The sequence below is a fragment of the Bacteroidota bacterium genome (assembly GCA_018692315.1).
Classification (GTDB): Bacteria; Bacteroidota; Bacteroidia; order Bacteroidales; family JABHKC01; genus JABHKC01.
Genome location: JABHKC010000165.1, coordinates 1 through 40,978 on the forward strand (window position 1 = coordinate 1; position 40,978 = coordinate 40,978).

25 protein-coding genes are annotated in these 40,978 nt (G+C 32.7%); 17 read left to right on the forward strand and 8 right to left on the reverse strand.

All coding sequences use genetic code 11. The annotated features are described in order from the left end of the window. From HN894_12735 to HN894_12765, 7 genes are all read left to right on the forward strand, one after another. Positions 1–612, forward strand: a 612-nt coding sequence (locus HN894_12735) for a DUF4062 domain-containing protein (GenBank protein MBT7144185.1), incomplete at its 5' end; no start/stop codon positions are given. A gap of 6 nt (positions 613–618) precedes the next feature. Then, positions 619–2,007 (forward strand): hypothetical protein, encoded by a 1,389-nt coding sequence (locus HN894_12740; GenBank protein MBT7144186.1) that lies wholly within the window; start codon positions 619–621, stop codon positions 2,005–2,007. A gap of 33 nt (positions 2,008–2,040) precedes the next feature. Further along, positions 2,041–2,355, forward strand: a complete 315-nt coding sequence (locus HN894_12745) for a hypothetical protein (protein MBT7144187.1) — start codon at positions 2,041–2,043, stop codon at positions 2,353–2,355. Positions 2,356–2,406: 51 nt separating this feature from the next. After that, positions 2,407–3,930 carry an SAM-dependent DNA methyltransferase gene (locus tag HN894_12750; protein MBT7144188.1) on the forward strand — a complete coding sequence of 508 codons (1,524 nt, stop codon included), beginning with the start codon at positions 2,407–2,409 and terminating at the stop codon, positions 3,928–3,930. Positions 3,931–4,495: 565 nt separating this feature from the next. Then, a complete protein-coding gene (locus HN894_12755) occupies positions 4,496–5,176 on the forward strand; it encodes an ATP-binding cassette domain-containing protein (GenBank protein ID MBT7144189.1) in 681 nt (226 codons plus the stop codon). A 302-nt stretch (positions 5,177–5,478) separates the two neighbouring features. Continuing rightward, complete coding sequence (locus HN894_12760; protein ID MBT7144190.1) at positions 5,479–6,336, forward strand: alpha/beta fold hydrolase; 858 nt, start codon at positions 5,479–5,481, stop codon at positions 6,334–6,336. A gap of 315 nt (positions 6,337–6,651) precedes the next feature. Then, positions 6,652–7,959 carry a T9SS type A sorting domain-containing protein gene (locus HN894_12765; GenBank protein ID MBT7144191.1) on the forward strand — a complete coding sequence of 436 codons (1,308 nt, stop codon included), beginning with the start codon at positions 6,652–6,654 and terminating at the stop codon, positions 7,957–7,959. A 237-nt stretch (positions 7,960–8,196) separates the two neighbouring features. On the opposite strand, the gene HN894_12770 is transcribed toward HN894_12765, so the two are convergent. Continuing rightward, positions 8,197–8,730 (reverse strand): RNA methyltransferase, encoded by a 534-nt coding sequence (locus HN894_12770; protein ID MBT7144192.1) that lies wholly within the window; start codon positions 8,728–8,730, stop codon positions 8,197–8,199. Positions 8,731–8,845: 115 nt separating this feature from the next. Between HN894_12770 and sucC the strand changes: the two genes are divergently transcribed. The 9 genes from sucC (at position 8,846) to rlmB (ending at position 20,711) form a co-directional block, all read left to right on the forward strand. Next, a complete protein-coding gene (gene sucC, locus HN894_12775) occupies positions 8,846–10,033 on the forward strand; it encodes an ADP-forming succinate--CoA ligase subunit beta (protein ID MBT7144193.1) in 1,188 nt (395 codons plus the stop codon). Between the two features lie 24 nt (positions 10,034–10,057). Then, positions 10,058–10,870, forward strand: a complete 813-nt coding sequence (gene cysQ / locus HN894_12780) for a 3'(2'),5'-bisphosphate nucleotidase CysQ (protein MBT7144194.1) — start codon at positions 10,058–10,060, stop codon at positions 10,868–10,870. 29 nt (positions 10,871–10,899) lie between these two features. Beyond that, on the forward strand, positions 10,900–11,862 hold the full coding sequence (locus tag HN894_12785) for a glycosyltransferase family 2 protein (GenBank protein MBT7144195.1): 963 nt from the start codon (positions 10,900–10,902) through the stop codon (positions 11,860–11,862). Positions 11,863–12,297: 435 nt separating this feature from the next. Further along, on the forward strand, positions 12,298–12,537 hold the full coding sequence (locus tag HN894_12790; protein MBT7144196.1) for a transferase: 240 nt from the start codon (positions 12,298–12,300) through the stop codon (positions 12,535–12,537). Between the two features lie 237 nt (positions 12,538–12,774). Continuing rightward, a complete protein-coding gene (locus HN894_12795; protein MBT7144197.1) occupies positions 12,775–16,056 on the forward strand; it encodes a hypothetical protein in 3,282 nt (1,093 codons plus the stop codon). 27 nt (positions 16,057–16,083) lie between these two features. Beyond that, positions 16,084–16,452 carry a sulfite exporter TauE/SafE family protein gene (locus tag HN894_12800; protein MBT7144198.1) on the forward strand — a complete coding sequence of 123 codons (369 nt, stop codon included), beginning with the start codon at positions 16,084–16,086 and terminating at the stop codon, positions 16,450–16,452. 64 nt (positions 16,453–16,516) lie between these two features. Further along, positions 16,517–18,451, forward strand: coding sequence for an ABC-F family ATP-binding cassette domain-containing protein (locus HN894_12805; protein MBT7144199.1), 1,935 nt, complete (start codon positions 16,517–16,519; stop codon positions 18,449–18,451). A 185-nt stretch (positions 18,452–18,636) separates the two neighbouring features. Further along, positions 18,637–19,926 carry a GWxTD domain-containing protein gene (locus HN894_12810; GenBank protein MBT7144200.1) on the forward strand — a complete coding sequence of 430 codons (1,290 nt, stop codon included), beginning with the start codon at positions 18,637–18,639 and terminating at the stop codon, positions 19,924–19,926. Then, positions 19,926–20,711: a 23S rRNA (guanosine(2251)-2'-O)-methyltransferase RlmB gene (gene rlmB, locus HN894_12815; GenBank protein ID MBT7144201.1), complete on the forward strand. Its 786-nt coding sequence runs from the start codon at positions 19,926–19,928 to the stop codon at positions 20,709–20,711. Before HN894_12810 ends, rlmB begins: the two co-directional genes overlap by 1 nt. Before the next feature lie 511 nt (positions 20,712–21,222). Here the strand turns inward: rlmB and HN894_12820 are convergent. The 7 genes from HN894_12820 to HN894_12850 form a co-directional block, all read right to left on the reverse strand. Continuing rightward, positions 21,223–23,016, reverse strand: coding sequence for a T9SS type A sorting domain-containing protein (locus HN894_12820; protein MBT7144202.1), 1,794 nt, complete (start codon positions 23,014–23,016; stop codon positions 21,223–21,225). A 721-nt stretch (positions 23,017–23,737) separates the two neighbouring features. After that, positions 23,738–23,905, reverse strand: a complete 168-nt coding sequence (locus HN894_12825; GenBank protein MBT7144203.1) for a hypothetical protein — start codon at positions 23,903–23,905, stop codon at positions 23,738–23,740. 601 nt (positions 23,906–24,506) lie between these two features. Then, entirely contained in the window at positions 24,507–24,980 is a 474-nt protein-coding gene (locus HN894_12830) for a hypothetical protein (GenBank protein ID MBT7144204.1), read from the reverse strand. A 179-nt stretch (positions 24,981–25,159) separates the two neighbouring features. Further along, a complete protein-coding gene (locus HN894_12835; GenBank protein MBT7144205.1) occupies positions 25,160–26,857 on the reverse strand; it encodes a hypothetical protein in 1,698 nt (565 codons plus the stop codon). Between the two features lie 38 nt (positions 26,858–26,895). Next, on the reverse strand, positions 26,896–28,197 hold the full coding sequence (locus tag HN894_12840) for a T9SS type A sorting domain-containing protein (GenBank protein ID MBT7144206.1): 1,302 nt from the start codon (positions 28,195–28,197) through the stop codon (positions 26,896–26,898). A gap of 405 nt (positions 28,198–28,602) precedes the next feature. Next, entirely contained in the window at positions 28,603–29,226 is a 624-nt protein-coding gene (locus HN894_12845) for a response regulator transcription factor (GenBank protein MBT7144207.1), read from the reverse strand. 35 nt (positions 29,227–29,261) lie between these two features. Further along, positions 29,262–31,184: a hypothetical protein gene (locus tag HN894_12850; GenBank protein MBT7144208.1), complete on the reverse strand. Its 1,923-nt coding sequence runs from the start codon at positions 31,182–31,184 to the stop codon at positions 29,262–29,264. A 138-nt stretch (positions 31,185–31,322) separates the two neighbouring features. Between HN894_12850 and HN894_12855 the strand changes: the two genes are divergently transcribed. Continuing rightward, positions 31,323–40,907, forward strand: a complete 9,585-nt coding sequence (locus HN894_12855; protein ID MBT7144209.1) for a DUF1573 domain-containing protein — start codon at positions 31,323–31,325, stop codon at positions 40,905–40,907. The last annotated feature ends 71 nt before the right edge of the window (positions 40,908–40,978 follow it).

Here is a 40,978-nt window from a genome sequence, read left to right on the forward strand (position 1 = left end):
AATATGATACAAGAAAGGAATCACATAAAGGTATTTGTAGCTACTACGGTTTATAATTTTGAAAGTGACTTAAATCGTATCTATGAGTTATTAGATAATTTAGGTTACGATGTATATATGTCTCACAAAGGAAGCATTCCTCTGAACAGTCGTTTATCCAACCTTATAAATTGCACTGATGGTGTAGAAGATTGTGATGTATTTCTAGGCTTTATTAGACCGTCATATGGCTCCGGTGTTTTAAAAAAAGGAGATAAATCGATAACACACTATGAATTTGAGACTGCTTATAAATTAGATATTCCACGCTTTGTTTTAGCAGATTACAGAGTGCCTTTTACCAGAGATTTATTCAGAAATAATAAAGTAATAAAGGATACTACCAATGAAGTATTAAAATTTGAGGATATTTCTTTCAAGGATAATAAGGTAATGGATACCCGTAGTGTTGAAATGTATAACGAAGCAATAAAAGACAAAGAAAAGCCAGCATCTAAACGAACTGGTAATTGGGTTCAATCTTATGTCGATATTAAAGATATTGTGTTACATCTTGAATCTCAATTTAAATATCCTGAACGGATTAAAAAATTAATAAATAACTCAAAATAATATATTATGGCAGCACAATCTTTTATCACAAAGCTCTTGAAGCAAGAAGATGTTAATATTGAGTTTAAATCTAAATTCAATATTCAGCTTACATTACAGACCGTATGTGCCTTTTTAAATGGTGAAGGTGGTTGGGTTTTAATAGGATATACAAATAAAAAAGCTATCGGTATAGCGGATTATGTCGAAGAAAAACTTGAAGAATTAGAAGCAGCAGTATTAAATAAAATAATGCCCCAGCCTTTGGTATACATAAATGAGGAATCATATCAGGGCAAAAAGCTTATTTTGGTTAATGTTCATAAAGGTTCCAATCAGCCTTATTCGTATGATGGTGAATATTATGTTCGTATGGGCAGTTCTACAAAAAAGGCAAATCCTGATGAAATAAGTTTACTTCTAAGGACAAGTCAGCCACAAACCTCTGTATGGGAGAAAATAAGTGTAACCGATGCTACAATTGATGATTTAGATAAAGACGAAATTCTTGCAACTATTAAAGATGCTAAAATTAAAGATAAAGGAAACAGTTTGCCGGAGTCTGTTGATGACTTTTTGTCTTATTTTAAAATGCTAGATTATTCTTTTGTAAGTAATGGAGCGATGCTTCTTTTTGGCGGAAAACCAGCAAAATATATTCCTCAGTGCAGAATAAGGATTACTGTTATGCCTTTCGGAAAAGAAGGAGGAAGTTTTGCCGACGAGGTGTTTATTGAAGACAATCTGTTTATAAGCTACAATAGAGTGATAGATTATTTCACAAAGAATTTACCACTTATTAGCGAATTTAATCCAGCTACAGGGCACAGACAAACTGCACCTAAATATCCAAATGAAGCACTCCGTGAGGCTGTAATAAATGCGATAGTTCATCGAGATTATTCCGATTTTTCAGGAGATGTCACGATAAATATTTATACCGATAAGGTTGAAATAATAAATTCGGGTGAAATCCCTGCAAATATTATTACTGAAGATAATAAGATATTGCTGCATCATTCTGTTTTACGAAATCCGTCTATAGCCCATATATTCCATTTAAGAGGTAAAATGGAGAAAGTGGGACGGGGTTTAAGTTTGATTAAGAATCAGTTTATCAAAGCAGGATATAAATCACCTGAATGGCGAAGTAAAGGAGGTTATACTACCTTAACTCTACATACTGAATCGGAACAGTTAAATGATAGAATGAATGAGTATTTAGCACAGCTCAAAAAAAGTAGTTTCTTTACTAGTAAGGAATATGAACAGTATTTTTCGGGGCGGATATCGGAAAAGACTGCTCGGAATGATATTTCTCTATTAGTTAGAAGTAAATATATTAATAAAGAAGGACAAGGCCCTTCCACTAGATATATAAGAACAAATAAAGAATTGCCGGATGTTGCCGGATAATATTTAAGTAGTCGTGCTAATAAAGCTTATTCAATGAGTATAAATAGTAATAATGTTAGTAGTTATAGTAGTGTTACTAAAGTAGCTCTTATAAATAGTAATGCTAATGCTTTTACCGGATATTGCCAAGTAAATACTTTAAGAGATATTGTTTGTAGGCGTACTGAAAGCTGTGAATTACCTGATAGTGTAGATGATATAAAAGATGATAGTTCTGCTGATAACATATATGGCTTTAATAATATTACCAGATATTACCGAATAAATAAGTATCAAATTAGTGCTGATAGACTTATTAAGAATGAAGATACAGTTAATAATAGTATTGCAACTACAGCAACGCTATGAATTGCCGGAAATTACCGGATAGATTAAAAAGTACATTTATATAGAACTAAAATGACCGATTCAAGCATAATATCAAAAATATGGAACCTCGCTGGCGTACTTCGTGACGATGGCGTAGGCTATGGTGACTACTTAGAGCAAATTACTTATCTGTTATTCTTAAAAATGGCAGATGAATTAAACAAACCACCCTACAATAAAGGGTTGCAGTTTCCTCGCATAAAGGATGTAGAGGGCAAAGAAATTGCAGATGGTGAAACCTGTGATTGGGAAACGCTATCGAGCAAACGAGGTGCTGAATTAGAATCGTTCTATTCGCAATTGCTACGCAGTTTGAGCACCGAAAAAGGAATGTTAGGGCAAATATTTACCAAGAGCCAAAATAAGATACAAGACCCTGCTAAGCTTTCGCGTGTAATCAACATGATAGACCAAGAACAATGGTCGATGATGGGAGCCGACATTAAAGGCAAGATTTACGAAGGTTTGTTGGAAAAGAATGCCGAAGATACCAAGTCGGGCGCAGGGCAATATTTTACCCCTCGTGCTTTGATAAAAACAATGGTGGCTTGTGTGCAACCCAAACCCATGAAAACCATTTCCGACCCTGCATGTGGCACAGGCGGTTTCTTTTTAGCTGCTTACGATTGGATTGTAGCCAATAACCAACTCGACCGTGAAGAAAAGGAGTTTATAAAAAACGATACTTTTCACGGAAATGAAATTGTAGCCAACACACGCCGTATGTGTTTAATGAATATGTATTTGCACAACATTGGTGAGATAGATGGTATGAGCTTCATTTCATCAAATGACGCTTTGGTCTCCGACGAGGGTAGCCGCTACGATTATGTTTTGGCTAATCCACCTTTCGGCAAGAAAAGCAGCATGACCATTACCAACGAACAAGGCGAAGCTGAAAAAGAAGATTTAAGTTACAACCGTCAGGATTTTTGGGAAACCACTTCCAACAAACAGCTTAACTTTTTACAGCACATAAAAACACAATTAAAAATTACGGGTGAAGCTGCCGTAGTTTTACCCGATAATGTATTATTCGAAGGTGGTGCAGGCGAAGAAGTCCGAAAACAATTAATGCTGACTACCGATTTACATACCATTCTGCGTTTACCAACAGGCTTGTTTTATGCACATGGCGTAAAAGCAAATGTGTTATTCTTCGATAACAAAGCAGCTAGTAAAGAAGCACAAACCAAAGAAGTGTGGATTTATGATTACCGTACTAACATTCATCATACGCTTAAGAAAAAGCAAATGTCTATGGCTGATTTAGCCGACTTTGTTAAGCTGTATAATCCTGATAATAGACACAAACGAACTGAGACTTGGAGCGAAGAAAATCCCGATGGACGTTGGCGTAAATATGCTTATGAAGAAATACTGGCGAGAGATAAAACCAACTTGGATATATTTTGGCTCAAAGACAAAAGTCTGACTGATTTGGATAATCTACCAGACCCTGATATTTTGGCAAACGAGATTATTGAAAACTTAGAATCGGGATTGAATAGTTTTAAGGGAATAATGGCAACTATAAACGGACAAACAGAATAATATGCCAGCACTTTGCATCCATACACATTGTCAAATAGTGCAAAAAGCCTACAACACGAAAAATTCTTGTCATAGAGAGTGCAATACCACCACTTTTTTGTCGGCTAGAAAAAACTAAATTAGGACAGTGCCAAATTGAAAATGAAATGACAAAAATAAAGAAGGCCCAGCATACAACACCTAAGAATACGAAAACAACAAAAAACCACCAAACCGAGCTCAGTAGTTTTAATATTTTTTATTTGTAGCAATATTTGAATGAAGACAATACGATTAATATTAACATTTTATAAGTCATTCGCATTTATTAGTTTATTAATAACTTGCACTTGCCTAGGACTTCTATATGGTTTTGGAGCAAAAGGGATTTACATGATTCAAGCATTATTTTGGTTTAAGATTATTACGCTTGCATTAACTGTATATTTTGTAAATATTTATAAAAAAAATCAATTTTACTATTATAAAAATCTTGGTTTGTCAAGATTGATAATTTGGATTCCTATTATAGTCTTTGACTTTTTATTATTCTTAATTCCTTCAATAATTTTAGCATCACACCTTCATGAAACACTCCCTGGAAGTTGACAGTATAATTCTTGAATTTGACACTAAAAGAATACTTCAGGATGTTTATCTCAAAAATGAAACTGGGAAAACAACTGGAATTCTTGGGCGAAATGGCTCTGGAAAAACATGTCTTTTGAATATTATCTATGGAGAACTTAAAACAAATAATAAGTCAATTCGATTGGATGGAAATGCTATATATGATGGATATCGAAATCCTGAAATTTTACGATATTTGCCTCAATTCAATTTTATCCCGCGAAACATAAAAATCAAAAGAATTTTTAAAGACTTCAACATAGATTTTTCTCAGTTCATTGGATACTTCCCAGAATTCAAAAAATACTACAATTCAAAAATAGGAAATCTATCAGGAGGGGAAAATAGAATCGTTGAGATTTACTCAATAATTGCTTCAAAAACAAAATTTTGCATGTTGGATGAACCGTTTTCACAAGTTATGCCTGTGCATGTTGATACAATAAAAAACATTGTGAGAGCTGAGAAAGAAAAAAAAGGAATTATTATTACAGACCATTTATATGAACACATAATTGATATTTGCGATGATATTTATGTAATTTCTAATGGCAAAACATATTTGACTCAAGACAAAGCGGATCTAATAAAACATGGATATATAAATCAAAAAGGTTCCCAACACCCAAGAAAATAAAAACAGCGAAAAACTAATAAGTCCCAATGAAAAATAGGGATTTACTTTTTTTCACCATCTTTACATATTTAATGAAATTAAAAGATGAGTTTACAAGATTTTTACTGAATTTGTTGGTTTGGGTTTAGTTCAACATCCAAGATAAATAATTGGGCAGAAAATGGTAGATATGAATGAATTAGTAATAAATAAACACAGTAGTAAAATGAAATTTTGGAGCATTGAAATGCCAAACACATCATATTCAAAATTTGATGTGTAAGCAAAACAAACGACAGAATTAATATTTAGAAGGACAAAATATGACAACAGAAAATAAAGCTTGGTTAGACAAAAAACAATATCCATTCAATTCAAATTATTTTGATTTACCAATTGGAAAATTGCACTATGTGGACGAAGGAAAAGGCGAGCCAATTGTTTTTGTTCACGGAAATCCAGGTTGGTCTTATGAATATAGAAAATCAATTAAGGTATTATCAAAAACAAATAGATGCATTTCGGCAGACAATATTGGTTTTGGACTTTCTGATAAACCATTTGACTGGAATTACTTACCGAAAAATCACGCTGCAAACTTTGAAAAATTCATCAATCATTTGAATTTAGACAAATTTGTTTTAGTAGTAAATGATTGGGGTGGACCGATTGGATTATCCTATGCGATTAATAATCCAGACAAAATAAAACACTTGATTATTACAAATACATGGATGTGGTCAGCCAAAGACGACCCATATTACAAAAAATTTAGTGGATTTGTTGGTGGACCTATAGGACGGTTTTTAATAAAGAACTTTAATTTTTTCGGAAAGATAATAATCAAAAAATGTATCGTTGACAAAAAACATTTTGATCCCACAATTTACAGACATCTTGAAACAAAAAAGGATAGAAAAGGTTGTTGGACTTTTCCTAAACAAATAATTGCATCAAGTGAATGGCTTGACAGTTTATGGCAGAAACGCAAGAATTTAGACAATATTCCAAAAACATTAATTTGGGGAATGAAAGACATTGCATTTAGAGAACAAGAATTAAATGTTTGGGAAAAGGAATTAACAAACAAAACGGTCATAAAACTTGACAATGTTGGGCATTATCCACACGAAGAAGCTACTGGAATATTTATTGAAGAATTAAAGAAAGCCAGCACATAATGCACCTACGAATATAAAAGTAGCAAGAAACCAAAATACATGGTTTATTGCCGATTAAAATTCGGGATTGATTAAATCCTAAATTTAATGAAAATGGTAGTCGAAATTTTGTTACATAATTTGAAAAGGTTTTTGTTGCTCTTTTTTGGAAGAACTATTTCAAAATAATTGACCTTTATAAAATTGCTAATTTACTTTTATAGTATATATTTGTTTTTTTTAATTATCAAAAATGAGAGTTTTGAAATGAATGCCAGATAAGGATTTATAAACTAAAATAGAAAAAATACAGTATTAATTAATAATCTAAAAAACATGTTACTAAAGAAAAACAACATTAAAACAATCGCAACACTAATTCTACTTTTAATTACTTCAATCACTTATTCCCAATCTTTACCTATTGATTTTGAAACAGCGGTAGTAACTTCCGATTTCATCGATTTCGATGGAGGAACAGGAACAGTAATAGCAAATCCTCAGGCTAATGGTTTAAATACCAGCACAATGGTAGCACAAATAGTAAGAGATGGCGGACAGACTTGGGCCGGTAGTAAAATCCAATTAGATGCCAATCTCGATTTTTCAAGTTCGACTTCTATTTCAATGAAAGTTTACACTTCGGCTCCTATTGGAACTACTGTTAAATTCAAACTCGAAGGATCTGGTGAAACAGAAAGAGATGCCCAAACTACTGTCTCCAGCGAGTGGGAAGTATTAACATGGGATTTTTCAGGTGAACCTGCCAACTACAACGAAATTGTTTTTATGTTCGACTTTGGTAATGTTGGAGATGGTTCTGCAAGCTCAACTTTCCTTTTCGATGATATCGAACAATTTTTCGGTGGTACTCAAATTGATTTACCTGTAGATTTCGAAGGCTCAATCATAAATTATACCACAACTGATTTTGGCGGCAATGAATCTTCTCTAGTAGCTGATCCGACAGATGGAAGCAATATGGTTATTAAAGCCATCAAAACTGCTCAGGCAGAAACATGGGCCGGTACTACTATTGGTACTCCTGCTGGATTTGCCACAGATATTCCTTTGACCTTGACTAACTCAAAAATGACGGTTAAAGTATGGTCTCCCGATTCTAATACTCCTATCAGATTGAAAGTCGAAGATTCGAATGATCCAACTCACACTTGCGAAACAGAAACCAATACTACCGTTTCAGGTGATTGGGAAATAATAGAATTTGACTTCATAAACCAGGCTCCCGGCACAGAATTATTAAGTGTTGGTTTAAACATGGGTTGGACTTATAATATGGCATCAATCTTCTTCAATTTTGGAACAGATGGAGCAACTGCAGGAGAAAAAACATATTATTTCGACGATGTGGAATTTGGAGAATTACCGCAAGGAACAAACAATATAGAAGTAAATGGACTGAATGTATTTCCCAATCCGTCAAATTCTCAGTGGACTATTTCTTCTGAAAACACAAATATTACTTCCCTGCAAGTATTTGACTCACAGGCAAAGCTTATACTAAATCACATTCCTAATAGCCATATTGCGAAAATTGATGCCTCAAACTTTGCTCAAGGAATTTATTTAGCTAAAATTTCAACTAATTCAGGAACTAGTTTAATCAAACTTTTGAAGGAATAATTTGGCTTGGTGATAAAAAATAATTGAAATTCAAATATTCTAAACAGATAAAATTTTTATAAATTACCTTGTGAAACTTAGTACATTCTTTATGGCACTTTGCAACAGCATTCATAAAGTGCTATAAAGAAGACTCAAAGTTGCTCATTGAAAAATTAGCATATAAAATCCTGCATACCAAATAATTGAAGGAATATATTTTATATTCGAGCCTTGGTTATATAAAACAAAACTTTATCAAATTCCTTTAAAGCTTTTAAAAAACTCCCACAAAACAATACCCACACTCACAGAAATATTCAGCGAGTGTTTTGTACCAAGTTGTGGAATTTCAACACAATAATCACTGTCATCAATCGCAGTCTGTTCTACTCCTTTCACTTCATTTCCAAAAATCAAAGCATACTTCAATTCATCCTTAATCTCAAATTTCTCAAGAAAAACACTTCCTTTGGCTTGCTCTACTGAAACAATAGTAAAGCGTTTTTGCTTCAAATCATCAAGAGCATCCATTGTTGTTTTAAAATATTTCCAATCTACAGATTCGGTAGCACCGAGTGCAGTTTTATGTATATCTTTATGTGGTGGGCAAGCAGTAAATCCACAAAGATAAATTGCTTCAATTAAAAATGCGTCTGCTGTCCTAAAAGCCGACCCAATATTGTTCAAACTTCTTACATTGTCAAGAACAATTATTATAGGAATTTTTTGTGCTTTTTTGAACACTTCCACCGTTTTTCTATCAATTTCATCTATTCTAAGTTTACGCATAAAACTATGATTTTTAGGTCAAAAAATAAATTTGTCAAAATTACTTTTGTAGAAACTCTTAAACAAATTATCTTAGGCAATTATTTAAATTGAATATTTTTTTAATTATTTTGTAATGAACATACACGAATATCAAGGAAAACGGATATTGAGAAAGTTTGGAGTTGCAGTGCCAGAGGCACAAGTTGCAGATTCTCCGGATTCAGCAGTCGAAGCTGCAAAAAAAATCAGGTCAATAGCAAGCAACGATAGTTGGGCTGTGAAAGCACAAATTCATGCAGGCGGAAGAGGAAAAGGTGGAGGCGTAAAAATAGCTAAATCTTTAGATGAAGTAAAACAATTTGCCAAAGAAATTATTGGTATGCAGTTGGTTACCCATCAAACCGGACCTGAAGGAAAAAAAGTAAATAAAGTTCTTATCGAACAAGGAATTTTTTATCCTGGCGAAAGCGAAATCAAAGAGTTTTATATGAGCGTACTTTTAGACCGCTCATCTAGTAAAAACATAGTGATGTACTCCACTGAAGGCGGAATGGATATTGAGACTGTTGCCGAAAAAACTCCACATTTGATTTTCAAAGAAGTAATAGATCCAAAAGTTGGAATTCAAGCTTTCCAAGCAAGAAAAATTGCGTTCAATCTTGGGCTCTCAGGCAAAGCTTTCAAAGAAATGACAAAATTTGCAGTTGCCTTATATAATGCTTATGAAAAATGCGATGCTGCTCTTTTCGAAATTAATCCTGTTTTTAAAACTTCCGATAATCTAATCCTTGCTGCCGATGCAAAAGTTTCAATAGACGACAATGCTTTATACCGACAAAAAGAATTTGCTGAGTTTAGAGACATCAACGAAGAAGACCCAACAGAAGTAGAAGCCGGAAAATACGATTTGAATTTCGTGAAACTTGACGGAAATGTTGGCTGCATGGTAAATGGTGCAGGTCTGGCCATGGCTACAATGGATATTATTAAACTTTCGGGCGGCGACCCTGCAAATTTCCTTGATGTCGGGGGCTCGGCAAATGCAGAAACTGTTGAAGCAGGTTTTAGAATTATCTTGAAAGACCCAAATGTTAAAGCCATTTTAATTAATATATTTGGAGGAATTGTTAGATGCGATAGAGTTGCTCAAGGTGTTGTCGAGGCATACAAAAGTATTGGAAATATTAAAGTTCCGGTAATTGTTCGTCTTCAGGGAACCAATGCCGAAGAAGGAAAAGAACTTGTAGATAAGTCCGGATTAAAAGTTTACTCAGCAATTACACTGAAAGAAGCTGCCGATTTGGTAAAAAAAGTTGTATAATATAATCAAATAATGGATATAAATATTATTAAAAATATTCTTTCTGTTGCAGTGAAAGCTTCATTAACTGCCGGAAAGGATATTTTGGAAATATATCAAACCGCCGATTTTGGTATTGAAATGAAAGGAGACAATTCTCCCTTAACATTGGCAGACAAAAAAGCTCATCGCACAATTGTAGATTTTTTGCAAAAAACAGATATTCCTGTCCTTAGCGAGGAAGGACGAAATATTGCTTACGAAGAACGGTCGAATTGGGATTATTTTTGGTTGGTAGATCCTTTAGATGGTACCAAAGAATTTATTAAGAGAAATGGAGAATTTACAGTAAACATTGCTCTTATTAACAATGGAATTCCCGTAGCCGGTGTAATTTATGTACCTGTTTTAGAAGATCTGTATTTTGGTATAGAAAATTTAGGAGCATTTAAAATCGAAAAAATTGCAATTGAAAATGAAAGTAATTTTTCAATAAATAAACTTATCGAACGTGCCGACAAGCTACCGAAGAACATAAAAAAAGAGAAATATACTGTAGTAGGAAGCCGTTCTCATATGTCTGCTGAAACCGAAGAATTTATCAATGAGCTGAAAAAAACAAATGGCGATATTGAAATGATTTCCAAAGGTAGTTCTCTTAAATTGTGCATGGTGGCCGAAGGATTTGCAGATATTTACCCTCGATTTGCACCAACCATGGAATGGGACACAGCCGCAGGACATTCTATATGCATCGCTGCCGGTTTCTTAGTTACAAAACAAGATGGAAAAACCCTTCTTAAATACAATAAAGAGAATCTTCTAAACCCTTGGTTTATAGTCAAGCCCAATGGATGAATTGAAATAAAATATAAATCAATTTTATTATGAAAGAATTTCCTTTAGTATCAATTATCTCGGTTAATTACAATCAATCTGCCGTTACATTCGAAATGCTGGATTCATTGAAAAACATTTCGTATCCAAATATTGAAATAATAATCGTTGACAATGGTTCACCCTCTGACAAGCCGGAACTTATAAAAGAAAAATATCCCTACGTAAATTTAATTATAAGCAAAAAAAATCTTGGATTTGCCGGAGGAAACAACATTGGTGTGAAAGAGGCAAAAGGGAAATATATTCTTTTTCTGAACAATGATACTGAAGTTGAACCCGATTTTTTAGAACCTCTCGTCGAAAAATTGGAAAGCGATGAGAAGATTGCAATGGCATCGCCGAAAATTGTTTTTTATTATAGCGAAAACAAAAAAATGATTCAATATGCAGGTGCAGTTGCAATTAATCCATTCACCGGACGTGGACGAAATATTGGATATCAAGAAATTGATACCGGTCAATATGACACTACCAGAGAATCTGATCTGGGACATGGTGCATGTCTTTTGGTGAGGATGGAAACTATGCTTGAAATGGGCTTGATGCCCGACATTTATTTTCTTTACTATGAAGAACACGACTGGTGTGCAATGTTCAGAAGAGCTGGCTACAAAGCATTCTATGTAGCAAATTCAAAAATTTATCATAAAGAATCTATTTCTATTGGGAAAAATTCTCCTTTGAAGGTTTATCATATGGGGCGAAATAGAATTATCTATTTACGTAGGAATACAAATTTTCTGACTTTCGTAATAAGCATTCTCTTCTTTTCATTTTTATCTGTACCAAAATCGATGGTACAATTTCTGCTTAAGCGAGAATTTAAATTATTTGCTGCATTTTATAAGGGAATATTTTGGAATTTTTTCAATTATAAGGGAATTCATCAAAACCCAAAATTGAAAAAATCAGAAAATAAGCAGTTTGAATTATACGACACTTATTTTTAGATAATTGTGTTTTTTTTCATCGATTTTATTTGAAATTATTAAAACCTTATTGCTATGAAAGAACTCTTGAAACGCGAATTGCAAAAAATGATGACTGACAGAGGTATTGAAAAAACTTCTCTGATAGTTTATATTCTATTTATTTTTAGAATAATTGGTATTGCCTGGAATATTTTCAAAACGAAAATATACTTAGTAAGATGCAACAAAATAGGACCTCTCGTGCAAACGAAAGGATGCCCACAAATTAGAAACAAAGGGAAAATTACAATCGGGAATGTTGTTAGTATTTGGTCTAATATCCACAAAACAAGACTTTCAGCCCATCGAGGCGGTGTGTTAGAAATTGGCGATAATAATTATTTAAATGGGGTTTTTATCTCGGCATCTGAAAAAATTGTCATAGGGAACAATTGCAAATTCGGACCTCTTACAATGATTATGGATAGCGATTTTCATGATATAAAAGATCATACAAAAGGTGGAGCAAAATCAGGAATTATTATTGAAGACGATGTTTGGATTGGCGCAAGAGTTACTATTCTAAAAGGCGTGAAGGTTGGGAAAGGCTCGGTGGTTGCAGTTGGCTCTGTTGTTACGAAAGATGTTCCTGAAAATTCGATTGTTGGAGGTGTTCCTGCAAAAGTTGTTAAAACCATTGATAGAGAAAGTTAGGCATTCGATATTTTCAAATCTGAATTTTCATGAAGACATTTTTATAATAAAGGTATTAAAACCTATTAATCTTCTAAAAGGAATAAAAAAAATACATACTTCACAAAAATTTAATTCAGAAAATAAACTAACAACTTAATAAACAATATTTTCTAAAATAATTGAAGGCAATTTAATTTAATAATATTCAAGGAAAAAGTGAACAAAATTTTCTTTTTAATAAGAGAAATTATAAAAATGCTAAGAATAGGTTTTTTAGTGAAATATATATATTTATTTTTCATAATCCTGGTTCTTGGAGTTCCTGATTTGCAAAGCCAATTCTACAACGGACATCAAATGACCTTTGGCAAAAATAGAGTACAATATGAGCAATTCTTTTGGCAATTTTACAGATACGACAAATTTGATGTTTACTACTACGTTCATGGAAAAGAATTGGCACTTTTCACGGCAAAAACCGTTGAAGCTAAGATTGGCAGTTTAGAAAAATATTACCAATACTCTTTAGATAAACGGTTCATCTTCATCATATTCAATAAATTATCAGATTTTCGACAATCAAACATTGGTTTAGTTTCGGAAAACGAACTCGGAAATATTGGAGGAGTTACAAAAATTATTGATAATAAAGTTTTTTTGTATTTCGAAGGCGACCATAACCAAATGGAAAAACAAATTGTAGCAGCAATGACTGAAATTTTGATAAATGAGCTTCTTTATGGAAATAGCATAAAAGACAATTTTGCAAATTCAACACTGCTCACAATTCCGGAATGGTATAAAAGTGGCTTGATATCGTGGACGGCAGAGAATTGGAATTTCGAATTAGAAGACAAAATTAAAGACGGGATTTTAAGCGGAAAATACGAAAAATTTAATCATTTAACCGGCGAAGATGCAAAATACGCAGGACATTCGATTTGGAAGTTTGTAGCAGAAACCTATGGCGAAGACATAATTCCGAATATTATTTATTTGACACGAATAAGCAAAAATTCGGATAATGGTTTCCTTTATACACTTGGCATTCCATTTTCTCAACTTTCAGACGATTGGCTGATTCATTATTCAATGAAATATTTTGAGAATTCTGTTGAAGAAAAACTACCTGACAAATCATTGATTATCAATAAAGCAAAATCAAATAGAAAATACCAAAATCCGAAAATTAGTCCGAATGAAAAATATATCGCATATGTTACGAATCAACAAGGGCGATATAAAATTTGGCTATATGATATTGAAAATTCGAAGCGAAAGTGTATTCTAAAAAGAGAACATAAAATAGAGCAAATTACAGACTACTCATATCCAATAATAGAATGGCACCCAAGTTCTAAAATCCTTTCATATATCACCGAACGTAAGGGAAAAATATTATTCTCAAGATATGAACTTGACGAAAAAAAAACAAGCTCTCTCGAACTTTTTTATCTCGACAAAATATTAGACTACTCATTTTCACAAAATGGAATAAATCTTGCAATGTCGGCTAGTGTAAATTCACAAACCGACATCTATATTCATAATTTAATTTCACACACTAACCAACAGATTACAAACGATATAGCAGACGATTTTAATCCCCAATTTCTAAACAATTCAAAACAAATTATTTTTAGTTCCAACCGAAAAAATTCTTTCGCCAACAATCCTGAATCCAAAAATGATTATCAATTGAAAAACGACATTTATATTGCTGATGTTGAAAAAGATAGTGTCAAAATATTTCAGATTACAAATACTCCATACATCAACGAAAGCTTCCCGTATGAAATTGAAAAACATAAGTATATATTTTTGAGTGATGCAAGCGGAATAATAAATCAAAATATTGCAATTTTTGATAGTACCATAAACTTTATCGACACAGCAATTCATTATAGATATTTCACAAATATTTTCCCCTATTCAAGTTATTCTCGAAATATTTCAACTCACTCAATCAAGAACAATAAAACAGCAGGACTATTTGAAAAAGAAGGAAGACAACATATATATTATGATGAAATTTTAATTCCTGAAACTTTTAAAAATAATGAATTGACCGAAACAGAATTTCGAAAAAAATATACTGCCGATTTCATTAAACTTGATAGCCTAAAAAACCTATCCCAAGAAATTCAAACAGAAATAAATGATGAAAATCAACTACATATTCCAAAAGAACCGGCAGATAGTCTGATTGATATTTACAATTACACCTTTGAAATAGAAAAAGCACCGGACAAAAATACTGATCATTCTGCCAAAGAAAAAGCAAAATCGCAAAAAAATAAAAGACTGATTTCGAGAATTTACAATACTGCATTTTATACAACTAGTTTAGTAACACAAATTGATTTTAGTTTTCTAAATGCCTCATATCAAACATTCACAGGTGGCGAAGTATATTTTAATCCCGGCCCAAATGTGTTCTTTAAACTTGGAACAAATGACCTTTTTGAGGATTATAGAATCACTGGAGGTGTAAGGCTTTCGCCCAATCTTCAAAGTAATGAATACTTGCTAAGTTTCGAAAATCTGAAAAAGAGGATCGATAAACAAGTAATTTTTCATAGGCAAACTTTCAAGAATACAAACTACTCGGTAGTTTCTTCATTTTCTGATCCATCCTTTGAAAAATATTATACACATGAGTTGATGTATATTTTGAAATTTCCCTTTAGCCAGGTTTCAGCTATAAAAGGAACTGCAAATTTCAGAATAGACAATTTAGTATTTTTAAGTACAGATCATGCAAATCTAATTCACGATAATGAGCTAAGTTCCTGGGCTGGACTAAAATTTGAATATATTTTCGACAATACAATTTCCAAAGGCTTAAATATTTATAATGGAACCCGTATGAAAATATTTGCTGAATCGTATTTCAAAATGGATCATGGATATTCAGATTTATTTGTTGTGGGTGCAGATATTAGACATTATCAAAAAATTCATCGCAATTTGATTTTTGCAAGTCGTTTTGCAGCAAGCAGTTCATTCGGACAAAGTTTATTAATTTACTATCTCGGTGGAGTTGACAATTGGTACAATTTTTCGACTCTGGTACCCACTTTCGATCCATCAATTAGAATTGATGAATCTAAAAATTATGTGTATCAAACAGTTGCAACAAATATGAGAGGATTTTCGCAGAATATCAGAAACGGAAATAGTTTTGCTGTTTTGAACAGCGAATTGCGTTTTCCTTTCATCAGATATTTTGCTAACCGCCCCATAAGCAACGATTTCATAGCTAACCTTCAGGCAATTGGATTTGCAGATATTGGCTCGGCATGGACAGGGTTTTTACCCTTTTCAGAAGAAAATGCTTATAATTCCGAAGTAATTGACCAACCGCCTGTTTTAGTAATAATTGACCACAACAAAAACCCTTTTGTTTTTGGATATGGTTTTGGCTTACGATCAAGGCTTTTCGGATATTTTGTCCGTGCAGATTGGGCATGGGGAGTCGATACAAATGTTATTTTGCCACGATTATTTTACCTCTCGTTAAGTTTAGATTTTTAAAAATAACAAATTCTCAAACACAATAATATGCAACTTGTTGAAATACTTTCCTTAGTACTTATTGGATTACTCGCCGGTTTCATAAGCGGTGGTTTTGGAGTAGGAGGCGGAATAATTATTGTTCCGGCTTTGGTATTTTTTTTAGGTTTGAGCCAACAGCAAGCACAAGGAACAAGTCTTGCCTTGATGGTCTTTCCAATAGGTTTAATCTCAGCATTTAACTATTTTAAAGCCGGTCAAATAAATATAAAGTTTGTGCTAATAATTGTTGTTGCATTTTTCATTGGATCTTACTTTGGTTCGATAATAGCTTTAAAACTTCCGGCAAAATTGTTACGCCAAATATTTGGAATAATAATGCTTATTGCTGCTTTCAAAATGATTTTTAGCAAATAAAAACTAATTAGAAAAAAATGAGAACAGCAACGCATTTCTAACTAATGATTTAATTTAAAATTATATGATTTCTTTAAATCAAATATCTGTTTTTTTTGGCAGTTTTGTCCTTTTCAAAGACATTTCGTTTCTGATAAACCAACAAGATAAAATCGGTTTGGTTGGCAAAAACGGTGCTGGCAAATCTACTTTACTAAAATTGATAATTGGAGAGCAAACTGCTGACAATGGAAAAATTAATTTTCCCAATGAATTAAAATTTGGCTACTTACCTCAACAAATGGTAATTAAAGACCAAAGAAATGTGTATGACGAAATTATGTCAGCTTTCGACGAAATTATTTTCATTGAAAAAAAAATAAAAACTTTAAATCATGATATAAGTTCGAGAACAGATTACGAAACCGAAGAATATTTGGATTTAATAGACTCACTTTCGGTTGCAAACGAACGATTTCAAATTTTAGGAGGTAATTCAATACAATCCAAGATTGAACAAACCCTGTTAGGTCTCGGATTTGAAACCTCTGATTTTCAAAGACCTACAAATGAATTTAGCGGAGGTTGGAGAATGAGAATCGAATTGGCAAAAATTCTAATTTCAAAACCAGATTCAATTCTGCTTGATGAGCCTACAAATCATCTTGATATTGAATCGATTCAATGGCTCGAGAACTTTCTAATAGAATATACCGGAGCTGTAGTATTAATTTCGCACGACAGAGCGTTCCTCGACAATGTAACAAAACGAACAATAGAAATATCCTTAGGAAAAATTTACGATTATAAAGTTCCCTATTCGAAGTATCTGTATTTGCGTGACGAACGCCAACAGCAACAAATCGCTGCATATAGAAATCAGCAAAAAATTATTGAAGATACCGAGGCATTTATCAAGAGATTTAGATATAAGGCAAGCAAAGCCGTGCAAGTTCAAAGCCGAGTAAAACACCTCGAAAAACTTGACAGAATAGAAATTGATGAACAAGATTTATCTAAAATTCATTTCAAATTTCCGCCGGCACCACATTCTGGAAATATAATTGTTGAAACCAAAGGTCTCTCTAAAAATTACGGAAATTTGTCTGTACTTAAGGATATTGATTTTTTTATTGAGAAAGGAGAAAAAATTGCTTTTGTTGGTAGAAATGGGGAAGGAAAAACTACACTGTCGAGAATCATTATGGGCGAATTGGATCACTCAGGAATGTGCAAAATAGGACATAAAGTCAAAATTGGATATTTTGCCCAAAATCAGGATGAACTTTTAGATGAAGCCAAAACTGTTTTTGAAACACTCGACGAAATTGCAACTGGCGATATTAGGACAAAAACGAGGAATATTCTCGGCTCATTTCTTTTTAGTGGCGAAGATATTGAGAAAAAAGTGAAAGTGCTTTCGGGAGGAGAACGCTCACGATTAGCTCTTGCCAAACTCTTGCTCGAACCTGTAAATTTATTAGTGCTCGACGAGCCTACAAATCATCTCGACCTTCGCTCCAAAGATGTATTGAAAAAAGCTTTGCAACAATTCGACGGTACTATTATCATTGTTTCGCACGATAGAGATTTCTTAGATGGATTGGTTAGTAAAGTTTATGAATTTAAAAACAAAAAAGTTAAAGAAAATATTGGCGGCATTTATGAATTTTTGCAACGAAAAAGAATTGCTTCCTTAGTTGAGTTAGAACGCAAAAAGGCTATAAAAACAAAAAATATTGAACAATCAATAAGCGAAAACAAGAAAAGTTATAAAGAAAAGAAAGAGCTTGAAAAAATAATCAGGAAAATCAGCAATAAAATTTCAAAATCAGAAGCCAAGATCTCAGAACTCGAATCAGAAATCAAAGAAATGGATATACTTTTGTCCGATTCCGAGAAAATTAGCGACAACTCGTTATTTTCTACTTATGAAGAAAAAAAGAAAGAGCTTGAAATTGAATTAGGAAATTGGGAATTATATTGCCAGGAGCAAGAAGAGTGGGAGAATAAAAGATAACTAAAAAAGAAGTATCTTTGCATAAATGAAAAATTTATTGAAAATATGGAAAAATATATTCGATTTGATTGGAAAATCTTGAAATCCATAGCAATAAAAAACATAAGCAAAAGAAGTATTTTTAATGCACAAATTTCTAAAATTACAGCTGAAAAAATTGATGATATAATTATATATATTGCTGAATGAACGAACGAAACCTTTTTATGAAGATAAATCCAATTTCAATCCTTTCAACTATTTTATTAGTTGGTTTATTTTCCTGTGCGGCATACAATTATTCTGTCAGCAATAGGAATGTAGCCTATATTTACCAATCCGGGAAATCAACTTTAAATCCCGAGTTTTTAGTCTATCATATTTCAGATACAAGTTCTTCGCTGTTTTTTAAAATAAATGCAAACGAATTGACCTTCATTGCAGCAAAAGAAACAGCTGAAGAAATCTCTAAAATTAAAATTCATTATCAAATTATCTCATCATTAGATAGTTACGAATTGATTGACAGTGCCAGTACAATTTTACTTATTAATAAAGCAAATATTTCCGAAATTTTTATTTCATATATTCCCCTGACTATCCCTGACAAATCGAAATATAACATTGAGATTGTAACAACAGATTTGTTAAGAAATGAAAAAAAACACTCATTTCTAACTATTGATAAGCTTAATAAGTTTTCAAGGCAAAATTTTTTATTGAAGTTAAACAATGAAGTCTATTTTAAAAATCATTTAATAGAGGGCGAAAAATTCAGTATCAATTGTACAAGAAACCATTTCGAAAACATTTATATTTCCTATTTTAGTAAGACCTTCCCGCATCCCTATCCCCCATTTTCAATTATAAATCCAAAATCGTTTTCCTTTGTAGCGGATAGTGTCTGGACAATCCCAAATCAAGATTATTTTTCTTTCGAGCTGAAATACAATGGCATGTATCATTTCAGGATAGATTCAACTAAAAAAGATGGGATTACTTTATTCAATTATGACGAATATTTTCCCGAGTTCAAAACTGCCAATAAAATGATAGATCCATTGATATTTATAACTTCTAAAAAAGAGATGAAACAACTTCTCGAATTCGGAAATCCAAAACTTGCTATTGACAGTTTTTGGCTGAAAAAGTCTGGAAATATCAATCGTGCAAAGCAACTAATAAGTGTTTATTACTCAAGAGCAAAATATTCAAATATTTATTTCAGTTCGTATCAAGAAGGCTGGAAAACAGACCGTGGCATGATTTACTCCATTTTCGGAGAACCAAGCACAATTTATAAATCCAACAAAAATGAACGTTGGATTTATGGAAATTCCAATTCGGACTATTCATTGGATTTTACATTCAACAAAGTACAAAACACTTTTTCAGAAAACGATTATGTATTGATACGTAACGATATATACAAAAACAGTTGGTACAAAGCAATTGAAACTTGGAGAGATGGAAGAATTTACTCTATTGGGAAATGATGATTTGGAGAATTGAAGGTTTGAAAATAAAAAAAATGGCAAAATCAACGGAAATATACGGAATCAGGACAACAATTGAAGCAATAAAGTCTGGAAAAATTTTAAATAAAGTTTTGATAAAAAAAGGCTTAAGATCTACTATTTTCTCAGAATTATTCGATTTGGTTAAAAAATACGAAATCCCGTATCAGTATGTACCAATAGAAAAATTGAATAGAATTACAAATGCCAACCATCAGGGAATTGTAGCAGATGTTTCAGTAATTGAATATCAAAAAATCGAAAATGTTTTACCTGCGATTTACGAAAATGGGAAAACTCCTCTAATTTTGATATTGGATAAAATTTCAGACGTTAGAAACTTTGGAGCAATTGTCAGAACTGCCGAATGTGCAGGAGTTGATGCAATAATAATCCCTACTTTTGGTTCGGCCAGAATTAGTGCCGATGCTATAAAAACATCAGCAGGTGCGTTATTTTCGGTTCCAATTTGCCGAAGTTTTAATTTGAAAGAAACAATAGTTTTCTTAAAGAACAGTGGTTTGCAAATTGTTGCAGCAAGCGAAAAATCAAGCAATTACTATTACACGATAAATTTCACATTGCCAACAACAATTATTTCCGGTTCCGAAGAAAAAGGAGTTTCTAACGAATATTTGAAACTTTCTGATATAAAAGTTCGCATTCCACAATTTGGCAAAATTGACTCACTGAACGTTTCAATAGCAAGCGGAGTTATAATTTATGAAGCTATTAGACAACGGATGATTGGCTCAGTTGTATAATGGATTTTTTCAAAAGCATTTTTTGTCCGGATTTTATATTAAGGCATGCCTATTTTCATATAGTGTAATCACTGATAATCAATATATTATATTCAAACAATTTGTTGTATTCAATGGTTTATTAAGTTATTGACTATCTTGATAAATGCGTTTCAATATATTTTATCACTAATGGCAAAATAAAATATTTTACCCATTAGTGACAAAATGTAAAGATGAATAAAAAAATGAATTTACAGTAAAAGGTTTGCCTGAGTTGTTGGACAAAAAAATGCAATAGAAAATCCGTTTCCATTCAATACCCGCGAATCATAAAAAATACATTCAGAAAATCCTATAAAAAAACACTGCTATGTACTACCTTGGGCTTAGTCCAATCCCAATTTTTCATCAGGACTGAGTCAGGCACAGTAGTTCCACGTTGTTTTTATATTCTTAGGTGTTGGTAGTTGTTTTCTATGAAAGAGTGAATTTGTTCTACTATCAAAATATTCAGTAATTTAATTAATTCCTATTGTTTAATCAACTTTAATGCCAACCGTTTATTGTTTTTTAGTCTAATATAATAAACCCCAGCTGGTAAATCTGAAATATTAATTATTGTTATTGTGGCCACTTCTTTCTCTTTTACTATTCGTCCGATTGCATTATAAATTTGAATCTGTTCCTGTATAATGTTTTTTGTAAATTTAATAGTAATAGTTTCGGATGCGGGGTTTGGGGACATACTCCAAAATAAATTCTGATTGCAATCATTAATGTTTTCTATTCCTACTACTACTCCACAATCATATTCAATAACATATGAGGTGGTATCAAGAGGGCAATTGGAGTTTGGAGCAACAATCTTACACTCATATATTCCCGAGCCGGTAATTAATAATGTATCTTCATTAGACATATTTGATAATAGTATACTATTTTTAAACCATAGGATAATTTCTGAGCCAGATAGAAAACCATTAACATGTAATACTGCAAATGCTACTGTATCTCCTACACAAGGATCACCAAGTGCGTCATAGAAATAACCCGACCATTCAGGAGTTTCTGAATATGCTTCTGATAATTCAGAACAACCATTAACGGTAGAAATAACAGAAAATCCCGAAATATTATATTGAGCATAATCGGATAAATATTGATTAGTTTCAGTTATAGGCAATCCCCATACTAACCATTGATAAGTATCTGCAGCTTGTGTCCAAAGAGTATCAACATTACACAACCAGGGATGAGATGTAATAATGGTTGGTGTATGGCTACAAAATTGAATAACTGTATCCTTAATACTGGTATATGATCCCTGTAGATCACAATTTGTTGTTGTTAATTCAACTATGTAGTTTCCATCTAAAAGATAGGAATGTGTTGGATAGTGCAGAGTCGATGTAGTATTATCACCAAAGTCCCAAAAATAATTTTGCTGAACACTTTGGAGATTTTTTGGACTAAAAAATACTTCATTTACGCCGGAGCCTGTTGTATATCCAAAATCGGAAATTGGAGGTTTCTTATAATCCCACAAATTCAAATTGTCATAAACTTTTGTTTTGGCTGCACTTCTAATAATAGAAGCAACAGTTGCATTTAAACCGAAATTAAATGTGATCAATGTAGGGTCTTTTTTGAAAACTGCTGCATAAAAACAACATGCTGCAGCATAAGACCCCGTAGCTGATGGATGACTTTCGTCTGCTTGATACAATTCAATGCTTGGATGATTTTGCCGAAGATAACTCCATACAACAGATACAGGAGAAACTTCTCCATTCACAAATAATGTTTTTTCCAAATATTTGTTTCTTAATGTAGTGTCCATACCTTGATAAGTACACATTACAGGGAAAGCTAAACAATTTGACGCATCTCCATTTTTTCTCCCCCAAGTCATAAAGGGCATAATTATAGTACAAGGATTATATTGTCTGATTTGGTTATATAAAGCTGAGAAGCCATTTGCAAAATCATAGGGATTCGTAATTGGTTCTTGACTTTGTCCTTGCAAAACAATGTAATCCCAACAACCAGCCACTATTTTATTTTGGCTAACAGCATTAAGGCTATGATCTATTAACTGGTATCCTCCAGGCGTATGACTGTCAAAAATCAAGGTATCTCCAACTGATAGGGCAACATCACTTATAATTTGGGGTAAATTATTAACTCCGGTATAACTATTTCCTAAGAATAGAACCTTGTTACTTTGTTGGCCTTTTAGCACTGACCCCGAACATAAGAGTAGTAATGACAAGAAAATGATAAGAAAATGATTTTTTTTATTTATTGTTATGTACTTTTTCATTTGAATTGTTTTTAAGATTACAAATTCATCTGTATAATTTAAATATCCACTTGGTGCTTTCCTGTCAGACCATGATGAAGTTTGAGCGGGCTACAAACCTTGAAATATATTGCTTTTCCTGCCAATACTTATACAAAATGTTGAACTAAACCCAAGCCAGCTAATTCAGTAATAATCACGTAAGTTCATCTTTGTTAATTTATTAAAATATGTAAAGATGGATAAAAAAAGTGAATTTACAGTAAAAGGATTGCCTGAAATATTGGACAAAAAATGCAACAGGAATTCCGCCTCTCTCCAAAATCCCTGAATTATTAAAATTACATATAGGATAAGACCTACCCAATAAACCCTCTGGCTTGGATTTAGTTCAATCCCGATTTTTCATCGGGACTGAACCCGGCTCAACAGTTTTACGCTGCTTTTATATTCTTAGGTGTTGTGTGGCGTTTATATTCTTTTCTCGGCGAAGTAAATATTTCAATTTTGAGTTCTTCCATTTCGATAAATTGTTCTGTAAACTTTAAGTCAATGGAGTATTTTACAATCAATATTTTTGTCCGCATTACAATCTTCTAATGTTCTTATTCTTCAGTTTCCAATTTTAAAATTCGAATCCTATTTCCGGTTAAACAATTTTAATGAAGCCAGAATATTATAAAAACTTTCAATTAATTCTCTCTTTTTGCTAATTCGCCAATTTGAAAAGTTCCTCAAAATTCTAATTAGAATTACGTTTGTATATCAATAAAGCGAAGAAGAGTAAATTTAATATCAGGAATACAATATTGACAGTTCTTGCAAAAGGAGGTGCTCCATCTGGCCATATTTGTCCTAATAAAACAACTAAATTCAGAACTATCAGCACTATTATTCCCGCTTTTTTCATTTTTGAAATTGTTTCCATTGATTTCTATGTAATAATTTTTTCATTCCACGAATTTCAATTTTTCAAATGCCACAAAACATTAGTACATCCGGAAAATTCCGGATATTTCTTTATTATATTTTTTAATTTCTTTATCAATTAAACTATTTCTAATTTCATTTTTCAAATATAACTATTTCATCATAATTATATCATATTGTTTAATCGAACTCTGATTATTGCAAACAAAACATAAATAGACAAGCTTGTGAAAATGCTGATTATTTGATATTAAAAATAGCTCCAAAGAAGAATTGTGCTTGATTATCATACCCTATGCTGTTTAATCCAAAGTTCCATGTAACATCTATATAGTGTATCTAAGAAAACAGTTCAAAATTAAAAATATCTCTTTTTGCGATATTTCTATTTTTTTCATTTGTCTAACACAAAAGCATTTACTGCATGAAAGAAAATAGAAATCTCTTTAAAATAAATTATTTTATAAAAATTGCCTGTTTTCTTAGATACACTATATATGGAAAACCAATATATACGTAATAGCCTAGCTCCTTAGATTTTTGAGCAGACGACTCCGAATTATAATAATTAATCTCATCTGTTAAAGGAAGCACCACACCAACAGATATTTCTGAATACCTTTTGAGTTTGCCAGACCTTGTTCTACCACGTTACTGTCCTTAACCTTTACATTTGAATTTACAATTGTTTTCCAACTTAAACCAAGTCTTCCAACTTTAGACATATATTGTCCTTCATTATATCCCACAGGATTAAAAAACAAGCCAAATTCAGGAACAATAAAATGATGAACAGGAGCCTCAACCCTATAGAATGTTTCAGAATTACTATCTCGCGAAATAGCCCATTTCACATTTCCTGATGTTTCAAAATGAAGAGGGTAACCTGCTTTAACTCCGAACCAAGGCATTACCCACTTCACATTCGTTGGACGAGACTCTTTAGTTTTATATGTCCAACCCAAACCTGCCTCTCCGGTAATATAAATCATGTAAGGTTTATAATAGGCTCCAACTACACCAAGTCCTATTACTCCCAGTACTGAAAAATTCAAATTAATATCCAATTTATAACTCTAACTCATTACTTTGTCCGCCGTTATATTGGGATATTTACTGGTTTGTGCCTGAATATTTGCAACCAGCAAAAGCAAAAACATGAGAACAAATAAATTCGTAATTACCATAGAACCGTAAACTTTTCTTGTAACATCTTCCATGATTAATATTATTTTTAAAGTTCAATTTTTGCCATATAAATCTTCTTTCCCTTTGGTCCTTTTTCTCGTCCTGTAAAATAGATGGCATTATCAGTAAATATGGCTGGGAAACTTCCCATTGTAAAGAATTCTTTTCCATTCATTATCAAACGATTACTAATTTCCATGGTATTAGTATTTATTCTAACAATTTGGGATTGTAGAAAAACCTCGTTTAATTTCTTCACGGTTGTCGTTTTTAGGGTTCCAGCACTATTTGCTAATTTGGTGCTAGAATGAGAGACTTTAGCATTATTGCTATGTTCATACAATTGTTCATTTAATACTAAATAAATGTTATCGCCTTTCATATGAAGTTGATAGTCATACATTATACCTTCAACTTTTTTATCAATTCGTGGAATTCTATAAAAGGCTTTCAGGTCGCCTTCAGATGATAACTGAAGTGAATAGGTTCCTGTTGCAGACTGTGCAATAATAAAACTGTCGCCATTGGGCAGTGAAATTATTTCTCTAATATGCTGTAAATGAGGCTGACCAAAAACATTTTTGGACTTTTCGCCTTTGGGAACTATAAGTTTACTTTCAATAAGCTCCTCACTAAATAATTTTGAATAGAGCACTTTACCATCCTTAACTCTTGATACCTGAATATCTTCAACTTTTTTCAGTTGTATCCCATCTGCATTTCTCGCCCAACCATCAAAAGAAGCCTTACCAAGTCCTATTACATAGGTTGACTCATCACCTTCCAATATTCTAAATGAAGCCCATAGTATTTTATTAATAAATGAAACAGAATCCACTAACTCATAGTTATCGCTAAAGCGCATTAATGTAGCATGGGTTTTTCTATCCTTCCATAAAAAATGCTTAAGGGATTTAACATTAGTTGGTCCATTAAGTGGTGCAAACAAAACTGATAAATTATCGTCTTGCCCCAGACCGGAGCCCATTGTTTGAGCAGTGTATGGCAATGGATAAATATTATATCTGGTGTCATCAAAGTTTTTGCCATCGATAGCCAGTATTGCTACTTGATTTCCTGAAGTGAGCCACGGACCTTTAGTTTTTATTTTCTCAGTAATTATCCCAGCCGCAAGTACAGGAGAGTTTGCCGGAGCAGTTAAGGGATTTCCGTATTTATCCAATTCCCGATAAAAACTATTGCCAGTTGAAATAGCATCAATTTTGGAAGTGGTTTTATATCCACTTGGTCTAATTCTCCAAATATCTCCGGTTTTTGGCTTTAACTTTTTTTCTTCAACAAAATTTAGTCCAGTGAAAATACCCATATAATAGACTTTTATCATTTTTCCAAGATATATTTTCATGCCTCCGCCAAAGGCAGCAGTTGCTTTAATAAATTTCTGATTATTGGGGGCAACCTCCTCTACTTTTTCTTTTGGCATATACCATACAAAGTCATTGGTAGCCTCAGCATCATCTACAAAAACATCTTGCATATCACTGTATTTCAGATAAGAATCAAAATGATACTGATCGAGTTGAATACCCTCCTTTTTAGCGGAAGTAAGGTATAAAACTTTAAACTTACCATCATCGAGATATGTACCTGCATAACGACCTTTTTTAGAGGCCTTGCTTAATTCCGTTTCTTCAAGTTGATTGATTTTGAGATCTTGAGATTGTGTATTATAGACAAGAAGTATGCATAGTAGGATTGTTAAATATATAAATGAATTTTTCATTGTGTTGTCTTTTAAGGTTTAGTATTCTAATAAGATAGTTATTTTCTAATTATTAGTTTTTCTTTGAAATTTTTGGTGCCCAAAACTATTGTAACTATATAAAAGCCAGACTCTAGTTTCGTAGTACATATTTTAAAACTAAGACTTCCTTGAGGTAGTATATCTTGATAAACAAGTCTGCCATTAATATCAGTAATACTAAGTTCATTTTTCATTTTATCACTTTCAGAATTATATAATTTAATAGTAACAAAATCATTAGCAGGATTTGGATAAATACTTAAAGGAGATTTACCTGCAAGATCACTTATCGACGAAACATTTTCACGAGTTTTTCTATAAACAGTTGAATCATTTCCAGAAACATAAATGTAATTATCACTAATGGCCATATCCAATAAGCTTGATGCTCTTGATCCATTTTTATTTGGACTCCATACAGATTCCCAATGAATGCAGTCATCTGATTTAAAAAAACCACCAGAATTGGCAAACCAGAAAGTACCATCAGAAGTAATTTCAAATTCCATAATATTCATAGCCATCCATGGATCTGGTACTAATTCTTCCCAGTTTTCACCATTATCAGTTGATTTTAGTATGGCACCTAAACTTGCCACATATAGATCTCCGGTGGTTGGATGCTCGTTTAAATAACCAAGCGTAACAAATGATTCATAAACGCGTGTCCAGTTTTCTCCTGCATCAGAAGATTTAAAAACACCTTGGTTATAGGTAGTTATAAAAAAGTCTCCATTGGAAGTTAATAATGCCGAATAAATATCATTATAATCAAAAGGTCCTGAAATAAAAGTAGGTATCAAGGTCCAACTTGCTCCATCATCAGTTGAGTATTTAAAACCACCGGTATTTTCACTAAAACCACGGAAGGCGGTATAAAGTGTACCACTATTATCCATTCTGAAAACGGATGCATTAACCTGACCCATATTATCTGCAACTGTATCAATTGTTGTCCAGCTACTACCATCATCAGCAGTTAGAAATGTACTTTGTGGGAAGTATAAGCTTGTGCCAGGAAAATTGTCTTGACGTATGGCATAAAGATCCTCCTGATTGTTAAAAAAAGCTGTGGCAAACTTCTCATCGTTCACCTGAGTCCATGTGCTACCATTATCTATCGAAAGCATTGCTTCATAATACGTCGAGTTCAGAAAATGATAAGCTTGATAAGTGAATATTTTACCGGTGTTGCTTACAGCGATAGATCCATTTGGACTACTAAAATTGAAAACGGGCTCCCAATTATTCTGTGAAAAGGAGATTTTTGCAGTAATTAAAAATACTGCAACAGTTAAACAAATCGTAATTTTTTTCATAATAAATTATTTTAATATTAATGAGACAAAAATATCTCAGTCTAATTGAAGACACAATACCACAATAGTAGTAATCTTTGTTTTTGACGAGGGAACATTTAAATAATAACAGCTCTGAAGTTACACGTAATCAATGACAAATTCATATGTCATGTTTGAGATTTGTAATAAATAACCTAAATCTGCTTAGAACCAAAGCCATTTTGAAAAGTATAAATGTTTGTTATGGGGACTTCTAAAAATAGTAAATTTCAAGGCGTAAGAAATTTCAAAACCGCAGTTTACTATTGTAAATGAGGATTTTGAAATTTTGAAGCAACGAAGAAATTTGCATTTTTAGAAGTCCCCTTATATTTTTCCCGACAGGAAAAACAAATTTTTGTAAGAAGCGCAGAAGTATTTGTACTACTTATTGTAGAACTTATTCAATGCTTCGGTACGCGATTGTACTTGTAATTTAGAATAAATATTGCGGATGTGTGTCCTTACGGTTTCAGTGCTGATATAGAGTTTCGCTGCAATCTCTTTATATCGATATCCTTTCGACAACCAGTTAAGAATTTCAGTCTCCCTTTTGCTCAAATTATATTTTATTTCCTTTAGTCTTACCGAATGAAATGATTCAATTACCTTACGAGCAATACTACGGCTCATGGGTGAGCCTCCACGTTTTACTTCCGAAATAGCCTGTATAATAGACTGTATTTCAGCATTTTTCAAGACGTAACCATTGGCTCCGGCACGTAATGCTTCAAATACTTTTTCATCATCGTCAAAATTGGTACACATTAAAAACTGAATGTCAGGATATTTTTGTTTTACAATTTCCACACACTCTATTCCATTCATTTTAGGAAGTCCAATGTCCATAAGTACAACATCTGGTTTTAGCTCATCTATGCTTTCCATAAAACTTTCGGCACTTGTGAATGAATCGAGCACCCTTAATTCTTCCGAGAGGTTAAGCATCTGCTTAATACCTTTCAGTACTTCCAAATCGTCTTCAACAATAACTAATGATATACTCATACGGCAAAAATATATGTAAAATTGTTATAAAGCAATCACACTTTAGTAGTATTTAATGTCATTTGTTTTAGTTTAATGATTGTTCCTTTGTTTATTTTACTATTTAGTTTAAAAACGCCATTCAACTTTTCTGTCCTTGTTTTTATACTGCCCAGCCCAACACCTTTTTTAATGGTTTTCTGATCAAAGCCTTTCCCATTGTCCTCAACTACCAAAACCCCCAATTTATTTTTTAAACAAAACTTAATCTCAACAGTTTCTGCATCAGCATGCTTTGCAATATTGTTTAAAATTTCTTTTAATGCTAAAAATAAATTACGGCGTATTTCTGATGCAACTTCTATATCTGCCACATCATCAGGAAAATCAACATTGCACCTAATGGCCGTATTGTCAGAAAACTCATTTATATAATCGTGCATATAAAATAGCAATTCTGAGAGTTTATCATTTGTAGGGTCTATAGCCCAAATAATTTCCCTTAGGTTTTTGCTCAAATTCCTTGATTGCTCAATTACTTTTGATATACCTTCAAAGTTTCTATCAAAATCCTTTTGCAACTTAATTTGCTCACTCATAAATGAAATCCGGGTTAAACCCGATCCAATTTCGTCGTGCATATCTCGTGCTATTCTTACCCTTTCTTCTTCTCTCATTTTTAAGATGGCCAACTCTTTGAGTTTTCGTTGCCTTTGTTTTAAGAGAAAGAAAGCCAAAGTTCCACCTCCAATAAATATTACCAAAAAGAATATTAAAAACGAAATCTGCCAGCGCTGTTTCTGAACTTTAATTATAGTGAGTTCATTTTTAGCCTCCAGCATTTTAATGTTCTCCTCCTTTTGTTGTGTTTTATATTTTGCATCCAACTCAAATATTTCTTTTTGTTTCTGAAACTCAAAAATTGAATCGTTTAGTTTCATTAACGAATCGAGATATAAATATGCAAGTGTGTTTTTTCCACAATTTTGCAAAGCCTTTGCCCTTTGTTTCAAATACTTTTGTTTAAGGAAAATATCATCGGAAAAACCTAAATAAAATGCAACACTATCAAGTCTCTTAATCGCCAGGCTACATTTTTTATGGTAATAATCCGAAACAGCTAAGTTCAAATAAGTCCTGGCTATTCCTTTTGAATCGTTTATCTTTTTTTGATCATTGAGTAATTCGAGGAAGCATTCTTCGCATTTATCAGGTTTTTTTTTATAATCAATTTGAGTACATAAATTATTACGTGCACTAACAATTCCATAAATATCACCACTTTTAAGCTTTAGTTCCAGGCTTTTTTCATAGTAAAAAATAGCCGAGTCATCAATCCACTGTGTACTGTAAGCATAACCAAACGAATTATAAATATTTCCTCTTAATCCATCATTATCATATCCCTCTATATACTTCAATGCTTCATTTTGATAGTGGATTCCTTTTTGGTAATCTTTCAAATACAAATAAGTATTTCCAATATCGTTTAATGTAGCAGCAACCCGTACATCATTACTATCACTCTTATAAAACTCCAATATCTCGAAAAAACTTTTCAGTGCCTGTTGATAATCACCCTGGCTTCTTTGGGCAAGTGCTATGTTTTTGCGACTTACAATTCCTCTGGTAGGGTTACCATTATCAATGCATATCTTTAATGCTCGTGAGGCATAATAAATAACACTATCAAAATTGTGATTATTGAAATGGTACACTCCAAGGCCATTTAAGCAGTTTCCAAGATTTTCTGAATTAGGATTTTCAGAACTGTCTTTTAAGGCAGCATATAAATACTTTATGGCTGTATCGGGTTGACTGCTTATGGTTTGTTTTGCAATTTTGTATCCTATTTTCAACCTCTCCTCCGAGTTTATTGCAGTACCAAATGCAAGCTTTAAAGAGTCAATATCAGCATAAGAATACAATTGCAAAAGCAGAAAAAAAGTTAAAAAAAGTATTGTTTTTCTATTCATCATAAAATACCAATTAAATAATAAAATTAAATTTCTATCCAAATATACAATTTAATAGTATTTTTTTTAAAAAATTAATTTTGAACTTTCCAATTTTATGAATATATTTGTCAAAAGTATATTAATTTCAAAAGCAGAACAATGGAAAGAAAATTAATTATTACAGTAATCACACTATTTTTGGCATTTTGTATAAATTCTAAAACTATTTCCGCTAAAATAGAAAAATATGAAAACTCAGAAATGAATTTGAACAACACAATAGTTTTGAGTTATAATATTTCTGACTATAATGGATACAACCTAAGTTGTTTTGGCGAAAATGACGGATTTATTCAAGCCATAGCTTCAGGAGGCACTCCTCCATTTTCATATTTATGGTCAACCGGCGACACTATTGCAGATTTGCAAAATCTGGCTGCCGGAACTTATTATCTCACAGTAAGCGACTTTAATAGCCAAATTGTTACAGACAGTATTTCGCTTTCACAAGCTGATGAATTATATATTTCACCCTATATTTATCAAACTTCCTCAATTGGCGCAACAGATGGTAGCATTTCAATTTATATTTCAGGAGGAAATACCCCATATAGTTTTTTGTGGAGCAATGGTGAAACAAACGAAGATTTGAGTAATATTCAAACTGGTTTATACAGTTTCACTGTTTCTGATGCAAATTCTTGTTTCGCTATTGATTCTTTTCTTGTGCCTGAAGGAATTTTTCATGAAGTTTCAGGTTTAAATATAATTGGAATTGAAGATGCATCAGTAGATTGGGGCGATTATGACAATGATGGAGATTTAGATTTTATTTTCTCTGGAACTATAGATGGTAGTTCAACTAATGCAATTACACGAATTTATAAAAATCAAGGAAACGATGTATTTTCTATACTTGCTGCATCGAACATTGAAGATTTATGCAAAGGAACAGTTTCTTGGGCAGATTACAATAACGATGGACTTTTAGATTTCCTTGCCACCGGATATACTTATTTAAATGAAAGAAAAAGCATAATATATAGAAACAACGGAAACGATACTTTTACTGAAATTACAAGTGCAAATATCGAAGGAATAGCATACAGTTCTGTTGACTGGGGCGACTATGACAATGATGGCGATTTAGATATACTAATAGCAGGAAGTAGTGTATCGAACTATTATTCGACAAAAATTTATAAAAATAATGGAAATGATAGTTTCACAGAATTAACCAATTTGTCTTTGATAGGAATTACCTACGGAGAAGCCAAATGGGGCGATTTCGACAAGGATGGAGATTTGGATATTTTTTTATCAGGAAGAACGTCCTTAGATAGGATTAGTACAATATTTTCGAATGAAGGAAACGATAATTTTAGTCAAATTTCCGGATTACCGTTTGTTGTTGTTGCATATAGTTCGGTTGCTTGGGGCGACTATGACAGTGATGGAGATTTGGATTTGTTATTAACCGGCAATGAAGATTATTATTCTTCTGATGCAATTGTAAAAATATATAAAAATAATGGAAATTTTGATTTTTCGGAACTTTCCGGTTTATTTTCAAATGGAATATATAATGGTTCGGTAGCCTGGGGCGATTGCAATAACGATGGGCTACTTGATGTAATTCTTACAGGAGATTGTTCATACAGTTTTGTAATGAATAAAATTTTGAAAAATAATGGAGATGACACCTTCACAGATTTGTATTATTTTCCATTAGGACATTTAGACAATTCATCCATAGATATAGGTGATTATGATAATGATGGAGATTTGGATATTATAGAAACCGGCTATTATAACAGTAATACTAACCTATTTAAACTTTTTAAGAACGATATTAATTCTACAAATAATCCTCCATCGGCACCAGAAAACTTACAAACTTCATTTCTTAGTTTCAACAAATTACAACTAAGTTGGAATCAAACAACAGATGATTTGACACCACAAAACGGGATTACTTATAATTTTTATTTACGAAAAGTAAGTGGTGAAATTATTTATAATTCAATGGCAGATATAAATACAGGCTACCGAAAAATATCAGAGTCAGGAAATGCAGCTTTTGATACTTCATTTACAGTACAATACCTCGATACAGGAGTTTATATTTGGAGTGTTCAGGCAATAGATAATTGCTATCTTGGTTCTGAATTTGCAATTACCGATACTTTCGAGATTCAAGTTAAAATAACTCCTAATTTAATAGATTTTGGAACTTTAACTACAAGTATTTCAGATACATCACAGTTTATTTCTATTTTTAATTTATCTCAAGATACAATCGTTATTGATAGTTTAAATTTATTGGAAGAGCCTTTTAGTATTGGTTTCAATACATTCCCGATTGAAATTTTACCGGGCGATTCAATTTTCATTGAAATATCAATAAATCAAGCTTTTACAAATGGATTTTATAATGAAACATTAAATATTTATTCTTCAGATTTTTCGTCTCCTATTCTATTCGAAGTTTTAGGTGGAATATCTTTATATGAAATAGTTACAGGAACAAATATCGAAGGAGTTCAGGGGAGCATAGCCGAATGGGGCGATTATGATAATGATGGAGATTTAGATCTTTTGCTATTTGGCCAAATATATAATTATCCGAATACAATCTACAAAAACAAACTATATAAAAACAATGGAAACGATACATTTACAGAAATAGCTGAATTTCCGGCAATACAATCAACTGACGATATTGAATGGGGCGATTACGATAATGATGGCGATTTAGATTTTATTGTTGCCGGTAGAATTTCTTATTACGATGGCCTTACCAAAATTTACAAAAACAATGGAAATGACACATTTACAGAACTTGTTGTAAACGATTTAGAACAAGTTAGAGATGGAGCAGTAGCCTGGGGCGATTGCGACAACGATGGCGATTTGGATATTTTACTCACAGGAGAAAGAAATTCATATTATCCTATTTCAAAAATTTATATAAATAATGGAAACGATAATTTTTCCGCTTTAAGTAATATTTCAATTGAATGGATTGAAGACAGTGAGCAAAAATGGGTAGATTTTGATAATGACAGCGATTTAGATTTCTTATTAAGTGGAATAGACAATGCCAATAATAAAATAACCAAACTATATATAAATGAAGGTGAAAATTCCTTCACAGAGTCGCAAACAGCATTTCAGGGATTTATTGATGCTTCAATTGCTTGTGGCGACTACGACCAGGATGGTGATATTGATATTTTGATTTGTGGCTCAACAGATTATAATAATGCAGGAATTATGACAAAATTGTACAAAAATCAAGGGAATAATCAGTTTTTGGACATTATTGGTTTTTCAATTCCTGAAGTTTACAATCAGTCAATAGCATTTGGCGATTACGATAATGATGGAGATTTAGATGTCCTGATATCAGGTTCAAATAGCTGGACACAAGCAATAAGTAGAATCTATCGCAATGAAGGCAACGATATATTTACGGAAGTAAAAACCTTACCATTTGAAGGCATTTCCTTTGGTACCGCAATTTTTGGCGATTACGATAACGATAAAGATTTAGATGTGTTTCTAAGCGGAAGTAATGCTTTGGGACAACCAGTTTGCAATATTTACAAAAACTATTGTTTAACTGAAAACAACCCTCCTACTCCACCAACTTATTTAGAGATTTCCATAACTGGTTTTAATGATGTTAAACTTGCGTGGAATCCTGCATCAGACGACCATAGTTTACAAAACAGTTTGAGCTATAATGTTTATCTGTACAAAATTGGTGGCGATACCATTTGGAACTCTATGTCGAACATTTCTTCAGGTAACAGAAAAATTGTCTCTATGGGAAGCACAAATTTAGATACCTCATGGACAATAAATAATCTTGTAGCCGGAACATATGCCTGGAGCGTTCAGGCAATTGACAATAGTTTTATAGGTTCAGAATTTGCTCTTGAAGACACTTTTGAAACTACAATAAATATTTCTCCTAATTCTGTCGATTTTGGGCAAAACCTGCCAAACATTAATGACACCTCAATAAGATATACGATTAGCAATTTTGGTCAGAATACAATTACAATTGATAGTCTAAGCCAAATTTCCCAGCCTTTTAGTTATACAACTACAAGCCTGCCATATCAAATCATTCCCGGAGATTCACTTATAATTCACATAAGTTTCAATCGAATGCACGAAGATGGATATTTTGAACAATCATTAAATATTTACAGCTCTGTATCCCTTGAACCTACCGTATTAAACATTGAAGGTGAAATACACTATTTTACTGAAGTTCAGGGCAATAATATTGAAGGGCTTTATGAAGGTATAACAGATTGGGCAGATTATGATAATGACGGCGATTTAGATTTTATTATAGCAGGTCGAACTTCTTCTTGGAATGTAAAATACACAAGAGTCTATCAAAATTTCGGAAACAATAGTTTTGTCTATTTGCCAAGCACTCCTTTTTCTGGCGTATCAAATGGTTCTACTTCATGGGGCGATTACGATAATGATGGCGATTTGGATGTTTTATTAACTGGTAGCCAATATAGTTCACCCTCAAATATTTCAAGAATATACAAAAATCTCGGAAATGGAAATTTTTCATTACTAACTGACCTTTATGGAATGTCATTAAGTGAAGGAGAATGGGCAGATTTTGATAACGATGGCGATTTAGATATTCTAATATCCAGCAATTATTATGGAACTAAATTATACAAAAACGAAGGAAATGACATATTTACCGAAATGGCAGACTTAGGATTTCCTAATAATGGCGGAGCAATAGATTGGGGCGACTACGATAATGATATGGATTTAGATGTTTTATTTTATTCTGGCAACAGTGATTGTATTGTTTATAGAAATGACGGAAACGATACTTTTTATGAAATATCAATTAGCACATTATCGGTAAATACAAAACCAAGAGCCTACTGGAGCGATTTAGATAATGATGGAGATCTTGATATTTTCTTATTACGAACTACAACATCCTACAATTCCTCTGATGTTTCAGCATTCATATACGAAAATATTGGTAACGACAATTTTTCGGAAATTACAGGTCTGTCAATGATTGCACCGATTGACGGCTCTGTTGATTTAGGCGACTACGATAATGATGGAGATATTGACATTTTCCTATGCGGAAAAAAGGATTACTCTCCTAAAAGTTGGATTTATAAAAATAATGGTAATTTTTCATTCACTGAATTTCCTCTTTCAAGTATAACCGGTGCTACCGGTAGTTCTTCAAAATGGGGCGATTATGATAATGATGGCGATTTAGATCTATTACTCACTGGGCATGATGGTACAGACATTATTTCCACTGTTTTTAAAAACAACTGCTTAGCACAAAACAATCCTCCATTGTCGCCACAAAATCTAAACTCCTTTGCAACAAGAAATGATGAAATATTGCTTTCGTGGGACAAATCTACAGATGATGTAACACCACAAAACAGCTTGAGCTATAACTCATTTTTATATAAAGTTGGTGGCGACACTATCTGGAGTTCAATGTCCGACAATACTTCCGGGCTAAGAAGGATTCCAGATAACGGAAATGCAAGCAAGGACACTTCATGGCTAATAAATAATCTTAATTTTGGAACTTACAATTGGAGCGTACAAACAGTTGATCGAGCATACTCGGGTTCGGAATTTGCAATTGAAGCAAGTTTTGAGATGAATATTCTTATCGAATCTGAAACAATTGATTTTGACACAGTTAGCATTAGTAATATTTCAGATACTACAAAATACTTTACAATTTCAAACTTTAGCCAAAACGATATCATCCTTGATAGTATAAAAATAGAAAATAATGTATTTAGCTGCGGTATAAATAATTTTTCATACACAATTCTTTCTGGCGATTCCTTGCAAATTCCTATCATTATGCACCGTACTCAAATCGGATATTCCGAATCTGTTATTGATATTTATATTTCACAATTTCCCTTACCATCGCAAATTTTGGCCAAAGGTTCTGTTAGCCAGTTTGTAAAAGTTGAAGGATTGCAGTTTCAACAAATTGCAAACGGCTATGTATCATGGGGAGATTGCGACAACGACAACGATTTAGACATTTTACTTACCGGAAGTACAAATTCCGACACTATTTCGAGAATTTATATTAATGAAGGAAATGATATTTTCAATGAAATAACTACAGCAAATATTGATGGAGTTGAAAACAGCGTAACAGATTGGGGCGATTACGACAAGGATGGCGATCTTGATATTTTAATAGTTGGCGGCTCGAATAATTCGACTGCTATGTGCAAAATTTACAGAAATGACGGTAATAATATTTTTATTGAATTAACAAATCTAAACTTGGAACAGTATTATGATGGAGCTGCTGCCTGGGGCGATTATGATAACGATGGCGACTTAGATTTTATTTATTCCGGAACCAAAATTATAAATCAGGTTTATACCAAAATTTATGAAAATAAGGGAAACGATATTTTTGAACCATTAGTTGGAGCAAATATTACAGGATTTTACGACAATTCTATTGCCTGGGGCGATTACGACAACGATAGTGATTTAGATATTCTGATTTCCGGCAGAACAACTACTTATTCGGGTGATGCTGCAAGCAAAGTTTATAAAAATAATGGGAATGGAAATTTCACAGAATTGACAAACCTTCCTTTTGTCCAGATATATAAAAGTGAAGTTTCATGGGGCGACTATGACAATGATGGAGATCTTGATATTCTATTAAACGGAACAACCAGTTATTCGGGTAGTGAATATCATTCTAAAATATACAAAAACATTGGAAATGACAGTTTTACTGAATTAATCGGAATGCCATTTGAAAACCTCGGAGAGGGTTCGCTTATTTGGGGCGATTACGATAACGATGGCGATTTAGATGTTTTTAGTTCTGGCAAATCAGGTCCTTGGCAAAACATTATTATCAAATCAATAATGTATTTAAATGAAGGAAACGATATTTTCACAGAATCGGAAGGCTATTATTTAGAAAATGTTTACAATAGCTCAATAGTCAGTGCCGATTACGATAACGATGGCGATTTAGATATTCTACTCACCGGGCTAAATCAATCAGAAGAGCCAGTTACAATTTTGTATAAAAATCACACTTTTATTCAAAATAATCCTCCGCAAACTCCTACAAATATTAGTAGCGAAATTGTTGCAATAAATGAGACAAAACTAAGCTGGAACAAAACAACAGACGATAATACACCTCAAGATGGTTTAAGCTATAATGCTTATATATATAAAGTTGGAGGCGATACCGTTTGGAGTTCTATGGCAAATATCAATACAGGTTTTAGGAAAATTCCAAAAATTGGAAATTCCAATTTGGATACTACTTGGACAATCAATAGTCTTGAAACCGGACTATATAAATGGAGCGTTCAAGCAATTGATAATTCATTTTTTGGTTCTGAATTTGCAATTGAAGAAAGCTTTGAAATATTTACTCAAATTGATGAAACAATTCTCGATTTCGGAAGAGTTCCGCTGCACCCAAGCCTTGATTCTATATTGTCTGTTAAAATTAAAAATTCTGCACAAAACTCTCTCTCTATCAACAATATTGTTATAAATTCTCCTTATAGTCATAATATCCCAAACCTTCCTTATACAATTGCACAATCCGATTCCTTGATTATTGATGTTTCTCTTGATCGCAGTCATCTTGAAGGAAAATACTACGACACTTTAGAAATATATTTTGCACAATACAATCACTCAACTGAAATTATTTTAAAAAGTTATTTAGCTAGATTTACAGAACTCCCGGGCTTAAACTTGCCGGAAATTTCTAGGGGTACAACAGCTTGGGGCGATTATGATGGCGATGGCGATCTTGATGTTCTCCTTACCGGAAGATATTCTATTATTGATATTACAAAGCTTTATAAGAATATAGGCAACGACAATTTCCAACAAGTTGTAGGTTTGCCTTTTGCAAATGTTATGAATAGTTCGGCAGCCTGGGGCGATTGCGACAAAGACGGCGATTTAGACCTTTTCCTATCAGGATATACTGATAATGGACCAATTTCCAGGATATATAAAAACGAAGGTGATGATCTTTTCACTGAAATGTCTTTCCCATTTCCAAATTTAGAATCTGGAGCAGTAGCCTGGGGCGATTACGATAATGATGGAGATCTTGATATTTTACTATCAGGAATGATGAGTTATCAAAATTATTTTACTTATATCTTTAAAAATGCAGGGGATTTTGATTTCAATCTAATAAGCACTCCCAATATTCCATATCTTAGAAAATCTTCAGTTGCATGGGGCGACTACGATAAAGATAACGATTTGGATATATTAATTTCCGGCTCAAGTAGCACAGAAGATATTTGTAATGTGTATAAAAATATGGGAAATGATACATTTTCCGCATTAGCTGAATTCTCTGTTTCCGGAGACTATGGAACAGTTGAATGGGCAGATTTCAACAACGATGGATATCTTGACATTTTATTTGCCGGACAAAATAATTTTAATTCAGAAATTTACATATATTTGAATCAAGCAAATGATACTTTTATTAATATTTCAAATTTAGAATTATCAGGAGCTCGCTATGGCAAAACCACTTGGGGCGATTGCGACAACGATGGCGATTTAGATATTTTTACTACAGGTGAAAATTCATCGGAACACATTACAAAAATATACAAGAATCAAGGGAACAATGTATTTACTGAAATGGGAGGTTCCGATTTAGTTGGAGTCCAAAATAGTTCTCTATCTCTTGGCGACTACGATTTCGATGGAGACCTGGATTTTATTCTTCTTGGCGAAAAAGACACCTATAATAAACTATGCAGAATTTATAAAAACCATAGTTACACTACAAATAATCCACCTTTGGCACCAAATAATTTGTCATCTGAAATAAATGACACCATCACTAATTTGTCATGGGAAAAATCTACAGACGACCATAGCTCACAAAATGCTTTGAGTTATAATGGATATTTATACAAAGTTGGTGGCGATACAATTTGGAGTTCTATGTCGGATATAAATTCCGGATTTAGAAGAATACCTGCTTTGGGTAACGCAAGCCTCAACACTTCCTGGGCTATCAAAAATCTTAGTTCCGGAAACTATCACTGGAGCGTTCAGGCAATCGACAATTCTTATTCAGGTTCTCCATTTGCTCCCGAGCAGCTTATTTCTATTTTTGGTGTAGATTTCGTTGCAGATACTACCATCGGATATGCTCCACTTCAAGTTCAATTTACCGACCTGTCCACCGGAAACATATTACTTAGATATTGGGATTTTGGCGATGGAAATACAAGTATGGATCAAAATCCAGTCCATATTTTTGCAGATACCGGTTCATACACAATCCAACTAATAGTGTCCGATGGAGTAGAAATAGATACATTGATAAAACTAAACTATATTTTTGTAGAAGAAGGAACTTTTGTACCAAACTTTGCGGATTCAAAACCATTCATTCTCCACCAAAACAAACCAAATCCTTTTGCAGAAACAACAGAAATTTCGTTCTACATCCCAAAACAAACTGAAGTTGAAATTTCAATTTATAATATTCTTGGAGAAAAAATTCAAACTCTTGTATCAAAAACTTACTCAATCGGGGAGCATTCAATAAAATTCAATTCAAAAAATTACAATCTAGGAACATATTTTTATAAAATGACTTGCCCTGATTTTGTTGACACAAAAAATATGATTATTTTGGAATGATTTGTTGAAAATGATGACAATAACACAAAAAATATAAATGTTAATTAAAAACTTAGTCATATGAAAAATGT

Excerpts from the sequence above, each read along its gene's own strand:
- HN894_12740 (MBT7144186.1), top strand. The coding sequence starts at position 619 with ATGGCAGCACAATCTTTTATCACAAAGCTCTTGAAGCAAGAAGATGTT.
- HN894_12745 (MBT7144187.1), top strand. The coding sequence starts at position 2,041 with ATGAGTATAAATAGTAATAATGTTAGTAGTTATAGTAGTGTTACTAAA.
- HN894_12750 (MBT7144188.1), top strand. The coding sequence starts at position 2,407 with ATGACCGATTCAAGCATAATATCAAAAATATGGAACCTCGCTGGCGTA.
- HN894_12755 (MBT7144189.1), top strand. The coding sequence starts at position 4,496 with ATGAAACACTCCCTGGAAGTTGACAGTATAATTCTTGAATTTGACACT.
- HN894_12760 (MBT7144190.1), top strand. The coding sequence starts at position 5,479 with ATGACAACAGAAAATAAAGCTTGGTTAGACAAAAAACAATATCCATTC.
- HN894_12765 (MBT7144191.1), top strand. The coding sequence starts at position 6,652 with ATGTTACTAAAGAAAAACAACATTAAAACAATCGCAACACTAATTCTA.
- HN894_12770 (MBT7144192.1), bottom strand. The coding sequence starts at position 8,730 with ATGCGTAAACTTAGAATAGATGAAATTGATAGAAAAACGGTGGAAGTG.
- sucC (MBT7144193.1), top strand. The coding sequence starts at position 8,846 with ATGAACATACACGAATATCAAGGAAAACGGATATTGAGAAAGTTTGGA.
- HN894_12785 (MBT7144195.1), top strand. The coding sequence starts at position 10,900 with ATGAAAGAATTTCCTTTAGTATCAATTATCTCGGTTAATTACAATCAA.
- HN894_12790 (MBT7144196.1), top strand. The coding sequence starts at position 12,298 with ATGATTATGGATAGCGATTTTCATGATATAAAAGATCATACAAAAGGT.
- HN894_12795 (MBT7144197.1), top strand. The coding sequence starts at position 12,775 with ATGCTAAGAATAGGTTTTTTAGTGAAATATATATATTTATTTTTCATA.
- HN894_12800 (MBT7144198.1), top strand. The coding sequence starts at position 16,084 with ATGCAACTTGTTGAAATACTTTCCTTAGTACTTATTGGATTACTCGCC.
- HN894_12805 (MBT7144199.1), top strand. The coding sequence starts at position 16,517 with ATGATTTCTTTAAATCAAATATCTGTTTTTTTTGGCAGTTTTGTCCTT.
- HN894_12810 (MBT7144200.1), top strand. The coding sequence starts at position 18,637 with ATGAACGAACGAAACCTTTTTATGAAGATAAATCCAATTTCAATCCTT.
- rlmB (MBT7144201.1), top strand. The coding sequence starts at position 19,926 with ATGATTTGGAGAATTGAAGGTTTGAAAATAAAAAAAATGGCAAAATCA.
- HN894_12820 (MBT7144202.1), bottom strand. The coding sequence starts at position 23,016 with ATGAAAAAGTACATAACAATAAATAAAAAAAATCATTTTCTTATCATT.
- HN894_12825 (MBT7144203.1), bottom strand. The coding sequence starts at position 23,905 with ATGAAAAAAGCGGGAATAATAGTGCTGATAGTTCTGAATTTAGTTGTT.
- HN894_12835 (MBT7144205.1), bottom strand. The coding sequence starts at position 26,857 with ATGAAAAATTCATTTATATATTTAACAATCCTACTATGCATACTTCTT.
- HN894_12840 (MBT7144206.1), bottom strand. The coding sequence starts at position 28,197 with ATGAAAAAAATTACGATTTGTTTAACTGTTGCAGTATTTTTAATTACT.
- HN894_12845 (MBT7144207.1), bottom strand. The coding sequence starts at position 29,226 with ATGAGTATATCATTAGTTATTGTTGAAGACGATTTGGAAGTACTGAAA.
- HN894_12850 (MBT7144208.1), bottom strand. The coding sequence starts at position 31,184 with ATGATGAATAGAAAAACAATACTTTTTTTAACTTTTTTTCTGCTTTTG.
- HN894_12855 (MBT7144209.1), top strand. The coding sequence starts at position 31,323 with ATGGAAAGAAAATTAATTATTACAGTAATCACACTATTTTTGGCATTT.